Annotated in this window: 55 protein-coding genes and 1 pseudogene (1 of these 56 running past the window's edge); 37 read left to right on the top strand and 19 right to left on the bottom strand. The window is 31.7% G+C overall.

What is annotated here, in order from left to right; genetic code table 11:
- The 6 genes from guaB to L3J35_04250 all read left to right on the top strand — a co-directional run.
- Window positions 1-772: the 3' portion of an IMP dehydrogenase gene (gene guaB, locus L3J35_04275; GenBank protein ID MCF6365399.1), read on the top strand. Its footprint begins 701 nt before the window's first position; the window shows 772 of its 1,473 coding nt (coding positions 702-1,473); the start codon falls outside the window, past its left edge; it ends in the stop codon at window positions 770-772.
- Between the two features lie 44 nt (window positions 773-816).
- Window positions 817-2,778 carry a peptidylprolyl isomerase gene (locus L3J35_04270; protein MCF6365398.1) on the top strand — a complete coding sequence of 654 codons (1,962 nt, stop codon included), beginning with the start codon at window positions 817-819 and terminating at the stop codon, window positions 2,776-2,778.
- Between the two features lie 109 nt (window positions 2,779-2,887).
- A complete protein-coding gene (locus L3J35_04265; GenBank protein ID MCF6365397.1) occupies window positions 2,888-3,727 on the top strand; it encodes a hypothetical protein in 840 nt (279 codons plus the stop codon).
- A 54-nt stretch (window positions 3,728-3,781) separates the two neighbouring features.
- A complete protein-coding gene (locus tag L3J35_04260; protein MCF6365396.1) occupies window positions 3,782-5,128 on the top strand; it encodes a peptidylprolyl isomerase in 1,347 nt (448 codons plus the stop codon).
- A gap of 155 nt (window positions 5,129-5,283) precedes the next feature.
- Entirely contained in the window at window positions 5,284-6,249 is a 966-nt protein-coding gene (locus L3J35_04255; GenBank protein MCF6365395.1) for an AAA family ATPase, read from the top strand.
- Between the two features lie 24 nt (window positions 6,250-6,273).
- Window positions 6,274-7,890: a hypothetical protein gene (locus L3J35_04250; GenBank protein ID MCF6365394.1), complete on the top strand. Its 1,617-nt coding sequence runs from the start codon at window positions 6,274-6,276 to the stop codon at window positions 7,888-7,890.
- A gap of 66 nt (window positions 7,891-7,956) precedes the next feature.
- On the opposite strand, the gene L3J35_04245 is transcribed toward L3J35_04250, so the two are convergent.
- The 4 genes from L3J35_04245 to L3J35_04230 all read right to left on the bottom strand — a co-directional run bounded on the left by L3J35_04245 (window position 7,957) and on the right by L3J35_04230 (window position 10,647).
- Window positions 7,957-8,547 carry a hypothetical protein gene (locus L3J35_04245; GenBank protein MCF6365393.1) on the bottom strand — a complete coding sequence of 197 codons (591 nt, stop codon included), beginning with the start codon at window positions 8,545-8,547 and terminating at the stop codon, window positions 7,957-7,959.
- Between the two features lie 54 nt (window positions 8,548-8,601).
- On the bottom strand, window positions 8,602-9,141 hold the full coding sequence (locus L3J35_04240) for an ATP-binding protein (GenBank protein MCF6365392.1): 540 nt from the start codon (window positions 9,139-9,141) through the stop codon (window positions 8,602-8,604).
- Between the two features lie 30 nt (window positions 9,142-9,171).
- Window positions 9,172-9,681, bottom strand: a complete 510-nt coding sequence (locus L3J35_04235; protein ID MCF6365391.1) for an FKBP-type peptidyl-prolyl cis-trans isomerase — start codon at window positions 9,679-9,681, stop codon at window positions 9,172-9,174.
- Window positions 9,682-9,768: 87 nt separating this feature from the next.
- Window positions 9,769-10,647 (bottom strand): formylglycine-generating enzyme family protein, encoded by an 879-nt coding sequence (locus tag L3J35_04230; GenBank protein ID MCF6365390.1) that lies wholly within the window; start codon window positions 10,645-10,647, stop codon window positions 9,769-9,771.
- A 354-nt stretch (window positions 10,648-11,001) separates the two neighbouring features.
- On the opposite strand from L3J35_04230, the gene L3J35_04225 reads away from it, so the two are divergent.
- The gene (locus L3J35_04225) at window positions 11,002-11,433 is read left to right on the top strand and encodes a response regulator (protein MCF6365389.1); all 432 of its coding nucleotides are present in this window, start codon (window positions 11,002-11,004) and stop codon (window positions 11,431-11,433) included.
- 23 nt (window positions 11,434-11,456) lie between these two features.
- On the opposite strand, the gene L3J35_04220 is transcribed toward L3J35_04225, so the two are convergent.
- Window positions 11,457-11,966 (bottom strand): thioredoxin family protein, encoded by a 510-nt coding sequence (locus tag L3J35_04220; GenBank protein ID MCF6365388.1) that lies wholly within the window; start codon window positions 11,964-11,966, stop codon window positions 11,457-11,459.
- Window positions 11,967-12,037: 71 nt separating this feature from the next.
- Between L3J35_04220 and elbB the strand changes: the two genes are divergently transcribed.
- The 4 genes from elbB (at window position 12,038) to L3J35_04200 (ending at window position 16,477) form a co-directional block, all read left to right on the top strand.
- Window positions 12,038-12,697 (top strand): isoprenoid biosynthesis glyoxalase ElbB, encoded by a 660-nt coding sequence (elbB, locus tag L3J35_04215; protein ID MCF6365387.1) that lies wholly within the window; start codon window positions 12,038-12,040, stop codon window positions 12,695-12,697.
- Between the two features lie 79 nt (window positions 12,698-12,776).
- Window positions 12,777-14,252 carry a Na+/H+ antiporter NhaC gene (nhaC, locus tag L3J35_04210; GenBank protein ID MCF6365386.1) on the top strand — a complete coding sequence of 492 codons (1,476 nt, stop codon included), beginning with the start codon at window positions 12,777-12,779 and terminating at the stop codon, window positions 14,250-14,252.
- Between the two features lie 75 nt (window positions 14,253-14,327).
- On the top strand, window positions 14,328-15,479 hold the full coding sequence (locus L3J35_04205) for an AhpC/TSA family protein (protein ID MCF6365385.1): 1,152 nt from the start codon (window positions 14,328-14,330) through the stop codon (window positions 15,477-15,479).
- Between the two features lie 59 nt (window positions 15,480-15,538).
- Window positions 15,539-16,477, top strand: a complete 939-nt coding sequence (locus L3J35_04200) for a hypothetical protein (GenBank protein ID MCF6365384.1) — start codon at window positions 15,539-15,541, stop codon at window positions 16,475-16,477.
- A gap of 76 nt (window positions 16,478-16,553) precedes the next feature.
- Here the strand turns inward: L3J35_04200 and cadA are convergent, their stop codons facing one another.
- The 14 genes from cadA to L3J35_04130 form a co-directional block, all read right to left on the bottom strand.
- Window positions 16,554-18,638, bottom strand: a complete 2,085-nt coding sequence (gene cadA / locus L3J35_04195; GenBank protein ID MCF6365383.1) for a cadmium-translocating P-type ATPase — start codon at window positions 18,636-18,638, stop codon at window positions 16,554-16,556.
- Between the two features lie 77 nt (window positions 18,639-18,715).
- Entirely contained in the window at window positions 18,716-19,048 is a 333-nt protein-coding gene (locus L3J35_04190) for a P-II family nitrogen regulator (protein MCF6365382.1), read from the bottom strand.
- 11 nt (window positions 19,049-19,059) lie between these two features.
- Window positions 19,060-20,292 carry an efflux RND transporter periplasmic adaptor subunit gene (locus tag L3J35_04185; GenBank protein ID MCF6365381.1) on the bottom strand — a complete coding sequence of 411 codons (1,233 nt, stop codon included), beginning with the start codon at window positions 20,290-20,292 and terminating at the stop codon, window positions 19,060-19,062.
- A 41-nt stretch (window positions 20,293-20,333) separates the two neighbouring features.
- Window positions 20,334-24,665, bottom strand: a complete 4,332-nt coding sequence (locus L3J35_04180; protein MCF6365380.1) for a CusA/CzcA family heavy metal efflux RND transporter — start codon at window positions 24,663-24,665, stop codon at window positions 20,334-20,336.
- Window positions 24,666-24,811: 146 nt separating this feature from the next.
- Entirely contained in the window at window positions 24,812-25,198 is a 387-nt protein-coding gene (locus tag L3J35_04175) for a hypothetical protein (GenBank protein ID MCF6365379.1), read from the bottom strand.
- Between the two features lie 44 nt (window positions 25,199-25,242).
- A complete protein-coding gene (locus L3J35_04170) occupies window positions 25,243-25,668 on the bottom strand; it encodes a transcriptional repressor (GenBank protein ID MCF6365378.1) in 426 nt (141 codons plus the stop codon).
- A gap of 89 nt (window positions 25,669-25,757) precedes the next feature.
- Window positions 25,758-25,979, bottom strand: coding sequence for a hypothetical protein (locus L3J35_04165; protein ID MCF6365377.1), 222 nt, complete (start codon window positions 25,977-25,979; stop codon window positions 25,758-25,760).
- Between the two features lie 30 nt (window positions 25,980-26,009).
- On the bottom strand, window positions 26,010-26,222 hold the full coding sequence (locus tag L3J35_04160) for a hypothetical protein (GenBank protein MCF6365376.1): 213 nt from the start codon (window positions 26,220-26,222) through the stop codon (window positions 26,010-26,012).
- A 1-nt stretch (window position 26,223) separates the two neighbouring features.
- A complete protein-coding gene (merTP, locus tag L3J35_04155; GenBank protein MCF6365375.1) occupies window positions 26,224-26,832 on the bottom strand; it encodes a mercuric transport protein MerTP in 609 nt (202 codons plus the stop codon).
- Window positions 26,833-26,935: 103 nt separating this feature from the next.
- Window positions 26,936-28,024, bottom strand: a complete 1,089-nt coding sequence (locus L3J35_04150) for a mannose-1-phosphate guanylyltransferase (GenBank protein ID MCF6365374.1) — start codon at window positions 28,022-28,024, stop codon at window positions 26,936-26,938.
- A gap of 12 nt (window positions 28,025-28,036) precedes the next feature.
- Window positions 28,037-30,670, bottom strand: a complete 2,634-nt coding sequence (locus L3J35_04145; GenBank protein ID MCF6365373.1) for a valine--tRNA ligase — start codon at window positions 30,668-30,670, stop codon at window positions 28,037-28,039.
- Between the two features lie 81 nt (window positions 30,671-30,751).
- Window positions 30,752-31,504: a DUF481 domain-containing protein gene (locus L3J35_04140; GenBank protein ID MCF6365372.1), complete on the bottom strand. Its 753-nt coding sequence runs from the start codon at window positions 31,502-31,504 to the stop codon at window positions 30,752-30,754.
- Between the two features lie 46 nt (window positions 31,505-31,550).
- A complete protein-coding gene (locus L3J35_04135; protein MCF6365371.1) occupies window positions 31,551-32,003 on the bottom strand; it encodes an SPOR domain-containing protein in 453 nt (150 codons plus the stop codon).
- A gap of 50 nt (window positions 32,004-32,053) precedes the next feature.
- Window positions 32,054-32,515, bottom strand: a complete 462-nt coding sequence (locus tag L3J35_04130; GenBank protein MCF6365370.1) for an LEA type 2 family protein — start codon at window positions 32,513-32,515, stop codon at window positions 32,054-32,056.
- Between the two features lie 25 nt (window positions 32,516-32,540).
- Between L3J35_04130 and thiL the strand changes: the two genes are divergently transcribed.
- The 26 genes and pseudogenes from thiL to L3J35_04000 all read left to right on the top strand — a co-directional run bounded on the left by thiL (window position 32,541) and on the right by L3J35_04000 (window position 57,397).
- The gene (gene thiL, locus L3J35_04125) at window positions 32,541-33,560 is read left to right on the top strand and encodes a thiamine-phosphate kinase (GenBank protein MCF6365369.1); all 1,020 of its coding nucleotides are present in this window, start codon (window positions 32,541-32,543) and stop codon (window positions 33,558-33,560) included.
- A gap of 94 nt (window positions 33,561-33,654) precedes the next feature.
- Complete coding sequence (cysC, locus tag L3J35_04120; GenBank protein ID MCF6365368.1) at window positions 33,655-34,257, top strand: adenylyl-sulfate kinase; 603 nt, start codon at window positions 33,655-33,657, stop codon at window positions 34,255-34,257.
- A gap of 71 nt (window positions 34,258-34,328) precedes the next feature.
- Window positions 34,329-35,253 (top strand): annotated as a pseudogene (locus L3J35_04115) (NAD-dependent 4,6-dehydratase LegB).
- Window positions 35,246-36,388, top strand: coding sequence for a LegC family aminotransferase (locus tag L3J35_04110; GenBank protein MCF6365367.1), 1,143 nt, complete (start codon window positions 35,246-35,248; stop codon window positions 36,386-36,388). Before L3J35_04115 ends, L3J35_04110 begins: the two are co-directional and overlap by 8 nt.
- Entirely contained in the window at window positions 36,385-37,734 is a 1,350-nt protein-coding gene (locus L3J35_04105) for a putative DNA binding domain-containing protein (GenBank protein MCF6365366.1), read from the top strand. The genes L3J35_04110 and L3J35_04105 overlap by 4 nt, the downstream gene beginning before the upstream one ends.
- Window positions 37,735-37,791: 57 nt before the next feature.
- On the top strand, window positions 37,792-38,430 hold the full coding sequence (locus tag L3J35_04100; protein MCF6365365.1) for a NeuD/PglB/VioB family sugar acetyltransferase: 639 nt from the start codon (window positions 37,792-37,794) through the stop codon (window positions 38,428-38,430).
- Between the two features lie 282 nt (window positions 38,431-38,712).
- Window positions 38,713-39,924 (top strand): ATP-binding protein, encoded by a 1,212-nt coding sequence (locus tag L3J35_04095; GenBank protein ID MCF6365364.1) that lies wholly within the window; start codon window positions 38,713-38,715, stop codon window positions 39,922-39,924.
- A gap of 279 nt (window positions 39,925-40,203) precedes the next feature.
- Complete coding sequence (gene neuC / locus L3J35_04090) at window positions 40,204-41,361, top strand: UDP-N-acetylglucosamine 2-epimerase (protein MCF6365363.1); 1,158 nt, start codon at window positions 40,204-40,206, stop codon at window positions 41,359-41,361.
- On the top strand, window positions 41,362-42,372 hold the full coding sequence (gene neuB / locus L3J35_04085; protein MCF6365362.1) for an N-acetylneuraminate synthase: 1,011 nt from the start codon (window positions 41,362-41,364) through the stop codon (window positions 42,370-42,372).
- Complete coding sequence (locus tag L3J35_04080) at window positions 42,372-42,677, top strand: hypothetical protein (protein ID MCF6365361.1); 306 nt, start codon at window positions 42,372-42,374, stop codon at window positions 42,675-42,677. Before neuB ends, L3J35_04080 begins: the two co-directional genes overlap by 1 nt.
- Window positions 42,632-43,261: a nucleotidyl transferase AbiEii/AbiGii toxin family protein gene (locus tag L3J35_04075; protein MCF6365360.1), complete on the top strand. Its 630-nt coding sequence runs from the start codon at window positions 42,632-42,634 to the stop codon at window positions 43,259-43,261. Before L3J35_04080 ends, L3J35_04075 begins: the two co-directional genes overlap by 46 nt.
- Window positions 43,262-43,644: 383 nt before the next feature.
- Window positions 43,645-44,937, top strand: coding sequence for an oligosaccharide flippase family protein (locus L3J35_04070; protein ID MCF6365359.1), 1,293 nt, complete (start codon window positions 43,645-43,647; stop codon window positions 44,935-44,937).
- On the top strand, window positions 44,915-45,589 hold the full coding sequence (locus L3J35_04065) for an acyltransferase (protein MCF6365358.1): 675 nt from the start codon (window positions 44,915-44,917) through the stop codon (window positions 45,587-45,589). The genes L3J35_04070 and L3J35_04065 overlap by 23 nt, the downstream gene beginning before the upstream one ends.
- Window positions 45,570-46,397: a sulfotransferase domain-containing protein gene (locus L3J35_04060; protein MCF6365357.1), complete on the top strand. Its 828-nt coding sequence runs from the start codon at window positions 45,570-45,572 to the stop codon at window positions 46,395-46,397. Before L3J35_04065 ends, L3J35_04060 begins: the two co-directional genes overlap by 20 nt.
- Window positions 46,398-46,571: 174 nt before the next feature.
- Window positions 46,572-47,741 carry an ATP-binding protein gene (locus L3J35_04055; GenBank protein ID MCF6365356.1) on the top strand — a complete coding sequence of 390 codons (1,170 nt, stop codon included), beginning with the start codon at window positions 46,572-46,574 and terminating at the stop codon, window positions 47,739-47,741.
- Between the two features lie 215 nt (window positions 47,742-47,956).
- Window positions 47,957-48,580, top strand: a complete 624-nt coding sequence (gene hisH / locus L3J35_04050; GenBank protein MCF6365355.1) for an imidazole glycerol phosphate synthase subunit HisH — start codon at window positions 47,957-47,959, stop codon at window positions 48,578-48,580.
- Window positions 48,581-48,737: 157 nt separating this feature from the next.
- Window positions 48,738-49,886 carry an ATP-binding protein gene (locus L3J35_04045; protein ID MCF6365354.1) on the top strand — a complete coding sequence of 383 codons (1,149 nt, stop codon included), beginning with the start codon at window positions 48,738-48,740 and terminating at the stop codon, window positions 49,884-49,886.
- A gap of 80 nt (window positions 49,887-49,966) precedes the next feature.
- Entirely contained in the window at window positions 49,967-50,239 is a 273-nt protein-coding gene (locus tag L3J35_04040; protein ID MCF6365353.1) for a hypothetical protein, read from the top strand.
- Window positions 50,229-50,846, top strand: coding sequence for a nucleotidyl transferase AbiEii/AbiGii toxin family protein (locus L3J35_04035; protein ID MCF6365352.1), 618 nt, complete (start codon window positions 50,229-50,231; stop codon window positions 50,844-50,846). The genes L3J35_04040 and L3J35_04035 overlap by 11 nt, the downstream gene beginning before the upstream one ends.
- Before the next feature lie 2 nt (window positions 50,847-50,848).
- Window positions 50,849-51,622 (top strand): AglZ/HisF2 family acetamidino modification protein, encoded by a 774-nt coding sequence (locus tag L3J35_04030; protein MCF6365351.1) that lies wholly within the window; start codon window positions 50,849-50,851, stop codon window positions 51,620-51,622.
- A gap of 19 nt (window positions 51,623-51,641) precedes the next feature.
- Window positions 51,642-52,808 carry an N-acetyl sugar amidotransferase gene (locus L3J35_04025; GenBank protein MCF6365350.1) on the top strand — a complete coding sequence of 389 codons (1,167 nt, stop codon included), beginning with the start codon at window positions 51,642-51,644 and terminating at the stop codon, window positions 52,806-52,808.
- Window positions 52,809-53,948 carry a hypothetical protein gene (locus tag L3J35_04020; GenBank protein ID MCF6365349.1) on the top strand — a complete coding sequence of 380 codons (1,140 nt, stop codon included), beginning with the start codon at window positions 52,809-52,811 and terminating at the stop codon, window positions 53,946-53,948.
- 48 nt (window positions 53,949-53,996) lie between these two features.
- Window positions 53,997-55,127: a glycosyltransferase gene (locus tag L3J35_04015; protein ID MCF6365348.1), complete on the top strand. Its 1,131-nt coding sequence runs from the start codon at window positions 53,997-53,999 to the stop codon at window positions 55,125-55,127.
- A complete protein-coding gene (locus L3J35_04010; protein ID MCF6365347.1) occupies window positions 55,124-56,056 on the top strand; it encodes a glycosyltransferase family 2 protein in 933 nt (310 codons plus the stop codon). The genes L3J35_04015 and L3J35_04010 overlap by 4 nt, the downstream gene beginning before the upstream one ends.
- Before the next feature lie 21 nt (window positions 56,057-56,077).
- Window positions 56,078-56,815: a hypothetical protein gene (locus L3J35_04005; protein MCF6365346.1), complete on the top strand. Its 738-nt coding sequence runs from the start codon at window positions 56,078-56,080 to the stop codon at window positions 56,813-56,815.
- A gap of 186 nt (window positions 56,816-57,001) precedes the next feature.
- Window positions 57,002-57,397, top strand: coding sequence for an AAA family ATPase (locus L3J35_04000; protein ID MCF6365345.1), 396 nt, complete (start codon window positions 57,002-57,004; stop codon window positions 57,395-57,397).
- Window positions 57,398-57,671 lie beyond the last annotated feature (274 nt).

Here is a 57,671-nt window from a genome sequence, read left to right as displayed (position 1 = left end):
TGAAAGAATAAAAGCTCTTTACAATGAAGGTGTTGATGCAATTGTTATAGATACAGCTCACGGGCATTCAAAAGGAGTTATTGAAACATTAAAAAAAGCAAAAAAGCAATTTAAGAATGTTGATTTTATTGTAGGGAACATTGCAACCGCAGATGCTGCTGTTGATTTAGTTGCTGCGGGTGCCGACGGTGTAAAAGTCGGAATCGGTCCCGGGTCTATTTGCACAACAAGAATAATTGCAGGGGTAGGAGTTCCGCAACTTTCTGCAATTTACGAAGTTGCAGATGCAATAAAAGCTACTGATGTTCCGGTTATTGCCGACGGAGGTATAAGATATTCCGGTGATATAGTAAAAGCATTAGCAGCCGGAGGCTCATCTGTTATGATAGGATCTTTAATTGCAGGAGTAGATGAGTCCCCTGGGGATACAATAATTTACCAAGGTCGAAAGTTTAAGTCTTATCGCGGAATGGGTTCGGTTGAAGCTATGCAGGATGGCTCAAAAGACAGATATTTTCAAGATGTTGAGGATGATGTAAAAAAATTAGTCCCCGAAGGAATATCCGGTCGAGTGCCGTATAAAGGAACAATAAATGAAGTATTATACCAATTAGTAGGAGGAATAAGAGCAGGAATGGGATATTGCGGAGCAGCAAACATTAAGGATTTGCACAAAGCACAGTTTGTAAAAATTACAAATTCAGGTGTTTCGGAAAATCATCCGCATGATGTTTCAATAACAAGAGAAGCTCCTAATTACAGCAGAAGATAAATTAATAATAAAACATATAATTTTAATCATAAGTAAAATTTATAATGATGAAAAAAATTACATTTATTTTTGTTTTTGCCTTTTTTTCAGTGGCGTTATTTGCACAAAACAGTAATATTTTAATGACTGTAGGTGATAAAAAAATAACGGAAGAGGAATTTTCATACATCTACAAAAAAAATAACTCAGACAATTTAACAAAACAATCTCTTGATGAATACCTTGAGTTATTTAAAAAGTTCAAACTTAAAGTTATTGAAGCCGAAAATTTAAAAATGGATACTTCGGCTGCATTTATAAATGAATTAAACGGATACAGAAATCAACTTGCAAAACCGTACTTAACTGAAAATATTAAAATAGAACAGTTAGTTAAAGAGGCGTACGAAAGAAATAAAGAAGAAATAAAACTTGATATCATTTTTATTAAACTTTCAAAAAATGCCTCACCGGAAGATACGACTTTAGCCTATCAAAAAGCTGTAAAAATAAGAGACAGAATATTGGGCGGAGAAAAATTTGAAAAAGTTGCAACCGAAACTTCGGACGACAGAGCTGTCGCAAAAAACAAAGGGCATTTATCATACTTGCCGGCTTTAAGAATACCTTACAGCATTCAAAACTATGTGTTCAAAGCAAAAAAAGACAAGGTTTCTTTACCTTTGAGAACTGCTTACGGATATTATCTTGTTAAAGTTGTTGATAAAAGACCGGCTCAAGGTTTTTATAAGGTTGCACACATTATGATTAGTTCTACTGACCAAATGAAAGATGATGAAAAAGCAGCAAAAAAAGAAAAAATTGACAGTATTTACAATCGAATTCTTTCAGGAGATAAGTTTGAAGATTTAGTTAAGTTTTCTGATGACAGAGGAACTGCGAAAAAAGGCGGAGAACTCCCCGAATTTAATACAGGAAAAATGGTTCCCGAATTTGAGAAAGCAGCATTTGCACTAAAAAACCCTGGAGATATTGGTAAGCCGATTAAGACAGCTTTCGGTTGGCATATTATTAAGTTAATCGACAAAAGACCCCCTGATTCTTTTGAAAAACAAAAAGAAGACATTAAAAAATCTATTGAGAAAGATGCAGAAAGAAAAGAAATAGTTAAAGCATTTGTTATTTCTGAACTAAAAAGTGAATATAACTTCAAAAAACTGAATAATCCCGACGAAATTTATAAACTCGTTGACAGCACAGTATTTGAAGGAAAATGGAAAATGCCTGACAATATATTATCAAACAAAACACTGTTTACAATCGGAAACTCTTACTTTAAAGAAAGTGATTTCGGTAAATTTATTGAAACAAAACAAAAAAGAACCGTAAAAGCTGAAACTAAATCCTATGTTGACCAAATGTATCAAGATTTTATTTATGAGAGTTTAACCGAAGTTGAAAAAAGTAAATTAGAAGATAAATATTCAGATTTTAAATTTTTAATGCAAGAATATCATGACGGAATGTTATTATTTGATCTCATGAAAAATGAAATTTGGGATAAAGCATCAAATGATTCAACAGGACTGAAAAAATTTTATGATAATAATAAAGGTAAATATGATAATCAAATTGATGTTGATATAAGTGTGTTTAAATATGAAGATACTAAAACATATAAAGAAGCAGAAATGTTGCTGAACAAGTCTCGAAAAAAATATAATGACGAAAAATTAATTGAAACAATAGGAGACAAATTGGAGATAACGGAAAGCGGTGTGTTTTCAAAAGGAGAAAATATATATGCCGATAAAATTATAAAAATGAAAAAGAACGGAAAACTGATTGAGAATCAAAGAATTGTTAATTTGGCAAAAGAAAATACGTTTATTTACATCAATAATACAAAAAAATCAAAATCAAAATCGTTTCAACAAATAAAAGGTGTTGTAATTTCAGATTACCAAACATATTTAGAGGAAAAATGGATTAAAGATTTGCAAAAAAAATATAAAATAACCGTAAATGAAAAAGTATTAAACAATATAAAAAAGACATTAAAATAACCGTTTTACCATATTGGCTCTCTAAAAATCATAGTAAAAAATCAAAAACACGCATTTAACTGCGGAAATTGATTCAGATGATTTTATTTTTTGAATTGTAACTATTATTATGGCTGTTCGTTCTATTGTTTTATTATTCGGTTTGCTCCTTCTCTTTTTTTCATGTAAAAATGAAACAGAAAAAACAGAATTAGCAAGAGTATATGATAAATATTTATACTTGGAGGATACTGAAGGCTTAATTCCGAATTACGTAAGCAAGGAAGACAGCATTTTAATAATCAGAAACAAAATAGATCTTTGGGTAAGAAAACAAACAATATTAAGAAGAGCTGAATTAAACTTAACCGAAGAGCAAAAAAACATTGATGATATTGTGGAAGATTACCGAGCATCACTTTTAATTGAGAAATATAAACAAGACTATATAAAACAAGAACTGGACACAACAATAACTTATGCCGAAATTGAGAAATATTACAACGATTATCCTGAAAGTTTCAGCTTAAACGAAGAGGTAGTCAAAGCATTATTTTTTAAATTTAAAATTACAAATGAAAACCTAACAATATTTAAACGAGCATACTACGAAAACAATGAAGATGAGATGACAGCAATTGCAAAAGAAAATGCAACTAAGTTTGATAATTTTGACAATAAATGGGTTGAGGTGTCATCTGTATTAAATTTATTGCCGAACGATATTAACAATATAGCTGATTTTCTCAGTATAAGTAAAAAACTGCAAACAAGAGATAATGCTTTTTTGTATTATGTAATTTTTAAAGAATATAAATTAAAAGGTGACTTAATGCCGATTGAACTTACAACCGAAAGAATTAAAACAATATTGCTGAACAAAAGAAAAACAAACATTATTAACCAATTAGAAAAACAGATTTATCAAACCGATACCAAAAACGGAAATATTAAAATTTTTATTGAATAGAACAGACTTTAAATTTAAAGAAAAGCTTCTGTAATAATAACACCCAAACTGAAGATGGTTAAAAAACTAAAATACATTATCGCTTTTATGCTCATAAGTACTTCGCTTTTTTCACAAGAAAAATCAATAGATGAAATTGTTGCAATTATCGGAGAAAAAACAATACTAAGGTCTGATGTTGAGACACTTATGCTTCAATACAAATCAAGAGGCGAAACTCACGGCGGGAATTTAAAATGTTTCGTATTTGAAGAGTTGCTCTACCAATCTTTGTTGATTAATCAAGCAAAAGTTGACAGTATCGAGGTTTCCGACCAACAAGTTGAAGGCGAATTAGACAGAAGAGTAGCAATGTTTGAAGAACAAATGGGCGGAAGGGATGCAATGGAAAAATATTTTAATAAACCTTTCAGCCGAATTAAAGAGCATTTCAGAAGTGTAATTGAGGACCAGCTGATTTCACAGCAAATGGAATCCGATATAACACGCGATATTCGGGTCAGCCCGAAAGAAGTAAAAGCATATTTCAGCAATATCCCGAAAGACAGCTTACAACTTGTTGAATCTGAAATTGAAATTGCTCAAATTGTTATACACCCTAAAATTCAAGACAGGCAAATTGAGAAAATTAAACAATCACTTCAAGAATATATTGACAGAGTGAGCAAAGGTGAAGAATTTGAGTTTTTGGCAAGTTTATATTCTGATGATGCAGCATCTGCGGAAAATGACGGGGACCTCGGTTGGGTAAGAAGAGGAGACTTAGTCCCTGAATTCGCAGCAGCAGCATTCGAGCTGGACGAACCCGGCGAAATGTCGGATATTGTAAAATCAGAATTCGGGTATCATGTAATTCAATTTATTGAAAGAAAAGGAGAAAAAATTCATATCAGGCACATACTTAAAATACCTAAGCCTTTGAGCTCCGAAAAGATGAAAGCAAAACACACACTTGACAGTATTGCAAAAATTGTAAGAGAAGGAAGTATGACATTTGAAGAGGCAGCATTAAGGTATTCAACAGATGATGAAACCAATAAAAGCGGAGGAATTGTCATTAATCCTTATACCGGAACCTCAGGTTTTAAAAGCAGCCAATTAGACCCTGCAACAAACTATGTATTAAAACAAATGAAGATCAGTGAAGTTTCTGAGCCTTTTGAAAGCAGGAGCATGAAAGGAAAACCCGAAATGAAAATTATTAAACTGCTCAGCAAAACAGAACCTCATATTGCAGATATAAATACAGACTATCAGTTAATAAGTGATATGGCAAAAGAAAAAAAGAAAGAAGAAATAATAAGTGATTGGATACAAAAAGTTCAAAAAACAACTTACTTTAAAATTGACGAAGAATACCGTGATTGCAACTATAAATATAAAGGTTGGTTTTCGGAATAATAAATAACAAGTGTAAAAACTATGATACCCGAAACATTTTTTTTGTTTCGGGTATTTTTGGCAAAACTGTCAGGTTGTTTATAATTTATTCCCCTTAACTTCGTTATCTAAGGTAATATTTAATATTTTTACGACAAATTTTGTAAAAAACAAAAATGATAAATTATAAAGATGATGTTGAAGCAGTAAATGCTTTAAAAAAAACATACGATAATTTCTTTTCAGAAATTAATAAAGTTATTTACGGACAAGATGATATTATTAAAGAAGTTTTAATATCAATTTTCAGTAACGGGCATTGTCTGTTAGTCGGTGTTCCCGGTTTGGCAAAAACTTTGTTGGTTAATACTTTAGCAGAAGTTTTGGGACTACAATACAAAAGAATACAATTTACACCCGATTTAATGCCTTCTGATATTATAGGAACTGAAATTTTAGACGAACACAGAAAATTTAAGTTTTTAAAAGGACCTTTGTTTTCAAATATTATTTTAGCAGATGAAATTAACAGAACACCTCCTAAAACACAAGCAGCCCTTCTTGAGGCAATGCAAGAAAAAAATGTTACGGTTGCCGGAATAGAATATGAACTCGGAAAACCATTTTTCGTTTTAGCAACACAAAACCCCATTGAACAAGAAGGAACATATCCTTTACCCGAAGCACAATTAGACCGTTTTATGTTTAATATTTGGTTAGACTATCCTAAATTTGAAGATGAAATAACAATTGTACAAAAAACCACAACCGACAACTCAATAAAATTAGAAAATATAATTACCGGAGAAGAAATTTTGTATTTCCAACATTTAATAAGACGAATCCCTATTAATGATAATGTTTTGCATTATGCTGTTAATTTGGCAACGGCAACACGCCCGGGAACGGAAAAAGCAAATGAAATTTCAAACAAATATTTAGAATGGGGAGCAGGTCCCAGAGCATCACAATATCTCGTTGTGGGAGCAAAAGCTCATGCAGCATTGCAGGGAAAATACTCTCCTGACATTGAAGATGTTAAGGCAGTAGCACATCCGGTTTTACGTCATCGAATAATCAGAAACTATAAAGCAGAAGCAGAAGGTATAACAGCTGATGCCATTATAGACCAATTGTTGTAATAAACCTTTATTTATATCGAATAAGTGAAAAAATACATTTTTTTCATATTATTATTTTTAGGTCCAATTTCGGTTTTTTCTCAAAAAAAAATTGATTTTGACTCTAAATACTTATTTACTACCGAAGAACTCGGAACAGACATTAAAGTATTAACAGACAGTGTTGTTTTTAAACACGAAAACTCAATAATGTTTTGCGACAGTGCTTTGTTCGATTATACAAACAATTATTTTGATGCTTTCGGAAATGTCAGATTAATAAAACTGACAAAAGAAAACGATACTGTTTTTTTATACGGAGATACTCTTCATTATTCAGGAAAAGAAAAATATGCAAGAGTCAGGAATAACGTAATTTTGGAAAAAGACAGTATGGTTTTAACAACCGACAGTTTAGATTATGATTTAGATTTAAATATAGGATATTATTTTAATTCGGGAACAACAATAAACGGAGAAGATACCTTAAAAAGTGTTTTCGGATATTATTTTGCCGATGATAATGAATTTTTCTTTAAAAAAAATGTTGAAGTTATTAATCCGAGGTTCAAAATGTATTCTGACACTTTAAAGCACAATACATCTACAAAAGTATCATATTTTATGGGACCTACCGAAATAATAAGTGATTCGAACTATATTTATTGCGAAAACGGTTGGTATGATCACGAAAAAGATATATCTCAATTCAGCAAAAACGCATATTTAAAAAATGATGAGCAGATTTTAAAAGGTGACAGCTTATATTATAACAGAAATTCAGGAATAGGGAAAGCATTTAAAAATGTAAGCTTCAAAGATTCCTTGCAAAATGTTTTATTATTAGGGAACATCGGTTTCTATAATGAAAAAACAGGCTTTTCTTCAATGACCGACAGTGCCGTATTTATTCAAGTTAACAATGAAACGGATTCATTATTTATGCACGCAGATACCTTGCAATCATATAAAGATACAATTATTTTTAATGAAATTCCGAAAATATACAGAATTATTCAGGCATTTCATCATGTTAAGGCTTATAAAGAAGATTTTCAGTTTAAATGTGATTCCCTTATTTATAACTTGAAAGATTCCGTTATTGAGATGCATATAAACCCTGTAATGTGGTCAGATTCAAATCAACTTTCGGCAGATTATATTGAAATACAAACATACAGAGGCGAAGTTGATGAAATAGATATGCAGAATAATGCTTTTATTATTTCACAATCAGATTCGATAAGATTTAACCAAATTTTCGGAAAAAATATGTCGGCATATATTGAAGACAGAGAGCTTTACCAAATAGATGTTGTTGAAGAAGGCAAAGCAGTATATTTTATAAGAGATGACGATAAAAAACTGATAGGAGTTAACCTTATGCAATGTGTTGATATGGAGATTTATATGAAAGACAACAAAGTTGACAAAATTTGGTTTTTTGAAAAACCTGCCGGAAAAATACACCCGCCTTTAACTCTTTCAAAAGAAGAAACATTATTGCCCGGATTTAAATGGGACATTGATTACAGACCGTTAAATAAAACAGAAATTTTTATTTGGAAAAAGGAAGCAGAAAACGTAATAACTTCTGAAGAAGACCCTGAAAGTGAAGACAGTCCTGCAATAAATGAAGTTGACTCTTCAGGTGAACAATAAAAATAAACCTGAAACAATAGAAGTGTCAGGTTTATTTAAATCTCATTTTGTAAGTTTTTATTTAATTTAGTGCAATCTGTATGTTCTTTTTGCTTCTTCCGCTTCAGGCATATACAAGAAGGGCCCGACAGTCATAACTCGCATCTTTAAGTTATCTTTTAAAAACACATCAAAATCACTATAACTTCCGGAAGCAATAGCACCGGGCTTTCTTATTAATTGATATGCTCCGGATCGAGCTCTTTTCTTTACGTGCAAAATAAACCAAAATACAGTTTGATTATCATCAAATGTTGAATCTAATTTATGAGGCTCATCCTGTATTTCATAAAAAATATAAGCTTTCCTTGCTTCCTCAAAATCATTAAAAGGACCTATTGCCATTTTACTTCCCTGTCCGAGATATTTCCATAATTCGCGGTCATATTCTTTCATTGTTCCGTGCAGTATTCTTGAACCTTTCCTTTGTAACCCGTAGCTTACATAACCGGTATTGGCATTTTCAACTTCTCTTACACCTACATAAAACCAATAAACTAATCGGTTTTTATCTAACTCGTCACTATAGCCTACCTGAGCAGAACTTTTTGTGTTTACAAGAATTCCCGAAAACACAAGGAGTCCTGTAAGAAGAATTAGTTTAATATTTGTTTTCATAATCATTAAATTTAATTTACGTTTGATTTTTTCGTTTAAGTTTCAGTATCTAATCTACAAACAATATGCCGAAGATAAATATTTTTTTGCAGATAAAAACCTTGAATTTACGTCTCCGGTTATAATAAAATACTTAAACTTGTATAAATCAAGTTCCTTTTTGTATTTGTTAAATAAATAAATTCTTTTTTCGCCCCCGTTTTCTCTTACACAATCTTGTATCCATTTTATATCGGGAAAACACAACAGATACAAATCAACATTAATAGTTCTTATTGCTTCCTCAACAAATTCAGGAACTTTTTTAAAAACTTCGAGAAACCAAATTTTTGTAATAATTAATCCGGTATCAAAAAAAACAAAATCTTTTGCTCCGGGATAATTTTGTTCGATAAGTTGTTTAATTTGTTTTTCTGCAATATATACAACATCTTCAAAAGTATATTTATATTTTATATCTTCAATATATTCTCTGGCAAACTCAGGAACATTAATTGTATTATATTCTTTTGAAAGTTGTTCGGATAACGTTGTTTTTCCGGTTGATTCCGGACCTGTAAGTACAATCTTTTTTGGGTAAGTTCTATTTCTCAAAACAATAGTATTAAGCTTTTTAGAGTATATTTATTTTGAAGAACTTATAATATTTTTAACACGTACTTCAAAAACTAAGGGTGAATAAGGAGGAATAATTCCTACCTGGTCTTTTCCGTAAGCAAGTTTTGAAGGAATGACAACAGTTGCAGAAATATCTTTTTTCATAAGTCCTATTGCTTCTTCCCAACCTTCAATAACAGGGTCTTCTTTATAAACATAATATCCCGGTTCAGAGGTTGTTGTTTCATCGAATAATGTTGTAATGTTCCCCGTTGTTAATACAAATGCCTTATAAACAGTAACAACAGTATCTCCTTGTTTAGGATAATCAGACTCTAATGTTTCCGGAGTAGAGAAACCTGTTTCGGAAAATAAAAGACCGCTCGGCAAAGTGTCAACAATTATATTATTCTCATCAATATAGGAAAACATTAGTGCAAGCTCTGCTTCTTTTTTGTCTTTATTACATGAATATATACTAAAAGAAACTGTCAGTATAATAAGGAGTATTGTTTTTTTACACTTTATAAATAACATTTTACGATACAATATATTAATCTAAAATATTTTTGAGAAGATTAAAAAGGCGACTCTTAATTTGAACCGCCCCTATAAATAAATATTTTATTTGTTTTTTGCTACCCTGAAACCGTAATTATAGTTTGTTTTTGCAGCTTTAGGTCCGTCTCTGCTTGTTACTTTTGCAAGTTCAGCTCTGTAATGCCACGAGCCTCCTCTTAACACACGATATGGGGTTGATGTACTGCAAAAGGGATCTGTTGCCGGAGATGAAGCATAGAAAGATGATTTATAATAATCACTACACCATTCCCAAACATTTCCGCTCATATCATAAATGCCGAGTTCGTTCGCTTTCTTTGTTTTAACATTTTTTGGTCCTGCTAATTTTGAAGTTTCATCATACCAACAAACAGCATTAATGTCATTGCTTCCGCTATATTTGAATTTTTGACTTTTATTGCCTCCTCTTGCTGCAAATTCCCACTCAGCTTCAGTTGGCAACCTATAGCCGTTTTTCGCACGATTAAAATCCCAACCTCCGTCTCCGTTTTGGGTATAACACTTTTCCAATCCGTTTTGTGCACTCAACCAATTACAATATTTTATGGCATCAAACCAAGTTACATGATGCATCGGTAAACTTGTCCCCCAACCCCACCATGTTTTTCCGGTAGAAGCATAAAGCATTTTTGTGGGTGTGTGTGAATCTAACCATTCTTTATCCGGAGGTTCCGGCATTGTATGCCCGGCAGCTCCTGTAAATTTTTTATATTCTCCCACGGTTACCTCATGGTCACATATATAAAAAGACGATACCGTAACTTTATGAGCAGGTTTTTCTTCCGGAACACCGGAATTGGATCCCATCGTAAATGTTCCGCCTTCAACTAAAATCATTTTTGGACTTTGTCCGAAAACAAATGTACTCAAAAATAATATTGAAAAAAATAAAATGGATGTTTTGATTATACTAAGTTTCATCTGATTATGAATTTCAATTTAAATTGTATGCCGTAAATATACCCTTTTTATTGTGATAAAACAAAAAATAATGTTTTAAACAAATAATATGTAAATTTAGTAATCAATTATTAATTTGGCAAAATTAATTTTATTTTATTTTGAGTATGATTTTTTTTATAGTTTTTTGTTTTTTTTTAAACAATAAAATAGTCGGCTTATTATCAAAATATTATATGATATTTAATGAAATGTAATTGTAAATTATCTTTTAACCGATGTCATTTTAACATAACACAATGTATAGTAACACAAAATAGACAAGTTCATTGCCGGCATAAAATATGCGATATGAATAAACAAATAAATTGATAAGTGAACACGAAAAACATTACACCCAAAAGTATCATTTTGCTTGCAGAAGGGTTTCCGGCGGGCAGGAAAATTATGGAAGAAATTTTGAGCATACTCGGGTACAATTATAAAACTGTTGATACCGGATACGAAGTAATAATGGCTTTAAAAAGCGAAAAATTTGATTTAATTTTATTGGACTTAGAACTTCCGCAATTTGACGGTTTTGAAACTATTGAACATATACGAAGAAATTTTAATTATCCTGAAAATACAATACCCGTGATAGCAATGAGCAATAAAGACTTTTCTTCTGACTTTAATCAAACGTACAAGGAAGAAGGCTTTGACGGCCTTATTGTAAAACCGTTCTCACTTGATGAATTAGACACTATTATTAAGGAAGTATTATTCCGATTTAATAAAAGTGAGAAAACAGTATTTTCAGATTAAAGAGTCGCATTGCGACTCTTTTTTTATTCAATAATCTTCAGTATATCTTTTTCTAAACTATCTTCGGTGCTTTCAACAATTCTTCCTACTTCTTTGTCTTCTTTATAAAAAATAAAAGTCGGAATTCTGCCGAATTCAATATTTTGCAATTTTTTATCTCCCGAACTTCTGTTTGTATCAACAGCAATAATTGATATGTCGGAATAAGGGAAGTTAATCATATCAATTATTTTGTAAAAACGAGGAAGCTCTCTTCGGCTGTCTCCGCACCAAGTTCCCATCACAATTAGTATTTTTATCTTATTTAAATCATCAATCGTTTTTAATTTATTAATTACTGAAGTTTCAGGTTCATATTCACTATACCCCATAGTAAACCACTCACTGAAAGGGTTTTGGTTAAGCCCTTCTTTATTGCATTCTCCTATAAGAATATCTTTTTTAGTCCTTTCATTATATATTATTTTATTTTTTTTTATGCTGCAAGATGATAATATAATAAAAAGCAATACGGTTAAAATTGGATACCTCATATTTTTTTAATTAAGAATTTTTTTTGTAATATTGTTTAATACATTTTATTAGTTATTAAAATTACAAAACAATGAGCAAATTACCAAAAATAGCAATAATTTTATCCGGAAACGGAGTTTATGACGGGGCTGAAATTCATGAATCAACAATGACAATGTATGCAGTTGTTAAACTTGGAGGAGAATATCAAATATTTGCACCGGATATAAATCAGCACCATGTTATTAATCACATAACAGGTGAAGAAATGAATGAGAAAAGAAATGTTCTTGTTGAAGCAGCAAGAATTGCCAGAGGAAATATAAAGCCGCTTTCGGAATTAAAAATGAAAGATTATGACGGTATTATGTTTCCGGGAGGATTCGGAGCAGCTAAAAATCTGTCAAGTTTTGCATTTCACGGTTCTGATTGTACGGTTTTAACAGATGTTGAACGTGTTATTACAGAAGCCGTAAAAGAAAGTAAGCCTATAGGTGCGTTATGTATTTCTCCGACTGTTGTGGCAAGAGTGCTGGAAGGTGTTCGTGTAACCATCGGACAAGATAAAGGAACTGCCGAAGCAATTGATACTATGGGCGGGAAACACGTAAATACAAATCACGGAGAAGTAACCGTTGATGAAGATTTTAAAGTTGCAACAACACCTTGTTATATGCTTGATGCAACAATAGTTGATATTGCAGACGGGGCATTGAACGTTACAAAAGCCGTGTTTGATATGATTAATTGATATTGCTTGTCAGATATTATTATAAAAGGAAGCATTTTTGCTTCCTTTTTTTAACTTTGTGCAACTTAACAAAAAAGATATGTATAAAGCTGAAAGTTCTCAAAAAACACCGTCCCTTTTTCAATCTTTTATTCCTATAATATTTTTAATTATCCTTCTTTCTTTAAATGTAATTATTTGGAAAGATGCAACACTTGACGGTTCAAACCAAATTGCATTACTGCTTGCGGCAGCAGTAGGAACAATTATTTCATTTCGACTCGGTGCAGATTGGGAAAAAATAAGAAAAAACATCGTTAAAACAATAGGAAAAGCAATGCCGGCAATTCTTATTCTGCTTTTAATAGGGGCATTATCAGGCACTTGGCTGCTCAGCGGCGTAATACCGGCGTTTATTTATTACGGGTTAGATATTTTACACCCGTCCATTTTTTTATTTGCAACAGTTGTAATCAGCAGTTTGGTTTCGCTGGCAACAGGAAGTTCTTGGTCAACAATTGCTACAATCGGGGTCGCATTGCTCGGTATAGGACATGCAATGGGAATAAATGATGCCGTTACGGCAGGGGCAATAATTTCAGGAGCTTATTTCGGAGATAAAATGTCTCCGCTTTCCGATACTACAAATTTAGCACCCGCAATGGCAGGAACAGACTTATATACTCACATCAGGTATATGATGATAACTACAGTTCCGTCAATGGGTATAACTTTAATTATATTTTTTATTATAGGATTTTCAAATGACTATAGTGCAAACGCACAAGAAATTGAAGAAGTTCAAAAAGCGATTGCTTCAACTTTTAATGTAACACCTTGGCTGTTTATTGTTCCTGCATTTTTAATTTTTATTATTATTAAAAAAGTTAAACCGATACCTTCTATGTTGCTCGGAACACTTGCAGGAGGTCTGTTCGGTGTTATTTTTCAAAGCGACATAGTAATGCAAATTTCGGGGGTTACGGATAATTATGCCGAAGCATCTTATATAAGTGTAATGCAGGCTATGTACGGCGATATTGAAATTAATACAGTAAATGAAAATATCAACGATTTATTCGGCACAAGCGGAATGGCAGGAATGCTTAATACCATTTGGTTAATTCTTTCGGCAATGGTATTCGGAGGGGTTATGGAATCAAGCGGAATGTTAAAGAAAATTACAATGTCCGTAATGAAAAGGGTTAAATCTTCCGGTTCGTTAATTGCCTCAACAGCAGCCACGTGTATCTTTTTTAATGCAACAGCATCTGACCAATATATTTCAATTGTTGTTCCCGGAAGAATGTATAATAAAGCTTTTAAAGAAAAGGGCTTAAAGCCGGAAGTTCTGAGCAGAACATTGGAAGATGCAGGAACAGTAACATCGGTTTTAATACCCTGGAATACCGGCGGAGCAACACAAGCAAAAGTTCTCGGAGTAGCAACGGTTGATTACATCCCGTATGCGTTTTTTAATTTAATAAGTCCGCTGATGACGGTTTTAATTGCATATTTAAACTTTAAAATAAGGCGTATTGAACCGGAAAAGCAAATTGAAAAATCAAAAATATGAATAAATTTAGATATGTTTTTTTCATTCGTATTTATTTCTAATTTTGCAAAAAATATAAATATAAATAAAAGAAACATGAAAAAGATTATCTTATTACTTTTACCTGCAGTAGTTTTATTCTCCTGTAAAGGAACCGTTTCCGAAGGCTTTAAAGTTTCCGGTATAATAAAAAATGCAACCGGAAAAAAGTTAATATTAAATAAATTTACATCTGAGGCTACTATTAAGTTGGATACCGTACTTTTAAACGAAAAAGGTGAATTTAGCTTTCAAAATTCTACTTCGTCTCCTGAGTTATTCAGTTTGCAATTACAAGATGAGCCTTCATACATATTATTTATCGCAGATTCTTTAGATATTATTGAAATTAATTCAGATGCAAATACCTATCGATCAAAGTATTCTGTTTCAGGATCTGAACACTCTGTTTTGTTGAAGGAAATGTACGACCATTTGGATGTTACATTCGAAAAAATAGATTCATTAAATAAATTATATATCGAAAATAAAGGGAATGCAAATATTGATTCTTTGCAAAAGTCTATTGGTGAACAATATACTAAATTGCTGGAAGAACACAAAACTTATGCAAAAGATTTTATTGATAAAAATATAGAATCGCCTGCGGTAATAATGGCATTATATCAATCAATAGGTCCGAGACAACAAATTTTCACTTTAGAAAATGACCGTGATTATTTTGTAAAAGTAAGCGAAAGCCTTTCGGCATTATACCCTGAATCTGACTTTGTAAACGGTTTGGTAATGTTGTTAGAAAACAACCCCCCGGTTAAAGGAAAACCGAAAGTAGGGACTACTGCACCCGAAATATCTCAACCTACACCGGAAGGAAAAACAATAACACTAACCTCTTTAAGAGGAAATTATGTTTTACTTGATTTTTGGGCAGCTTGGTGCAGACCCTGCAGAGCAGAAAATCCTACTGTTTTGAAAAACTATAACAAATATAAAAGCAAAGGCTTTACAATTTACCAAGTTTCTCTTGATCAAAAAAAAGAAGATTGGGTAAAAGCAATTGAGAAAGACGGCTTGGGAGATTGGACACATGTAAGCGATTTACAATATTGGCAATCTGTACCCGCTGCAAAATACGGAGTAAGAAGCATCCCTTCCAACTTTTTATTAGACCCCGAAGGTGTTATCATTGCTGTTGATTTAAGAGGCCCGAGTTTGGGACAAAAGTTGACCGAAATATACGGCTTCTAAAAAAAATAGTTTAAATATTAAAAAAGGTTTATATTCGTTATGTTTATAAACCTTTTTTTATGAAAACATTTAGTTTATTTTTCCTGTTTATAATATTATTGTCTTGCTCAACTGATTCTCAAAATAATTCAGTTAAAAAAGCAGATTCAATTTATGTTAAAAAAGATGCTCCCGAGATTGTAAAGTTTACATCTTTTGAAATTGACTCAGTTCCTGACATAAAAACCGGCACAAATGAGCGATCGGCAGCTTTTATTGAAAAACGACTGAAAGAGTTAATAGGGCGTTCGTATAAAAAAAGGTGTGAAGATATCGGTGTAAGATATCCTCCTAAATATGTTTTATTCAGAACATTTAAACTTGAAGAAGAGTTTGAAATTTGGGTTTCCGATAAAAGGTCGGACACTTTGAGTTTGTTGGCAACTTTACCTATTTGTGCTGTTGATAATGAGCCCGGAACAAAATTAAAACAAGGAGACGGAAAAACACCCGAAGGTTTTTATACTTGCAAAATACTTTACGGAAGCTCTAATGGTTTTATGTGGATAAAATTAAATAATTCTGAACTTGATGATTACGGAACCGTGCAATACGGCTCAAGCTTTAAACTATGTTTGGAATATCCTTTACCGATTGACAGAAACAGAACACGGAAGTTTTCAGGGAATTATAATCCCGGAAGTGCAATATGTGTTCACGGAAATTGTGTAACTGCCGGTTGTATTTCTTTTGAAAGTAAGAATTTCTTACCTATATTTCTGTCTTCGAAATTTCATGATACAAATAAATACGGTTATCCGAAAATACATATTTTTCCGTTCAGATTTACCGATAAACTAAAAGAAGAAAAGTCAAAAGAAGTTTATTCTGACATGAAACCTGAAGATATTGTTAATTTTTGGGAAGAAATAGAAACAGCTTATACGCTTTTTAAAAAAAATCACAAAGCAATAAAAGTAAGTTTTTCAAACAACAAATATCATTTTATTGAATATTGACGCTTAAAAAACACCGGATGAATATTTTTGTTACCGGACTCATCTGATGGCTAAAAGAAGAAACTTTGTACAATATCTACTTTCCTTTCATAATTCTCATTGCATTAAAAATTGCAATTAAGGCAACGCCCATATCTCCGAAAACGGCTTCCCACATTGAAGCAATACCAAAAATACCCAAAACGATAAATACACCTTTCACTCCGAGAGCAAAAATGATGTTTTGCCAAACAATTCGTCTTGTTTTCTTTGCGACTTCTGTTGCTTCGGCTACTTTTGAAGGCGAGTCGGTCATTAAAACAACATCGGCAGTTTCAATTGCGGCATCTGAACCGAGTGCTCCCATTGCAATTCCTATATCGGCACGTGCCAATACCGGAGCATCGTTTATTCCGTCACCGACAAAAGCAACTTTCCCGTTTTTATTAAGTAATTTCTCTATATGTTCAACTTTTCCTTCCGGAAGCAGTTCGTAATAATATTCTTTTATGCCTAATTTTTCGGCATATACTTTTGCGGCATATTTATTATCGCCGGTAAGCATTACCGTTTTTATTCCTTTTTTATGAAGTTTGTTAATTGCTTCTTCGGCATCTTCTTTTAAAGTGTCTGAAATAATAATATAACCGGCATATTTTTTATCGATTACAATATGCACAACCGTTCCGGCCACATTGCATTTGTCATGCTTAATGTTCTCTTTATGAAGAAGTTTGTCATTGCCTGCAAATATTTCCTTCCCGTCAACAATTGCTTTTATGCCGTGCCCGGAAATTTCATCAACTTCACTTATTTTTGTGTTGTCAATTTCGGGTTCATAAGCTTCAAGAACTGATTTTGCTATGGGATGATTAGAATTGTATTCGGCATAAGCCGCATATTTCAAAACAGTTTCTTTATCAAAATTGTTTGCCGTAATGATTTCTGAAATTTTAAATTCTCCTTTGGTCAGTGTACCTGTTTTATCAAAAACAACAGTGTTAACCTGTGTAAGAGCATCCAAAAAATTAGAACCCTTAACCAAAATACCTCTGCGAGATGCTCTGCCTATTCCGCCGAAGTAGCCCAGCGGTATGCTGATAACTAACGCACAAGGGCATGAAATAACCAAAACTACCAATGCTCTGTAAATCCAATCTTCAAAAGTTGCACCGCTGATTAATAACGGCGGAATAACAGCAATCAATAATGCTCCGAAAACAACAAAAGGTGTGTAATATTTTGCAAAAGTTGTTATAAATTTTTCGGTTTTTGCTTTTTTGGAAGTTGCGTTTTCAACCATTTCCAAAATTTTGGAAACCGAAGATTCTTCGAAGGGTTTTGTAACTTTTACGGTTAACAAACCCGATTGATTTATCATTCCGGATAAGATTGTATCATTTTTATTGATTTTTCGCGGAACACTTTCGCCTGTAAGTGCAGAAGTATCAACAAATGATTCGCCTTCTGTAACAATACCGTCTAAAGGAACTTTTTCGCCCGGCTTTACAATAATTATATCGCCCGGTTTTACGTCTTCCGGAGGAACTTCTGTTACATTATCTTCGATTTTCAGATTTGCATATTCAGGTTTTATTTCCAAAAGTGCTTTTACGGATCTTCGAGAACGGTTTAAAGCAATATCTTGAAACAGTTCGCCGATTATATAGAACAGCATTACGGCAACGGCTTCGGGCATTTCGTCAATGGCAAAAGCTCCGATTGTTGCTATTGTCATTAAAAAATGTTCGTTAAAAACTTGCCCTTTTATAATATTCTTTACTGCGAGAGAAATTACTTTCCAACCCACAATTAAGTATGCCGTTACAAAAAGCAGATATTCGGCAAAACTATATGGGGTATTATGCAAAAAGTCTTGATAAATACTTCCGACAATAACAAGCAGAATACCTATTGATGCTGTTATTATAGTGCTTTTATTCTCAGCAAAGAGGCTTCTGCTTTCTTCCTCTTTTTCAGAGTTTTCTTCAACAATATCAACACCCGGTTCTAAATCTTTTATTTTTTGCTTTACTTTCTCAAAATCTTCTGTGTCCAAAGTAATTGAACTTGCCATAAAATTAACATTTACAAACTTAACTTCTTCAAGTTTTGCCAGCCCGTCTTCAATTTTTGCAGCACAAGAAGCACAATCCATGTTTTTTAATTTGTATTTTTTCATTTTTTCGGATTTAGTATCAGTAGTTTCCGGAAATGCGTTGCGGTATTTTAAACCGCAAGCATTTTTCAGATAATATTTTATTTATAACCGTTTTCTTTACCGGTTTTTACGCGGTATGCTTTTTCAACACATGCAACATATATCAATCCGTCACCCGGATTTATTGTTTTGCCGTTTTCGGAAATTATTTCTATAATTTTATCAACGTTTTCATCTTTTGCAACTAATTCAAGTTTAGCAATTTTGCTGTCGGTAATTAAGAATTTTTGAGATACAAAGGCGTTTTCTGACCGGAACCTTCCTGTTCCTTCTGCTTCCGAGATTGTAATGTTTTCAAAACCGCTTGCTTTTAATTGTTCAACTATTTTATTTACTTTGTCGGGTCTTATAAAAGCTTTAATTTCTTTCATGATTTTTGATTTTAATGTTTGTGTTCATTTTCTTCTTTTTTCATATCTGCCAATAAATAGTAGGCTGCGTTCAGGACAATTTTAACATTTTCCGGTAATTCTTCAATCAATTTCACTTCGCTGTATCCGTCATCTGTTTGTCCGATAATAACTTCAACTTGTTTAAATGCTTTTACATTTTCTGGTTCTTCGTGTTCTTCACCCTCTTCTCCGTGTTCGTGATGTTCGGGTTTTACGGTTTCATCTAAAATAAAAATATATGATTTTGTTCCTTCGGAAACTATTGCATCATTCGGAAGTGTTTTTGTCATACGTTTGTCGGTATGTAAATGACCGGATATATACATTCCGGGTATCAACCCATTAACATCTTCGTTAATTTTTGTATGAATATTTACGGCTCGGATATCCGGATTAAATTCTTTTCCTATTGCAAAAACCGTTGCCGTGTATTCCTTTTCCGGTTTGTTTGAAACGGTAAAATGCACCGTTTGTCCTTTTTTAACAAGATGAACATCTTTTTCATAAATAATAAAATCGGCGTGAATTGCATTGTTGTTTGTTACTTCAAAAAGTTTTGTTGCTGCATCTGCATAAGTTCCTCTTTTTATATAAATTTCATTTACATAGCCGTTTATCGGCGAAACAATATTTATGGTGCTCGTTATTTTACCCTCCAAAACCCTTTCCGGAGAAATATTAAGTAAACGTAATCGCGCTTTCAGTCCTGCATATTTTGCTTTTGCCGTATTGTATTCGGATTTTGCTTTTTGAAAATCTTTCCCTGCTCCCACATTGTTTTCAAATAACTCCTTTTGTCGTAAATACTCTTGTTCGGCAAATTTTAAGTTATTTGCTTTTTCGGCAAAGTCCTCCTGCAATGTAATATAGTCAGGATGTTCCAGAACTGCCAAAACCTGTCCTCGTCTTATTTTATCGCCTTCAAAAACTCTGATGTATTTTACATTACCTCCTATAACTGCCGTAACTTCGGCAATATCGGAAGGTGAAACGGCTAATTGTCCGTTGGTTTTAACGACTGTCGTGAGATTTCTCATTTCAAAACCTCCGAGTTTTAAATTTAATGCTTCCTGTTGTTTTTCATTCAGAAATACAACACCTTCCTGTCCGTGTTCTTCGTGTTCTTCCGATTTTTCAACACCTACATTATTGCCTGAATTACAAGATATTAAAGTGAATACTGAAAGAAACACAGCTATACTTATTATTATTTTTGTTTTCATTTTTATATATTTTTACAATTATTTTATTTGTTTTAATTGTTTTATTCTGTCGGGTATTTTAACATAGCCGATAATTTGAAATATTCTGTTTGTCGCAATAGAAACTCTTGCTTTGTGTTTACCGCAGTTTCAATGCTTTGAATAAATTGCAGATAGTCAATACTTCCGGATTTATAGGCAATACCGGATGCCTTAATTTGTTCTTCCGCCAAGGGAATTGCTTCAATTTGATAATATTCGATAAGTTTTTTTAATACTTTATATCTGTTTATCAAAACGGTATATTTTGTATTCAATTCCAAACTTTTTTGTTTAAAATTTTGTTCGGCAATTTTATAGTTAAGTTCAGAAGCTTTTACGGTTCCCGATTTTGAAAGAAATATTAAAGGCATTGAAATCCCGGCTTCCCAGCCTGAAAATCCGGAAACACCGTCAACGGATTGTTTTAAATATCCGAGATTTATTTTCGGCAAATAACCTGTTTTTTCTTTTTTCCATTCGTTTTTTGCAACATTAACGGAAGATGAGAAATAATCAAAAACAGGTTTCAGATAAATACTGTCTTCCGCTTGTGCGGAATTAAATAAATCGGTATCAAAACTTTCTTCGGCAATTTCAAATTCATCTTCAAACATTAAATATTTATTCAGTTTTTGCAATGATGTTTTATAATTGCTCTCCGCCGTTTGAATTTTAATTTGCAGTTCTTTAAATTTTGCCGAAGCCGATAAAAATTCAATTTTAGAGCTTTGCCCTGTTTTATATCTTAATTCGGCAGCTTTCATAAAATCGGCATATAAACTGTCTAATTGCCGGAACAATTTCAATTCATTCTTAAAATAAACTGCTTCATACCAAGCAAAATTAACCTGTTTCTCCAATGAGAATTTTGTAAGTTTTTCTGCTTTTTCTGCATTATTAATTTTTGCTTTTATCAATTTATTTTTTGCCGAAATTCCGAAAATATCTATGTCCGATTGTGTTATGCCGATTTGATTTTGAATACCGACGGCACCGTTTCCGAACTCTTCTTTTCCCGTATAAATTGAAGTATTTCCAAAATCGTATGCTGTTTTTTTAAGTGCGTTTTGTTTGTCGATTTCTAATTCAGCGGTTTTAAGAGAAGGATAATTTTCTTTTGCTCTTTCAACTGCATCTTTCAGAGTAACAACCTTTTGAGCTTTTAAGTTTCCTGAAAAACTTATTCCCGTAAAGAATAAAATAAGCATAATCGCCGCAGGTTTTATTTTAGGGAGTCTTATTTTTTTACCTTCTTCAACCCATTTATATAAAATAGGCAAAACAATTAAAGTCAGCAATGTTGATGTTAACATACCGCCGATAACAACCGTTGCCAAAGGACGCTGAACTTCCGCACCTGCCGATGCCGAAACAGCCATAGGTAAAAATCCGAGAATATCAGTTGATGCCGTAAGTAAAATCGGTCGGATACGTCTTACGGAACCTTTTTTAATAATTTCCGATAAGCTGAACCTTCCTTCCGATTTCATTTCATTAAAACCGCTGATTAAGACCAAACCGTTGAGCACCGCTACACCGAACAAAACAATAAATCCTACGCCGGCAGAAATACTTAAAGGCATTCCGCGAAGGTATAATGAAAAAACACCTCCCACAGCTGCAAACGGAATTGCAACATAAATCATCATAGTTTGTTTGAACGATTTAACGGCAAAAAATACCAACATAAAAATTAAGGCAAGTGCAAGCGGAACAACCAAAGATAAGCGTTTTGTTGCTCTTTCAAGGTTTTCAAAAGCTCCTCCGTAACGAATATAATAGCCGTCGGGAAGTTCCAATTTTTTATCTAATGTTTGTTGAATTTCTTCTACAAGCGATTTTATGTCTCTGCCTTCAACATTAATTCCGACATAAGTTCTTCGGTTGGTATTATCTCGACTGATTTGCATCGGTCCGGGCTGATAACTGACATCTGCAACCGTTTTAACGGGTATTTGATTGCCGTCGGGCAAACTAACGTATAAATCTCTGATATCGTCAATGTTTTTCCTGTGGCTTTCATCTAATCTTACAACCAAATCGAACATTCTTTCGCCTTCGTAAATGCTTCCGGCAATGCTTCCGCTGAAAGCGGTTTCAATTATTGTATTTAGTTCATTGATATTTAAACCGTATTTTGCCAATTCATTTCGATTATATTTAACGGTTATTTGCGGCAGACCTCTTGTTGCTTCGGCTTTTACGCCTGCAATACCGTCAATTCCGGAAATTAAGCCTACAATTTCTTCAGCTTTATCAGCCAAAACATTCAAATCATCGCCGTAAAGTTTAACAGCCACATCTTCACGTATACCTGTAAGAAGTTCATTAAAACGCATTTCAATGGGTTGGGTAAATTCAAAATTAATACCCGGCAAAACACTTACTTTTTCTTTTACTTTTTCGACTAATTCTTTTTTTGATTTTACTTTTTTCCACTCACTTTTGGGTTTAAGAATAACGAAAATATCGGCAATATCTATCGGCATCGGATCCGTGGGTAAATCGGCAACTCCAATTCTGCTTTGGATTGATGCCACTTCATTGGGGAAGTTTTCCATTACAATTTGTTCTAGACGCGTTGATGTTTTAATAACCTCCGTAAGAGATGTTCCGGGTTTTAAAATTGCCTGAAAAGCAAAATCTCCTTCGTCTAATTTCGGCATAAATTCAGCACCCATTCGAGAGAATAGAAACCCGCCCGAAACCAATAAAATTATTGCACCGATTATTATCAACTTCCCTTTTCTTAAAATTCGGTCAATAACCGATTTATAAATATTCTCAATTTTACCGATTACCCTGTCGCCCCAAGTTTTTTTATCGGTTTTCGGCGGATTAAGGAATGTTGCAGCCATCATCGGAATATAAGTAAGAGAAAGTACGGCTACACCGACAACCGCAAATCCGAAGGTCATTGCCATTGGGATAAACATTTTACCTTCAATGCCTTGAAGTGCCAGAACCGGAATAAAAACAATTAAAATAATCAGCTGTCCGAAAAATGCTGAATTCATCATTTTACTTCCGGATTTATATGCTAATTCATCACGCTTTTGTTGTGTTATTTTAGTTCCGATATATTTTTTTCGATGCAGATAATAAATCATACTTTCTATAATAATTACCGCACCGTCAATTAAAATTCCAAAATCAAGAGCACCCAAACTCATAAGATTTGCCCAAACGCCGAAAATTTTCATCATAATAAATGCAAAAAGCAAAGCCAAAGGAATGGTTGAAGCAACAATTAATCCGCCCCTTAAATTTCCGAGAAAAATGACCAGAATAAAAATAACTATTAAAGCTCCTATTCCAAGATTTTCAGCAACCGTAGATGTTGTGCTTTTTATTAATTTGCTTCTGTCAAGAAAGGGTTTTATGGTTACGCCTTCCGGTAATGATTTTTGAATCAGGGCAATACGTTCTTTAACGTTTTTTATAACATCGTTAGAATTTTCGCCTTTAAGCATCATAACAATACCGCCTACGGCTTCGCCTTTTCCGTTTTTCGTAAAAGCACCGTAGCGAAGAAAACTTCCGAATTTAACTTCCGCAACATCGCGGATAAAAACCGGTTGCCCGTTAATACTTGCAACTGCCGTGTTTTTAATATCATCAATAGACCTCATTAAACCCTCTCCGCGAATAAAATTTGCCTGGTGATTTTTTTCTATATATGCACCGCCTACATTTTGATTGTTTTTTTCGAGAGCTTCAAAAACATCCGAAATCGTCAGGTTCATACTGCGAAGTTTATCCGGATTAATCGAAACTTCATACTGTTTTCCGTGCCCGCCGAAAGAATTTACTTCAACAACACCCGGCAACATTGCCATTTGTCGTTTTACAATCCATTCTTGAATTGTGCGAAGTTCCATGTCATCATATTTACTTTCGTATCCGTCTGCAACTTCCAAAGTGTATTGATAAATTTCCCCTAATCCTGTACTTATGGGAGCCATAAACGGTTCACCGAAACCCTCCGGAATTTTTTCTTTTACTTCTGAAAGAGCCTCGGCAACTAATTGGCGTGGTAAATATGTGCCGGCTTTATCTTTAAAAACTATGGTTACAACTGAAAGTCCGAAACGTGAAACACTGCGAATTTCCGTTACATCGGGTAGGTTTGCCATAGCAAGTTCCACTTGGTAAGTTACGAATTGCTCAATATCTTGCGTTCCGAGATTAGGTGCTGTCGTAATTACCAATACTTGATTGTTTGTAATGTCAGGAACGGCATCAAGCGGTACTTTTGTTGCCGAGTATATTCCGCCTATAATAAGGCCGATTGTCATCAGCCAAATAAGTGCTTTGTTCTTTATTGAAAAAGATATTATTTTGTTAATCATATTATTTTATTACGAGATTTTCAAATAAATAAATAGGTTTCTTTTGAACAGGATTTAAACTATTCGAAAAAACTATTTAAAAATTAAACTTGGTTGATAAGTTTCACATAAAGCCTTTTTGACTTTAGGGAAATAAAAAAAGAGAATTAAACAACAGGAGAGCCCCTTGTCGGATTAATTTCCGAAAAGATAAATTCAGTTAATCTGAAATTTTTATCAGGAAAAAATGTTGCTTGTATTAACGGACCTTTATAGAAAAAGTTTTTCGGGCTGAAAATATTCTTATATACAAGAAATGTTTTTGCCACAACACTTTTATCGGTTGAAGTTTCAGTTTTTTGTAAAATAAAAAAGTTAACTGCAAAACAATGTACAGACTGTTTATTGTGTGAGTCGTTTTCATGTTTTGCATGTTCAGATATTTCCGTGTTTTCAGCATAATGATGATCGTGCGGAATTACGGCATGTGCTAAAACAAAAATTCCGAGAATCCAAGTTAAAAATAATTTTATATTATTCTTTTTTTCAACCATCGGTGCAAATATAAATAAAATTTGATGCAACTCGGTTGCAAAGTTTATTCATTTTTTTCTTTTTTGCACTCCGGGCATATGCCTTTTACAACAAAGTTAACACTTTCAAGAGAAAAGTCGGAGGGCAAATTTATAATAGGAACCGGAATTTCGGTAAAGCAAAAAGTCTGTTTGCATGAAGTACAGTAAAAATGAAGGTGTAAATCTTCCGGGTTACACTCGCAAGTATCATCACAAACTGCATAGCGTATTGCTCCCGAGCCATCATCTATGCTGTGTATCAGTTTGTTGTCTTGGAAGGTTTTTAAGGTTCTGTATAATGTTGATTTGTCTGCATAAGTAAACTTTTCTTCAAGTTCAGGTAAACTTATTGCTGTTTTTTGCTCGGTAAGTATTTCTAAGATCAACTGCCGCATTGCAGTCAGTTTTATATTTCGAGAGTTAAGCTTATTGTCTATGTTTTTATTCATAGATGCAAATTTAATAACATTTATAAATTTAATGACATACGAATAACAGAATAAAAAAAGAAGCTTGCCCATAGACAAACTTTCTTTTTTTAGTGATTGTGTTCGTGCTCTTCCTTCAAATTCATTCCGCACACAGGACATTGCCCCGCTTTATCATAAGTTTTTTTACCTTCACATTTCATCGGACAAGCCCAAGCTTCTTTTTCTTTTATTTGTTCTGTTTCTTCATTGTTTCCGCAACTTGTTAAAACAGTTACCGTTCCTGCAAAGATAAATAATACAGTTGCAAAAATTAAAATTGATTTTTTCATTTTCATTAAATTTAATTGTTAAATAGTTGATTAACATTTACACGAGCTGTTGCTTTTTTGCATCGGAGGACATTTTTCGGTGCCGTAGGAGCAATATACACAGCAATCGCCTTCTTTTGGTTTAAGGACTGCTTTACAGTTTTCACATTCATAAAAAAACTGACATGCATCTGTCGGCATTTCTTCTTCTTTTTTATGTCCGCATTCGGGGCAAGTTACAATTGATTTTGTAATAATTTTCATGTTAATTTTTTTTATCTGTTACTAAATATCCGGTTGAATTAATTGCGTCTTCAATTTCTGTAATATTTGTTTCTGAATTATCAAACTCAATAATTGCATTTCCTTTTTCATAAGAAGCATTTGAATTTATTATTCCGTTAAGTTTGCTTACTTCATAATTTATATGATTATTACAACTGTTGCAGGTCATTCCTGAAATACTGAATTCAATTGTTTGGATGTTTGATTTTTCAATAAAAATAACTTCCTTTTTATCAGAAGGATAAAACACATTAGAATAATACGGAAAAGCAAGCATTATAACAGCAAAAAATGTAACAAGACCTAAAAATGTTTTTGATTGAGCAAATTTAGGTTTTTCATCTGTTTCGCAATCGCATTCAATTTCTTTTTTAGGTTTTAGTTTTTGATACCAAGCAAAACCCAGAACAAAAATTGTAAATATTATTAAATATGGTCTTAACGGTTCAAGCCAAGAGAAACTTGCTGCAATTCCTGATGTTCCGGAAATTATTGCTAAAACAGGTGTAATGCAACACAGTGAAGCTGTAATTGCTGTAATTAGTCCTGCTCCGGCATATTTGTTTGAATTTTGTTTATTTGTTTTCACGATTAATGCTTTTGATTGTTTAGTCGTTGTTTTGTTAATTCCTGACATAAGCGACATAAAAAGTTCAGCAGTTTTAATTTTGAAAAAGCAATAACATAATATTCTACACAAATTCTTCTCCCTTCTTTTCTTCAACATCCTTTACAAATTCTCTGATTTTTGATTCATTATCTCGCTTTGTAATCAGTAGAATATTGTCAGATTCTGCAATTAAATAACCGTCTAATCCGTCAACAACCACAAGTTTATTTTTCGGGATATTTATAAGAGTATTTTTTGTATTGTATGTGAGAACATTATTGAAATTGCTTGCATTATTATTTTTATCTTTATCGGAATTTTCATAAAGAGAATCCCATGTTCCTAAATCTGACCATCCGAAATTTGTCGGATATACAAAAACATTTTCTGCATATTCCATAATGCCGTTATCGATTGAAATATTTTCGCATTCTGCATAAGCATTTTTCACAAACTCTGATTCTTTTTTAATATTTGAAACACTGTCAATATTTGAAAATAATTTTGCAAGATCGGGCAAGAATTTATCGAATGCTTTATTAATACTTTTTAATGACCAAATAAAAATACCCGAATTCCAGACAAATTCGCCGCTTTCAAGAAATTTTTCCGCTGTTTCTCTGTTGGGTTTTTCAGTGAAACTTTTCACTTTATTTATAAAGTTGAAATTATCCGGTTTTGTGTCGTCAATTTGAATATAACCGTAGCCGGTTTCAGGTCGGGTAGGGTTGATGCCCAATGTTAATAAACTTTCATTTTGCGAAACAAACTCAAAGCTTTTTTCAATCACTTCAACAAACTTTGTTTCGTCCAAAATTAAATGATCTGAGGGTGCAACAGCTATGTTGGCATCCGGATTTTTAGATTTAATTTTTAAGTTTGAATAAGCAATGCAAGGTGCGGTATTCCGTCTTGCCGGTTCAGCAAGTATTTGGTCTGTACTTATTTCCGGAAGTTGTTCTGCAACTTGTTTTGCGTAAATTTCATTCGTGACAATATAAATATTTTCAGAAGGACAAACACGTACAAATCTTGAATAGGTTTGTTGTAACAATGATTTTCCGGTTCCGAGAATATCTAAAAACTGTTTCGGTTTTTGAGTTCTGCTTATAGGCCAAAAACGACTTCCGACACCACCTGCCATGATTACGCAATAGTTATTTTTATTCATGTTAGGGTTTTGTTAGCTTAAATTTTTAATCTGCTCTTCCAAAGCTTTAATCTTTGCTTCCGCATCTGCTTTTTTTACATTTTCTTTTTCAATAACAGCCGGCGGAGCATTATTTACAAAACGTTCATTCCCTAATTTTTTCATAACAGAGTTAAGGAAACCTTTTGCATATTTTAATTCTTCCGAAAGCTTTTTAATTTCGGCATCTTTATCAATTAAATTTCCGAGAGGAACAAAAAATTCCGTTTTTTTAACAACAAAATGAGATGCGCCTTCAACCTTTTCTTTTGTTTCCGAAATTTCCTCAATTCCGCTTAATCTTATGATAATACTTTCAAATGTTTTATTAAAACTTTCGGTTTCATCTTTATACAATAAGTTTAATTTATTTTTATATGAAAGGTTTTTTTCTTTTCGGATTGTTCTTATTTGTGTAATGACATCTTTTGCAAAGTCGAAACCTGCAATTATTTCTTTACTAACACTTTGTGCCTTCGGCATTTCTGCAAGCATGATACTTTCTCCGTCTTTACGATTTTCAAGTTGATGCCAGATTTCTTCCGTAATAAAAGGCATTAAAGGGTGAAGAATTCTTAAAAGTTTGTCAAAATAAGTTTTAATTTCAATGTAAGTTTTAGAGTCAATCGGTTTTTGATAATCCGGTTTTACAATTTCAAGAAGCCATGACGAAAATTCATCTCGAAATAATTTATAAACCAACATTAATGCTTCCGAAAGTTTAAATGTATCATATAATTCATCAAGATTTGCAATTTGCTCATTAAATTTTTCATTGAACCATTGCAAAGCAACTTTTGAATGTTTCGGTTGTTTAATTGTTTCATCAACTTCCCATGATTGCGTTAAGCGGAAGGCATTCCAAATTTTATTGGAGAAATTTCTGCCTTGTTCCGGTAAACTATCGTTATACAATAAATCACCGCCGGCAGGTGAGCAAAGCATCATTCCGAAACGCACACCGTCGGCTCCGTATTTTTCAATTAATTTAATCGGGTCGGGCGAATTTCCAAGTTGTTTTGACATTTTTCGTCTTTGTTCGTCACGTACCATGCCTGTGAAATATACATCTTTGAAAGGCTTTTCATTTCTGAACTCATATCCTGCAAAAATCATTCGTGCTACCCAGAAAAAGATAATATCATGTCCGGTCGCTAAAACATTTGTCGGATAATAATAGTTTATTTCTTCGTTATTCGGATTTCTAATACCGTCAAAAACAGAAATAGGCCAAAGCCATGATGAGAACCAAGTATCAAGAACATCTTCGTCTTGCTTTAAGTCGCTGACTGTTAGCTTGTTATTGTTTGTTTTTTCTTTTGCAAGTTCAAGTGCTTTTTCAATACTGTCAGCAATTACAAAATCGTTAGTTCCGGAAATATAATAAGCCGGAATTTGATGTCCCCACCAAAGCTGACGAGAAATATTCCAATCTCTTACATTTTCTAACCAATGGTTATAAGTGTTTACAAAACGTTTCGGGGAGAAGTTTATATTACCGTTATTTACATTTTCAATGGCAGGTTTTACAAGTTCTTCCATTTTCAAAAACCATTGCATTGAAAGTTTGGGTTCAATAGCGACCTGTGTTCTTTGCGAATATCCTACACGGTTGGTGTAATTTTCGGATTTAACAAAATTGCCTGATTTTTCAAGGTCTTTTACAATGAGTTTTCTGACTTCAAAACGATCGATATTTTCATACAATTGAGCTTCTTTGCTCATTGTTCCGTCAGGATTAAAAATGTCAATAACTTGCAAATTATGTTTTTGCCCGAGCATATAATCGTTTTCGTCATGTGCAGGAGTCACTTTTAATGCTCCCGTTCCGAATTCAATATCGATATAATCATCAAAAATAATCGGAGCTTCACGGTTTACCAGAGGAACGATTATTTTTTTGCCTTTCAAATGTTTGTATCTGTTGTCATCAGGATGAACACATATTGCAGAGTCGCCGAGAATTGTTTCGGGACGTGTGGTTGCAATGGTCAAATATTCATCACTGTCAATAATTTTGTATTTTACATAGTAAAGTTTTGATTGCTCATCTTTATACTCAACTTCTTCATCAGAAACAGCAGTTTGTGCTTGCGGATCCCAGTTTACCATTCTTATTCCGCGATATATCAGCCCTTTTTCATATAAATCAATAAAGGTTTTGATAACGCTTTCGGAAAGGTCTTCATCTAAAGTGAATTTTGTTCTGTCCCAATCGCAAGAGGCACCGATTTTTTTGAGCTGTTCTAAAATGATTCCGCCGTGTTTGTGTGTCCATTCCCAAGCGTGTTTCATAAATTCATCTCGGGTAATGTCATTTTTGCTGATACCTTCTTCTGCAAGTTTATTTACAACTTTTGCTTCGGTTGCAATGGAAGCATGATCGGTTCCGGGAACCCAGCAAGCATTTTTGCCTTGCATACGTGCACGCCTTATGAGAATGTCCTGAATTGTGTTGTTCATGATGTGTCCCATGTGCAAAACACCTGTTACATTCGGGGGCGGAATTACAATCGTGAAAGGTTCACTCTCATCGGGAGTTGATTTAAACAGCTTATTATCAAGCCAATATTGATACCATTTATTTTCTGTTTCTATTGAATTGTATTTTGTGGAAGTGTCGCTCATTTCTCTTTTTCTGTCAGATTTTAAAATATCTACAAATATAAAACACTATGGGATAAAAACAAGAAAGAAGAATGATGAAGTTTATAACTTTAAAATCAATGTATTTTTGAAATACCAAAATGTATTTTGAATGTCGGTTGGCGGTTGACTATCATAATCGAAAGCATAATTAACACCATAGGATAGGTATTTATTAATATGAAAACGAATTCCTGTTTCTCCGGAAACTCTAAAGTCATTAAAATTACCGAAATCAGGTTGATAATATGTAATAAGATTAAATGAAACTGATTTGCTTATTGAATATCGAAAATTTGTATAAGAATCTAATCTGAATAATTTTATTTCAGTATTATCATCATCAGAAAGCTGTTCAAATTCATACATAGCCAAAGGTGCAAAATACCAACTTATTTTTTCGCTTTGAACGATTCGGAACCTGGGTCCACCCCCTGCTATTATTCTCTTTTTTAATAATTTTTGTTCATTGTATTGATATTGACCAAAAACCTCCAAGGTTAAAAAACTACTGTCTTTAATCGTATAATTATAACGTAGGTGTTGGAATCCGTTATTGATTAATGAACCTTTATCAACACTTAAAAGTTTAATATTATTAAGGAGGATAATATTGTGAGCTTTGTTTGAATATTGCAGATCAATATTATTCTTTAGTTCAAGTATGCGACTTCCGGTTTCTTTAACAGTAAAATTTAAACCGATTGTTGCCTGAAATCCCTTCTTTTGTTTTCTCTTTTTTTCGACATTTACTATTTGAGAGAAGCTTGATGTTGAAATAATTAATAAAATAAAGATGAAAATTGTTTTTTTCATGGCTGTTTTAAAATTCGTTAACCGGTATTTACAATATAACCAATTATTATTCAAAAGGATAATTAATTCTGTCGGTAACAATCCATGATTCATGGAATGTTGATTTTATTTTATCTTTAAAATTTAATGCTTCGGCTTTTGTTCTGAAATCACCGACTCTTACTTTGTAAAAGGGAGAATCATAAACAATATATGCTCCTAAATTATTTCCGTATCTTATTAAGAAATGTTTTTTTGCACTTTGGGCTTCCGCCATTGCTTTTTGCCCGGAGCCGAAATATATTTGAACTCTCCAGCCCGGAAACTTGTTATTGTTAAGCTCTTTGTGTCTTTTAACTATTTGTAATATTTTAGCATCTTGTGTGATGTTAATATTTCCGTTACCTGCAACTTTATATGAGGGTGTAATTCCAGAATCTTCAATTTTAAATGTTTGTTTCTGGGAAAAAACAATGAACGATAATTGAAAAATGATGATAAATATTGTAATAGTTTTCATTTTAAACTTTGGTTTAAGAATTTCCAAAAATAGTAAAAAACGGAAAATTATCAGAAGTTAACAGTTCTTTTTTCTTTAATTTGTATTTTTTTAGGAATACACATAACTTTAATTTTTATTGTACCGATTATTTCAATTTCAGCTTTCTTTGATGAAAAAAGTTGGTATAGAGTCTTGACAGTTTTTAAATTAAATAGTTTTTCGCTTTTTAATTTAATCGGAAAAGAGATTGTTCCGTTAAATTTTCTTGAAATAACTATGTTTTTATTATTTTCAATAAGTTTAAAAGTTTGATTATTTATTTTTAAGGTTAAATTATACTTTTTAATCTTAATTTTAAAGTTATTCGGATTACTTATCGGAACGGTTATGTTTAAAGAAATATTGTCTGAATTTATTCCTCCTAGTTTAACGTCTTTGATATCACCGATGTTTACATCTTTTGTATTACAACTTAATAAACCGAAAAGAATAATAACTAATAAATATGTTGATTTTATTTTTTTTCTCATCTTTGCAACTTATTTAAATTAAACAATAATGACAAGCATTTCGGAACTTGGTGAATTTGGTTTGATAAAACGACTCAGCAAAGATATAAAAATAAATAATTCTTCTACAATAATAGGAATAGGAGATGATGCCGCCGTAACGGAATATAAAAATAAGCAAACAATAATAACTACCGATTTATTAATTGAAGGAGTTCATTTTGATTTATCTTATGTCCCACTTAAACATCTTGGATATAAGGCAGTTGTCGTAAATTTGTCGGATGTTTATGCAATGAATGCCGTGCCGAAACAAATTACTGTTTCAGTTGCATTTTCAAGTCGTTTTACGCTGGAAGCTATTGATGAATTGTATTCGGGAATACATTTGGCTTGTAAAAATTACGGTATTGATTTAATCGGAGGAGATACAAGTTCTTCGGTTACAGGGCTTGTTATCAGCATTACTGCAATAGGCGAGGCTGAAAAAGAAAAAATTGTTTACAGAACCGGAGCAAAACCGAATGATTTAATCTGTGTTTCAGGTGATTTGGGAGGAGCTTATGCCGGTTTAAAATTATTGCAAAGAGAAAAAGAAGTTTTTAAAAGTAATCCTGAAATTCAACCGGAACTGAAAGGTCATGATTATATTCTTGAAAGACAATTAAAGCCTGAAGCACGAAAGGATATTATTGAACTTTTAGGCAATTTGAATGTAAAACCTACGTCAATGATTGATATTTCCGACGGTTTATCTTCTGAAATCTTACATATTTCTGAACAATCAAAATGCGGAAGCAGAATATATGACCAAAAATTACCGGTTGCCGATCAGACAAAAACTTTTGCAGACGAACTTTTAATTGCCGCTACTGTTTTTGCAATGAACGGAGGCGAAGATTATGAACTTTTATTTACGATTTCCCAAAACGACTTTGATAAAATTGATAAAAATTCGGATATTACAATTATCGGGCATATAACTGAGCAATCAAAAGGGAATTATTTAATTGCCGGCGATGGTACGGAAATTAAAATTGAAGCACAGGGTTGGAGTCATTCATAAATTCCGCATATAAAAAACTCTCGCATTTTCCGGTTTCAAACTTTTTTTTATTTTTGCAGGTCTAAGTTTAAATATCCTCTCAGGTTTACAAAGTATGAAGAAAGAAAATAATATTTTTACGGTATTTAACCAAATAGTAAATAAGGAACAAAAAGAGCACCTTTTAAAGCAAAAAGCAAAAGTTCTTTGGTTTACCGGGCTCTCGGGTTCAGGAAAAACAACCTTGGGTGCTGCGATAGAAAAAGAACTGTTTAATCGAGGTTATTTAACCCAAATTCTTGACGGAGATAATATCCGTTCAGGAATAAATAAAAATTTAACATTTACCGAAACCGACCGTGTTGAAAACATCCGAAGAATTGCAGAAGTAACAAAGTTATTCTTAAATTGCGGTGTAATCGCCATAAACTGCTTTATCAGCCCCACAAAAGAATCCAGGAATATGGCAAAAAGTATTATCGGAAAAGAAAACCTGATAGAAGTTTACGTAAGCACGCCTATTGAAGTTTGCGAACAAAGAGATACAAAAGGTCTCTATGCCAAAGCTCGCAGAGGAGAATTAAAAAACTTTACGGGTATAAGTTCTCCGTTTGAAATTCCGCAACATCCGGACATTATAGTAAATACAGACGAGTTGACACTTGAAGAATCAACAAAAAAGATATTAACCTTTTTGCTAAAGAAAATAAAATATTAGAATTGGGTATTTTCTCAAAAAACATATTAGTAACGGGTGCTGACGGTTTTATCGGTTCGCACCTTACCGAAATGCTTTTAAAAAATGGTTATAAGGTAAAAGCCTTATCTCAATATAATTCATTTAATACCTGGGGCTGGTTAGAAGATATTTCGAAAAATGAAAATCTTGAAGTAATTTCGGGTGATGTTCGAGACCCTCACTTCTGCAAAGAAATAACAAAAGATGTAGATGTTATTTATCATCTTGCTGCACTTATTGCCATTCCATATTCTTATGTTGCTCCGGATTCCTATGTTGATACAAATGTAAAAGGAACATTAAACATTTGCCAAGCATCAAAAGAAAACGGGAATGTTAGAGTAATACACACATCAACATCAGAGGTTTACGGAACGGCACAATACGTTCCTATTGATGAAAAAACACCCAAAACAAGCACAATCGCCTTATGCTGCAAGCAAAATTGGAGCAGATGCAATGGCTATGAGTTTTTATAATGCCTTTGGATTGCCTGTTACTATTGCACGCCCTTTCAATACTTATGGTCCTCGACAATCGGCACGTGCAATTATACCGACAATAATTTCACAAATTGCTACCGGTAAAAAACAAATTAAACTCGGAGATTTAAGTCCTACAAGAGATTTTAATTATGTAAAAGATACCTGTAGGGGATTTATTGCTTTGGCAGAAAACGATAAAACAATCGGAAAAGAAGTTAATATCGCTTCAAATTTTGAAATCTCAATGAAAGACACTCTGAATTTAATAAAAAAAATTATGAAATCAGATGTTGAATTTATTACTGACGAACAAAGATTAAGACCGGAAAAATCAGAAGTTTTCAGACTTTGGGGAGATAACACTTTGATAAAATCATTAACCGATTTTGCACCTCAATATTCAATAGAAAAAGGTTTGGTAGAAACAATGAACTGGTTTACAAAACCTGAAAATCTTAAAAAGTATAAAACCGACATTTACAATGTATAAAAAATTCATCAAATTTGTAAAGGAAACCTACAAAACAAATGAATTTATACCTTTACATGAGCCACGTTTCATTGGTAATGAAAAACAATACTTAAACGAGTGTATCGACAGCACATTTGTTTCGAGCGTAGGTAAATTTGTTGATTTATTTGAAGAAAATATCGCAAAATACACAGGAGCAAAACATACTGTTGCTTGTGTAAACGGAACGGCAGCTTTGCACATTGCATTAATCTTATCAAATGTAAAGCAAGATGATGAAGTCATTACTCAGCCCTTAACTTTTATTGCCACTGCAAATGCAATTTCATATACAGGGGCAAAGCCTGTTTTTATTGATGTTGATAAAGACACACTTGGATTATCGCCTCAAAAATTAGAAGATTTTTTATCAAAAAACACTTATCGTGATGATTTTGGATTTTGCCGGAATAAGAAAACGGATAAAACTATAAAAGCCTGTATTCCGATGCATACATTCGGGCATCCGGCACGAATTGACGAAATTAAATTTATTTGTGACCGCTATCACATTACTTTAATTGAAGATGCTGCCGAAAGTCTCGGAAGTTTCTATAAAGGGCAACATACAGGAACTTTCGGAAAATTCGGAACACTTAGTTTTAACGGAAATAAAACAATAACAACAGGGGGAGGGGGTATGCTTTTAACTAATGATACGGAATTAGCCCAAAAAGCAAAACACCTAACAACACAAGCAAAAGTTCCGCATAAATGGGAATATGTGCATGATTTTATTGGATATAACTATCGTTTGCCAAATATAAATGCCGCACTCGGAGTTGCACAATTGGAACAACTTCCAAAATTTATTGAAAAGAAAAGACAACTTGCAGAAAATTATAAAAATTTCTTTAAAAATACTGAAATTCAGTTTGTTTCAGAGCCTAAAAATTCAAAATCAAATTATTGGCTTAATTTTATATTATTAAAAGATAGAGAGGAAAGGGATAAATTTCTTAAATTTACAAACGAAAACGGTGTAATGACTCGCCCTGTTTGGGAATTAATAAATAGATTAGAAATGTTTAAAAATTGTCAAACTGAAAATGTCGAAAATGCAGAATGGTTGGCAGACAGAGTTGTAAATATACCAAGTAGTGTTATTGTATGACGAAAAAAGAACTTTTACATATCATTTCACAAGGCGAAAACGAACAGCTTGAATTTAAACTAAATTTTAACAGGCAGGTAATCGAGACGCTTGTAGCTTTTGCTAATTCCAAAGGCGGAAAGGTGATTCTTGGAGTTTCCGACAAAAGTAATATTGCGGGAGTTGAACTCGCAAAAGAAAGCATACAAAATTGGCTTAATGAAATAAAAAGTAAAACAAGCCCTTCACTTATTCCTGATGCTGATAAGATAAAAATAGATGATAAAAATATAGTTATTTTTTTCATACAGGAATATCCTGTAAAACCTGTTGCAATTCAGGGCAAATATTATAAACGAGTATCAAATTCAAACCATTTAATTGAAATTTCCGAATTGGTAAATATGCACTTACGCTCATTTAATACCAGTTGGGATTATTATACAAATAATGAGTTTAAAATTGAAGACATATCATTCGATAAAGTTCAAAATAGTATAAATTTATATAATCAAACAGAAAACCAAACAAACGATAATCCCCTGACGTTTTTGTTAAAAAATGATTTAGTAAGAAATGAAAAATTAACAAATGCAGCTTATCTGCTGTTTACTGAACGAGACACAGTACTAACAACTATTGAATTAGGTCGTTTTCAGACAAATACGATAATAAAAGACAGCTTACGCTCAAAATCAGATATTTTATTTCAAATTAATTTTGTAATTGATTTTGTAAAAAAACACATCAATAAAGAAATAATTATTACAGAACAAGCCAGAAATACTCAAAGGTGGCAATATCCTCTCGAAGCAATAAGAGAAATTGTAATAAATATGATAATTCACAGAGATTACAGAGCTTCATCTGACAGTATTGTAAAAATATTTGATAATCGCATAGAATTTTATAATCCGGGCAAACTGCCTGATGATATTACTGTTGAAGATTTATTGTCGAACAATTATAAATCAACGCCTCGAAATAAGTCAATTGCAGATTTTTGTAAAAATATAGGTTTGATTGAAAAATACGGTTCCGGAATTCAAAGAATTATAGAACAGTTTAAAAATGCCGATTTACCTGAACCCGAATTTAGAAATATTTCAGCAGGTTTTATGGTAACTGTTTTTGCTGAAAATAAAAATGTGCCTGTAAATGTGCCTGTAAATGTGCCTGTAAATAGTAGGCAAAAACGCATAATAAAAGATATTGGGGCAAAAAAACATATAACACAAAAAGAATTAGCAGAAAAACATCAAGTAAACAGAGAAACAATAAAAAGAGATTTAAAGAAACTGAGAGAATTAAAAATAATTAAACGAGTAGGATCGGATAAATCTGGTTATTGGGAAATAATAAAATGAAACAAAAACCCGAAATAATATTAATATAACTTAAATAACTAAGATTGTAGTGAATATATGAAGAAAAAAGTAATAATTGTAGGTGATGGTGGGCATGCTAAAATTTTAATTGATATTTTGTTAGAAACAAAACAGTATAAAATATTAGGTGTAACATCAAAGCAAAATAATAAAAAAGAGTTTTGCGGGTTACCGGTATTAGGTGATGATAGTGTTCTTTATTCTTATTATGAGAAAGGAATGAAAAATATTGCTCTTGGAATAGGAGGATTTAAAGATAATAAACTAAGGACAGCAATATTTAATAAATTTCATTCAAAAGGATTTAATATAATAAATGCAATTCACCCGAAAGCTGTTATTGCAAAATCTGTATTGTTAAATAAAGGTATTACTGTTTTTGCAGGAGCAATATTAAACTCAGAAGTGAAAATTGGGAATAATGTGATTATTGCAACAGGAGCTACAATAGACCATGAATCTTCTATTGGAGATAATTGCCTTATCTCAGCAGGAGTAACGATTGGGGCAAATGTTAAAGTAGGGAAAGGCACTTTATGTGCTTTAGGTTCAAAATTAATATCAGGGATAAATATAGGACATATGGTTTTAGTTGCTGCAGGTGCGGTTGTTGTAAATGATATAAATGCAAATACATCAGTTTTTGGAATACCTGCAAAAGAAAAAATAAAGTAAATTTGATTTGTTAACATTATTTTCAGAATTAACACAGTTGTAACAAAAAACATAACCCAAAGCGGAGTTTATGCGGGTAGGCCCGGCAAGGAAAATAAAATAATTATGAAATAAACCCTACCTGACAAGCAAAGATGCACATTATATTTTTCAAGCCGCATGCATTACTGTATATTGGGTAACAAATATAAAAAAACATTAATTAGTTGTATTTATTTAACTATACTCAAAACATTTTGTATTTTTGTTGTCGCAAGAATTAAATGAAAAACCAATTGATATATGCCAAAATATATAAAACGAAAAAAATATCTTGAAAAAATAAAACCTTATCGTAATAAAGATATAATTAAAGTTATAGTCGGACAGCGTCGAGTAGGCAAAAGTTATTTTCTGTATCAAATAAAAAACGAAATACAAGAAACAAATAAAAATGTAAATATAATTTATATAAACAAAGAACTATATGAATTTAGGAATATTATAGATTACGTTGATTTAATGGAATATATACAATCAAAAATTATTCCTGCAAAAGAAACAGCAATATTTATTGACGAAATACAAGATATAAAGAATTTTGAAAAAGCACTCAGGAGCCTGCAAGCAGAAGGAAAATACGATATATATTGTTCGGGCAGTAATGCAAACCTACTTTCGGGCGAACTTGCTACATTTTTAAGCGGAAGATACATTGAATTTAAAATCTTTCCGTTAAGTTACATTGAGTTTTTAGAATTTCAAAACCTTAAAAATTCAGACAACAGCTTTAATAAATACCTTACGTTCGGTGGTTTACCATATCTTAAAAATTTAGAGTTAAAAGATGAAATTGTCTTCGACTATTTGAGCAATATATACAAAACAATACTTTTAAAAGATGTAGTAGCAAGAAATAAAATAAGAAATGTAGAATTTCTGCAAAATTTAAGCGAGTATATTGCCGAAAATACCGGAAATATAATATCAGCAAAAAAAATTAGCGACTTTTTAAAATCACAAAGAATAAATATTTCTAACAATATAGTCTTAAATTATTTGAACTTTCTTACAAACGCTTTTTTGATAAACAAAGTAAAACGTTCAGAAATAGGCGGGAAAAAAATATTTGAAACAGGCGAGAAATATTACTTTACAGATATAGGCTTACGAAACTCTATTATCGGTTTTCGTTTGCAAGATATAGCTAAAATTTATGAAAATCTTGTATATAATCATATTTCGCGACTTGGATATGACATTACAATCGGAAAACATAAAGACAGAGAAATAGACTTTATTTGTAAAAAAAATAATGAAAAAATATACATTCAGGTAACATATATTTTGTCGGACAAAAAAGTAATTGACCGTGAATTTGGAAATTTATTAAAAATTAAAGATAATTTTCCGAAACTTGTAATATCATCAGATAAACATAAAGTGCAAACATATCAAGGTGTTAAACACATAAATATCATAGACTTTTTAATATCCGAAAAAATATCACTATAATCACATTCAATAAACCATACTTAACAGGCAAAGAAGCACATTATATTTTTCAAAAAAAACATAATATTACCTTGCTTTATTTCCAATAATATATAATTTTACATATAAACAGAAATAAAAATGCAATTTTAGATTTCAAACAACAATTTAGCAAGTATTTAGTATTTTCCGTAAAGGAAATAGAAAAATTGTATATTTTTAAGAATTTTATCTTGCAAAAATGTTAAGCCTTTTTTATTTAAGCCAAATGATATAAAACAAGTTTTTTGAAACAAACAAATGAAAAAAACAGCAATATTTACAACTACACGTGCAGAATTTGGAATATTAAAACCGTTAATTTCCGAATTAAAAAACGAATCATCTACCGAAGTTTTTTTATTTGTCGGAGGTACACATCTTGCCAAAGAATACGGGAGCACAATAAACGAAATCAAAAATAATAATTTTAAAATAACAAAAACCTTTGATTATTTGTTAAATGAAGATACCCCATACTCTTTAACAAAATCACTCGGAATAGAAACTTTTGAACTTGCAAATATTTTCAATAATTTTTCTTTTGATGCTGTATGTATTCTCGGCGACCGATACGAGCTTTTGCCAATAGTGCAAACTTCAATATTATTTCGTAAGCCAATAATTCATCTTCACGGTGGTGAAAAGTCAGAAGGTGCAATTGATGAACAAATAAGACACATGATTACAAAAGCATCGCATTTACATTTTGTTGCCTGTGAAGAATATGCCCAAAATATTATTAAAATGGGAGAAGAAAAACACAGAGTTTATAATACGGGAGCATTGACAGTCGATAATATGCAAAATATTCAATTGAAAAATAAAAATGATTTGTTTGCCGAATTGGGACTAAATTCAGAACTCCCAACTGTTCTTATGACCTATCATCCCGTAACACTCGAATCTGATGTTTCTACACAACAACAAATGAAAAATGTTTTTTTAGCTCTAAATAGTTTTAATTTACAAATTATGATTACTGCACCAAATATTGATGCGGAAAGGGAAGAAATAAATAATATCATAAATGAAGAAGTTAAAAAAAATGACAATTATTATTATATAGAATCTTTGGGAGCAAACAATTTTCATAACTTAATGAAATATTCCGAATTTATTATCGGAAACTCTTCAAGCGGAATTGTTGAAGCTCCGTTTTACAGAAAGCCTACCGTAAATATCGGAATAAGACAGCAAGGTCGTATAAAACACGAAAGTATTATTGATACAAACTATTCTGTTGACTCTATAAAAAAAGGAATAGAAATAGCTTTAAGCAGTAATTTTTCTTCAAAAATAAATAATATGAAATATAAATTCGGAAAGGGTAATACTGCAAAAAAAATGGTGTCAATTATAAAAAACACGAACTTTAACGACACTAATTTTTTAATAAAAAAACTAACATTTAAATAAATGATAACTATTATAGCCGAAGCCGGTGTAAATCATAACGGAGATATTGAAACTGCAAAAAAACTTATAGATGCAGCTGCAAATGCCGGTGTTGATTATGTGAAGTTTCAAACATTTAAAGCTGAACAGACAGTAAGCAAACTTGCTCCTAAAGCCGAGTATCAAACAGAAAATACAAATAACAAAGAGTCTCAGTTTGATATGATTAAAAAATTAGAACTTGATAAAGCAACACATATTGAACTTATTAAACATTGTAAAAAACGAGAAATAAAATTTTTATCAACTGCTTTCGATTTAGACAGTATTTATACATTAAAAGAATTGGGAATCGGCATTTGGAAAATTCCGTCAGGTGAAATTACAAACTTGCCGTATTTGCGAAAAATAGGACAACAACAGCAAAAAATAATCATGTCCACAGGAATGGCAAATTTAGGTGAAATAGAAGATGCTTTAAGCGTTCTTGAAAAAGCCGGAACTTTACGAGACGATATAACCGTTTTGCATTGCAATACAGAATACCCAACACCAATGCAAGACGTTAATCTTAATGCAATGATTACCATAAAAAATGCGTTCAAAGTAAATGTCGGTTATTCCGACCATACACTCGGTATCGAAATACCGATTGCAGCTTCTGCCATGGGAGCAACAGTAATTGAAAAACACTTTACGCTTGATAAAACAATGGAAGGTCCCGACCATAAAGCGAGTCTTGAACCTGACGAGTTAACAGCGATGGTTTCTGCGATACGAAATGTTGAAAAAGCAATGGGCAACGGTATAAAAAAAACATCCCCTTCGGAAGAAAAAAATAAAGCAATTGCAAGAAAAAGCATTGTAGCATCAAAAAATATCAAAAAAGGAGAGATATTAAACGACAATAATATAACGGTTAAAAGACCGGGAACAGGAATTTCTCCAATGTTATGGAATAATATTATCGGCAGAAAAATAAACAGAGATTTTAACGAAGACGAACTAATTAATTGGGAGGATTTAGTATAATGCAAAAAACAATAAAAATAGAAAGTTTTTCAGAGCACCTATTTTGGGATGTGGATAGAAATAAACTTGATTTTGAAAAAAACAAACAATTTATTGTCGAAAGAACATTAGATTATGGTTTAATAAACGATTGGAATATTATTTATAATTATTACGGAATAAAAAACATTGCTAAAATATCAACAAAATTGCGAAACCTTGACAAAAAATCAATTTCCTTTATTTCAATTCTGTCAAAAATACCAAAAGAGGATTTCTTATGCTACACTATGAAACAATTGACACCAAAACACTGGGACTTTTAAAGAGATTATTGCAAGTTCCTGAATTTTCTGATTTACGTCTTGCCGGCGGCACTTCGCTTGCTCTGCAAATAGGACACAGAAAATCTGTTGATATTGATTTATTTGGTAAAATCAAAGTTGATAGTTTAACAATAGCAAAAATATTAGACAAAGTCGGAGATGTTACAATATTAAAAAAATCTGACAATATAAATATTTATATAATCGATAAAATCAAAGTTGACATCGTAAATTATCATTATAACTGGATTGATAATAAGATTATAAGTAATGAATTAATCTTGGCAAGTAAAAAAGAAATATCTGCAATGAAACTTGCCGCAATAACCGGGCGAGGAACAAAAAAAGACTTTATTGATTTGTTTTTTTTACTAAAAGAATATAAACTGGCAGAAATTTTAAATTTTTATAAAGAAAAATATCCTGACGGCTCAGAATTCCTTGTTCTTAAAAGTTTATTGTATTTTGAAGATGCCGAAACGAATGAAACACCGGAAATGTTTAAACCGGAGAGTTGGGGTAATATAAAAAAAACGATTATATCCTCTGTTGAGAATTACATACAAAAAAATAGTATCTTATAATGACAGCAATAATACCGGCAAGAGGCGGTTCAAAAGGACTGCCGGGAAAACAGAAAAATAAATCACTGGTTTTTCAGAAAGTCTTTAAGAGAAATTTTCACAATAATTAACCAATAAAAAAAATTCAACAACAGAAATGGCTGTAGTTTTGAATGTCTCTAAAAGAACAAAATAAAACGAACAGGAACAGAAAAAACAGGACATCAGGAGCAGATAAAATAAAACCGAGAACAACACAAGCATCTTTTTTTAATAGTTATAAAGATAATTTTAACTTTACGGCTTTAATAATCTATTTGCTGAGCTTGTCCATGCATAAACGGTTGCTGAGCTTGTCGAAGCAATCGGTTTGCCGGCTAAATCAAATCAAAGCTAAAAGCTAAATGTTAAAAAACAAATTAAATACAATCTTTTTACGCCTCAAAAAATCGGTCTATTTAAAAAACATTGCGACACTTGCATCAGGAACCATCATTGCCCTATTTATTCCATTGTTAATGGCTCCTATTCTGTCTCGTATATACCTGCCTGAAGACTACGGTTTACTTGGAGTTTTTATGAGTATTACCTCCTTAACAGGGATTCTTGCTGTTCTGCAATTAAGCCAAGCGGTAATTATTTCGGAATCTGATGAAGAAAGAATGCAAATCATTTCTTCGGCAATGAGAATTAACCTTTTTGTTGCTTTTCTAGTATTAATTTTAGTTTTTTTCTTAAACGATTTTATTATTACATTTTTTAAAAGTCCCGGATTAAAATACCTTTTATACTTGGCTCCTGTTCAAATCATTTTGGCCGGATTTTCAACACTATTTATGTCTTCTTTAAATAAAACAAAGCAATATAAAAAAATGTCGATGGTTCGGATTATTATTGCAGTTTCCGTTGTCTCTATGTCGCTTACATTTGGTCTGCTGGGTTATCATAAGGGTTTAATTTATTCTTTAGTTCTGGGAAACATTATCGGAACCGGGGTTTTAGCGAAATTATATTTTTCATACAAAACACAAACACACAATTTTAATTACAGCATTTTTAAAAAAACTTTAAAAAAGCATAAGAAATTTCCTCTTTTTTCTGCTCCTACTGGATTTCTAGGCACTTTAACAAATCAATTGCCTGTATTTATTCTTTCTCGATTAGCAAATTTATCGGTTGTCGGCAGTTTTAATTACAGTCGAAGAATGTTAGGCTTACCTTCTTCATTTCTTTCACAATCAATAACCGAAGTTTTTCGTCAACAAGCAAGTGATGATTATCAAAAACTCGGAAATGCAAAAGCCATTTTTTCTAAAACGCTTAAACTGCTATTATTAATGTCTATTTTGCCTTTTTCTGTTATTTTTATTTGGGGACCTGAAATATTTACTTTTGTTTTTGGAAACAATTGGACTGAAGCAGGAGAATTTTCAAGAATTTTAAGCTTAATGTTCTTCTTTCGCTTTACAGTAAGCCCTTTATCTTATATGTATATTATTGCGGGACATCAAAAAGAAGACCTTATTATGCACATTTTTATTCTTATATTTACGGGAGGAAGTATGATTCTGGGGTATATTGTATTTAGTTCTTTTCCTGCAATGTTTATTGGCTTTTCTGTTTCATATTCTTTAATTTACATTATTTACTTAATACGTTCTTATCAGTTTGCAAATGGGAGTACTAGAAAAAATTAAATACTTTTTAAAAAAGCCTTTTCGGTTGCCTGTTGTTGTTATAACAAAGCTTCCTTATTTTGGATTTATTAGAAAAACAAAGGATTATCAAAACCGTGTAAATTTTAATCTGTGGTTTATCCAAAAAGTATTAAATATTGGAAACAATAAGGATGTATATTGGCCTGTCCATTATACAAGCAAGGTAAACGGAGCCAAAAGAATAATTATTGGTGTTGATACTTGTCCCGGACTAATGAGGGGGTGTTACATTCAAGGGGGGGGAGGTATTATTATAGGAGATTACACACAAATAGCTCCTAACACCCACATTGTCAGTGCAAACCACGATTTGCATGACACAAGAAAACATATTAGGAAAAAGGTTGTTATAGGTAAATACTGTTGGATTGGTGGCGGAGCTAAAATTTTACCCGGTACTGTTTTAGGAGATCATACAGTTGTCGGTGCCGGTTCTGTCGTAACAAAATCTTTTCCTGAAGGCTATTGTGTAATAGTCGGAAACCCTGCTGTAAAAATTAAATCTCTTGAAAAATCAATGTTTGTTGAGTATAAAGTTAAAAATCGTTATTATGGATATTTAAAAGAAAAACAATTTTTAAAATTAAAAAAAACAATTTTAAACAATATAAATGAAGCCGAAATTTCCTAACCTTATGATAATTGGTGCAATGAAGTGTGGCACAACCAGTTTGCACAACTATTTAGCTAAACACCCAGATATTCGTATGTCCGAACCTAAGGAAATTCATTATTTTTCCGATGCTGTTTATAACAAAAAATCATTAGACTGGTATAAGAACCATTTTAAGACAGACAAGCAAGTAATAGGAACTTCGCCGCAAGGTTATACAAAATGTCATCATTTAGATTCGGCAAATGTTTTGGAACGTTTGTCTAAAACTATTCCGGATGTAAAAATGATTTACATTGTAAGGAATCCTATAGAAAGATACAAGTCTCACATATTAGAAGCATATCATTGTGACCCTTGGAAAGATATAAAATACAGCAGAAGTGTTGATCATTTTATTAAAACAAGTATGTATTATTTCCAAATATCTGAAGTTTTGAAATATTTCGATTTAAAACAAATTCATTTTCTTTCGTTAGAAGACCTACAAGAAAACAGATTATCAGAATTGAATAAAATATTTGACTTTTTAAACATAAAAAAACTTACAGACGACACTGTTTTTAATTTTAAAAGCAATACTGCAGAAGATAAAAGCATTCCACATATTGTAAAATTCAGTATCCCTTATAGGGTTTTGAATAAAATCTCATCAAAATTAGCAAAAAATACAGGAAGAACTTTTTCTAAAATATTTTTGAAATATCAGATAAAGAAACCTGTATTGTCTGAAAAAAAAATATCTGAATTAAAAGAAATTCTAAAACCGGATATTGATAAATTCAAAAAATTAACCAAAAAAGGTTTTTCGCAATGGAATCTTTAATCATGCTAACAATAACCAACTACAAAAGCCGGCAATATCCGTTCAATACAAAACATCTGAAGATTTAACAAAAACTTTTTCACAGCATCTTTTTTGGTTTTAAATTAAAATTGCGTTTTCAAAACTTATCACTACCTTTATGCGGAAATGTTGAATTGAAATTCTAAAATATCTATGAAGATTAAAAGGAGTATAGAGGATGAAGTTAAAAATTATTGCAAAATTTTTCCGGTTATCGCAATACTCGGACCTCGGCAATGCGGAAAAACAACTTTCGTAAAATATTATGCCGCAAAAAATATTGATTCTTATGTTTATCTTGATCTGGAAAAAATAACAGATTATAACAAATTAGAAAACGCACAATTTTATTTCGAGCAAAATAAAAATAAATGTATAATAATTGACGAAATACAACGCAAACCGGAATTATTCCCTTTAATACGTTCAATTGTTGATGAAAATAAAAAAAACTGCAAATTTATAATTCTCGGTTCTGCAAGTCCCGAACTGATAAAGCAAAGCTCCGAAACACTTGCAGGAAGAATCGGATATATTAAACTCGACCCGTTTTCTTTCGGCGAAATTTCTGATAAATACGATTTAAAGAAACATCATTTTTACGGCGGTTTTCCGCTTGCATATTTATCTGAAAATAATGACACGGCAAAAATTTGGTTAGATAATTTTATAAAAACATATATAGAACGAGATTTACCTATGCTCGGATTGAAAGCAAACCCCGTTACCGTAAGACGATTATGGCAAATGCTCGCTTGGCAAACCGGGAATCTGATAAATTACAATACACTTGCAAGTTCTCTTAAAGTAACAAATAAAACAGTTGCAAATTATATTGATTTCCTCGAAAATTCTTATATCGTTTATCGTTTACAACCATATTTTTATAACATAAAAAAACGACTTGTTAAAACCCCTAAAATTTTTATTTCAGATACGGGACTATTACACAGATTGCTGCAAATATCTGATTACGAGCAGCTACTAGGCAATCAACTTGTGGGAAATTCTTGGGAAAATTATATTATTAACCAAATAAAAATTCAAAAAAATAAAGATACAGAATTGTTTTTTTACAGAACACACGCCGGTGCAGAACTTGATTTACTGCTTGTTAAAGGACTTAAGCCGATTGCTTCCGTTGAAATAAAATTTACGGAAAATCCAAAAATTTCAAAAGGTTTTATCTGTAGTACAGAAACATTAAAAACGACTCAAAATTATATTATTATACCGACTCAAAACGAAGATTACAAAATAAAAGAAAATATTACCGTTTGTGGCTTTGATATTTTTTTAGATAAATATCTGATAAATATTTAAATAATAAATGCAATTTTTTAAAAGACAGAACAGCAATTGTAAATCTGCAAAAAATTAATGATAATTACAACATATACCTTGTTAATTTAGACCGGCTTCAATTTAAAACGAAATTGAGCACCGTTATTCTTTAAAGGTTTTTATTAAAATACGTTTTTTAACAAACAGAAAAATATGTCAAATTTATGATAAAATCTTACTAACCTTTATATTTAATGCTAACAATAATAGATTATAAAGCCGGCAATGTCCGCTCAATACAAAATATGCTGAAAAAAATCGGCGTAAAATCAATAATATCAGATAAAGTTGAGGATATTCAAAATGCAGAAAAATTAATACTTCCCGGAGTAGGCTCGTTCGATTACGGTATGCAGCAACTCGAAAACAGCAAACTAATTGATGTCCTGAATAAAAAAGTTCTCGAAGAAAAAACACCGATTCTCGGAATTTGTCTCGGCGTGCAACTCTTTACAAAAGGCAGCACCGAAGGGCAAAAACAAGGTCTCGGTTGGTTTGATGCAGAAACTGTTGCTTTTGATAAATCTAAACTTCCCGAACATTATAAAATTCCGCACATGGGCTGGGCCGAAATTAATTATAATGAAAATTGCAAACTTTTTCAGAACCTGCACGAACTTCCGCCGCGATTTTATTTTGTGCATTCATATCACCTTAAAGCAAACAACGAAAAAGACATTATTGCAACAACAAATTACGGCTATGAATTTACCGTAGGTCTTAAAAAAGAAAATATTATCGGCGTTCAATTTCACCCGGAAAAAAGTCACAAATTCGGCATGCAAGTTTTGCGAAACTTTGTCGAATTTTTTTTCTAAAAATGATCTTCTTATAAACTCAGTTGACAAAATTAATGCAAATTATGTCAACCAACTGACAAAATTAACATAAATTATGTCAATACCCTGACAAAATTAATGTGAATTAATTTTTATATTAATAAAATTTGCATTAAATTTGTCAATAAATCATTCGATGATGAGAAGTGATTACAACCGTAAAATACTCAACGAATTAATAAAACCCGTTAATCCGCACACAAACAAAGTAATTGTTTTGCTTGGAGCAAGACGAACAGGAAAAACCTATATCCTGACAAAATTAAGAAATAAAGTAAAAAACACACTTTTCCTTAACGGCGATGATTACAAAACAACAAGCCTCTTGCAAAACAAAACCATAGACGAATACAAAAAAATAATAGGCAACAACAAAATTTTCATAATAGATGAGGCTCAAAACATTGAAAATATCGGGCATATTCTAAAAATAATGCACGATAATATTCCGGAGCTGAAAATAATTGCAACAGGTTCATCGGCATTTGATTTGACTAATAAACTTGGCGAACCGCTTACAGGCAGAAAAAAAACAATTCGTATTTTCCCGATGGCACAAGCCGAACTTTCAGAATATGAAAATTATTTTGAAACACACGAACGATTGCCTGAAAGGTTGCTGTACGGAAGTTATCCCGAAATATTTCATTACAATAGTTACGATGAAAAAAGAGAATATCTCTACGAATTAATAAATTCATATCTTTTAAAAGACATTTTAATACTCGATAATATTAAAAACTCAGATAAATTGTTAAATATCCTGAAATTATTATCTTTTCAAGTGGGGGGCGAAGTTTCGTTGAACGAAATTGCCGGAAAAATAGGCATCAGCAAAAACACCGTAGAGCGATACATTGATTTATTAAAAAAAGTATTTGTAATTTTTGAAATAAAAGCATACAGCAACAATAAGCGTAAAGAAATAAGCAAAATGTCGCGTTATTATTTTGCCGATAACGGAGTTCGCAATGCCGTAATAAATAATTTTAACGATATTGATTTGCGAAACGATATCGGGCAACTGTGGGAAAATTATATAATTTCGGAACGTGTTAAATATTTGTCATACAATAAAATATATGCAGATACATATTTCTGGCGAAGCTATTCGCAACAAGAAATAGATTGGATTGAAGAAATTGACGGCAAACTTGATGCTTACGAAATAAAATACACAAAAAAGAAAGTGAAAATTCCGCCGCAATGGCAAAGGTATTATCAAAATTACACTTTTAAATTAATCAATCGAGACAATTATCTTGATTTTATTTCTGAATTTTAGTTAAGTTTATTAAATTTGTTTTAATATTTTACATCGTAAAAGTCTGCCCACTACTAATTTTATTTTCAAAAATCAAAAAAATGAACAGCCCCGAAATAAAAGAATTTATAAAAGAAAATTCATCAATTTTTTGGTATATTCCCGAAGATAAAAAACAGGATATAAGCCACGATGTTTTGGTTGAATTTATTCTTAATTACGGAGATGAAAAATCCGTTAAAAAACTTTTTAACTTGCTGGGTATTAAACATGTATCAAAAATATTTCATAAACAAATAAAAAGAACCCGGGTTAACTATTTTCCGCAAGTAACTAATTTTTTCAACTTATATTTTGACAAATATGCACACTGAGATATTAAGCAACAAACAGTCTGAATTATTATCCGTTGTAAGTAATTTTTCTAAAGATTTTTATCTTGTGGGAGGCACGGCAATTGCTTTATACTTGGGACACAGAATGTCAATTGATTTTGATTTGTTTACCGATAAAAATGTTAAAAGGCAAAGTATAAAAAAAAGACTTGAAGACCTTGAATTAAAATATACTGTTTTACACGAAGCTTATGACCAACTTCATATTATTATAAGCGGAGTAAAATTTACTTTTTTCAATTTTCCGTTCAAAATTAAACACAAACAAAAATTAAAGGATATTGTTACAATGCCGTCATTACTAGATTTAGGAGCAATGAAAGCTTTTGCTTTTGGTGGCAGAGCAAAATGGAAAGATTATGTAGACATGTATTTTTTATTGAAAAATAATATTCAACTGAAAGAAATAACAAATCAAGCAAAAAACATTTTCGAAGATGCTTTTAATATTAAATTATTTCATCAACAACTTTCATATTTTGCCGACATAGATTATTCCGAACCTGTTACTTTTTTATCTAAAAACTTACCTTCGGACGAAGAAATAAAAGAATTTTTAACAGAGAAAGCTTTAACAGAATTTTAACAATGAAAAGAATAAGAGTAATACCGGTTTTACTGCTTCAAAACGGAGGTTTGGTAAAAACCGTAAAATTTAAAAAACCGAATTATATCGGCGACCCGATAAATGCCGTTAAAATTTTTAACGAAAAAGAAGTTGACGAACTGATTTTTTTAGATATTGAAGCCACAAAACTCGGAAAAGAACCCGATTATAATAAAATTGACGAAATAGCATCGGAATGTTTTATGCCTCTGGGCTACGGCGGCGGAATACGAAATCTTGAACAAGTTAAACGAATAATAGGAATCGGCGTTGAAAAAGTAATTTTAAATTCATCAGCCGTTTCAAATCCTAAATTGATTGGCGAAATTGCAAAAATATACGGCAATCAATGTTCCGTAGTTTCAATTGACGTAAAAAAAGACATGTTCGGAAAACATATTTGTTACACAACTTCCGGAAAAAATAAAGTTAAGCAAAAAATTATTGATTTTGTTAAATTTGCAGAAAATGAAGGAGCAGGCGAAATTATCATAACATCAATCGACCGTGAAGGAACTTTTAAAGGCTATGATATTGATTTAATAAAAAAAGTAAGCGAAAATGTGAACATTCCTGTTGTTGCAAACGGCGGAGCAAGCAAAGTCGAGGATTTTACAGACGCAATATTAAACGGCGGAGCATCAGCAGTTTCGGCAGGCTCATTGTTTGTTTATAAAAGTGCAAACAGAGGTGTTTTAATAAATTATCCTTCCCCGCAAGAATTAAAAGAACTTGTTTTTAAGAAAATTTCTTAATTTTGAGAAAATTTTTTGAATGAAACACTACGTAAATCCTAAATTTATACCTGAAAATTACCGGCAATGCACCAAAACGGTAATGGACAACATTGCCGACCCAAATATAACGTTTGACCAAAACGGTGTTTGCAATTATTATTATGAATACTTAGCATCTGAAAAAGAACATATTTTTACAGGAGAAGCAGGCAAGGAAAAATTTGACGAGAATATTGCAAAAATTAAAGAAAACGGAAAAGGTAAAAAATACGATTGTATTTTGGGCGTAAGCGGTGGGGTGGACAGCACATATTTGGCATACATTGCAAAACAAGAAAATTTAAGAGTTTTATGCGTGCATTTTGATAATGGTTGGAACTCAGAACTTGCCGTAAAAAACATTGAAAATATTGTAACTAAACTTGATTTTGAACTCGAAACTTATGTTATTAATTGGAATGAATTTAAAGATTTACAACTTGCATATTTTAAGGCTAATGTTATAGATATTGAAGCACTTACCGACCACGCAATAAGTGGAACTATATATAAGATTGCAGCAAATAACGGAATAAAATATATACTTTCCGGAAGTAATTATGTAACAGAGTCTCTCTTGCCAAAGCATTGGATTTTTAATAAAGGGGACCATGTTAATATTAAAGATATACACAAAAAACATGGAACAATACCATTGAAAACTTTTCCTTTTTTTAGCCTTAAAGAAAAGCATTACTATAAAAAAGTAAAAAAAATACAAACCGTAGATTTGCTGAATTATATACCATACAATAAATCAGAAGTAAAAAAACAAATTATTGAAAACTTAGATTGGAAAGATTACGGAGGAAAACATTACGAATCTATATTTACACGCTTTTATCAAGGTTATATTTTGCCGAATAAGTTTGGTGTAGATAAACGAAAAGCACACCTGTCAAACTTAATCTGCTCAGGGCAGATTACAAAAGAAAAAGCACTCGAAGAATTATCACAGCCCATGTATGACAAAGAACAGTGCGAAGAAGACAAAGAATTTGTCTTAAAAAAACTCGACTTTTCCGAAAAAGAATTTGAAGACTATATTAATGCACCTCGCAGAGAACATACCGATTTTAAAACAGAACAATCTTTATATAATACTTATCCTATTTTAAAACCGTTGAAACCCATAGGAAATTTTGTAAAAAGGATATTAAAATAAATGTTTCAATTAAAAAATAAAACAATTATAATTATATCTCCACAAAAGTGGGGAAAGATGCACATTTCTAAACATCATTATGCAATTGAGTTAGCAAAAAAAAATACAGTTTATTTTTTTAACCCGCCCGAACGACAATTTTTACCTGAAATAAAAATATCAAAAGTTGAAAATTACAAAAATCTGTTTCTTATTAATTACTCTTTCTTTTTTCCGTATAATTTGCGGTTTCATTTCAGAAGTTTGTTCGATAGGCTTTTAAAACTAAACTTCCGATTAATTAAAAAGAAAATAGAGTCAAAATTTGATATACTTTGGTGTTTCGATACAAATTTATTATCAGATTTGAACATTTTTGAAGAAGCAATAAAAATATATCACCCGGTTGATAATGTAGCCGGTAAACATCAAAAGAAATTACTGCAAACTGCTGATTATGTTTTTTCTCTTTCAGATGTTATCACAAAAGATTTGCAAGCACACTATAATAAGAAAATTCATTTTATAAATCATGGTTTGTCAAATTATTTTTTTAAACCGAATATTAAAAAAATAAAAAAAACAGAAAAAAACAAAGCATATTTTGTTGGAAACGTATTGTTAGCATCTTTGGACAGAAAAATTACAAAGAAAATAATAATAGAAAATCAAGATGTTGACTTTATATTTATAGGAGCATATAAACCAAGTAATATTTCAGGAATTGCAACAGAAAATATACTTAATTTTGTGTCTTTTTTAAAAGAACAAAAAAATGTTATACTTAAAGGAGCAATGCACCCCAATCAAATATCGGAAGAATTGCAAAAAGCAGATGTCTTATTGGTTTTAATTAATCCTCAAAAAGATATAAACAAAGGTTCAAATTCACACAAAATATTAGAGTATCTATCAACAGGTAAAGTAGTTATTGCAAACCATATTTCAAGCTATTCCGACAAACGAGATTTAATAGAAATGGTTGATGAAATGCACAACGAAAAACTACCCGCCCTTTTCAAAAAAGCAATAAATAATTTAGAACACTATAACAGCCCCGAACTACAAAAAAAACGCATTGAATTTGCCCTTGACAACACCTACGAAAAACAAATCAAAAGAATTGAAAAAATAATTTCGGAAAATATAAAAAATGCGTAGAAAACTACTATTCATATCGCCTGCAAACTCAATAATTAAAAAAAAATTATGATAAAAAATAAAAACGCAATATTTGTAACTCACCCAAAGTCATTACATAGTCATGTTACAGGTGGTGTGCAGTTATGCTCACAAGAATTTTTATTAATTCTTCAAAAATGTGGTTTTAATATAGAACAGTATAATTTGACATATACTAAAAGTATAAAAGACAGGGTTTTAATAAAATTAAAAATAGATAATTATCGTAATTTTAATATTAAAGAACTCTCAGGAAATATTAATAAACATATTAAAGAAAATGATATTGCTTGGGTTTTTATAAATATGGCAACTCTTGTTCGTATTGCAAGACCCATAAAAGAAAAATTTGGTAATAAAGTAAAAATTGTAATGCTTTCGCACGGAAATCACAGTGGCGATTTTTTACATCTTACAACAAAACCTATTTTTAAACGAAATTTTATTACAAAATTCAGAGATATTGCTCGGCTCGGATATTTAATACACACAGAATCTTTGTATAGAGTGAAATATCTTGATGCAGTATTGACTGTTTCCGATGCCGAAACACAAATTGAAAACTGGTTTGGAGCAAAAAAAACAATACTTGTTCCTCGCTTATTAGAGGATAAAAGTTTAAAATTGCTTACAAATTATGCAAGAGTTGGATTTGTCGGCAGGTTAGACCACCCTCCGAATTTTCAAGGTATTACTTTTTTGCTTGATGAGTTGAAAAAGATAAAAAACAAAAACTATAAAGTAAGATTAGTTGGAGCTCCCGACAACTGGGGCAAGAAAATTGAAGCAATGTATGATTTTGTAGAATATACCGGCGAATTATCAGACGAAGATTTAGATAAAGAGGTTGCTACTTGGTCGTTGTTTTTAAATACAGTTTTTTGGTATTCAACGGGGGTTACTACAAAGTTAGCATGGGCAATTAACAGAGGTGTGCCGATTGTAACAACAACTCCGGGAATGAGAGGCTATAAGTGGAAAAAAGGAAAATTACCGATTACAGAAACTCCTATAGAAATGGCAAATTTTATTGAAAATCATGTTTTAGAAGAAGCAAAAATTGAAACCCTTAAAAATGAAATAGTTAAAATTCGTAATAGTTCATACACCGCTGATGAAATTGCTGAAAATATTAGAAAAGAATTAGAAAAGTTATGAAATTCTCAGTAGTAATACCAACATATAAATGCAGTCTTTCGCTAAAAGAACTTAGCAAGCGTTTGATTAAAACATTAGAGCGATTATCTGATGATTTTGAGATGATATTTGTAAACGATGCAAGCCCCGAAAATGACTGGGAGGTAATAACAGATTTAGCAAAAAATGATAATAGAATAAAAGGACTGAACTTTTCCCGTAATTTTGGGCAGCACTACGCAATAACAGCAGGTTTGGATTATGCAAAAGGCGACTGGATAATTGTTATGGACGGCGACCTGCAAGACCAACCCGAAGAAATTATCAAACTTTACAATAAAGCACAAGAAGGGTATGATATTGTTTTGGCACAGAGAATTAACAGGCAAGACAGTAAACTAAAAAAGTTTTTTTCAACGCAGTTTTATAAAGTTTTTGGTTATCTAACTGACACCAAGTATGATAACACTATTGCCAATTTTGGAATTTATAGCAAAAAAACAATAGACGCTGTTTTGCAAATGAAAGATAAAATAAGGGTTTTCCCTATTTTATTACAATGGGTAGGTTTTAAAAAAATAAGTATTGAAATTATTCATAATGAACGGTCGAAGGGAAAATCTTCATATAGTTATAGAAAATTGGTTAAACTTGCTTTTGAAATTATAATGTCTTTTTCAAATAAGCCTCTACTTCTTTCTATTAGGGTAGGTATATTTATTTCAATACTTTCACTAATTATCGGAATAATTTATTTATACAAATACTTTACAGGACAAATTCTTATTTCCGGTTTTGCAAGTCTTATTATTTCTATTTGGTTTCTTTCCGGAATAATAATTTTCTCAATAGGTGTTGTTGGTATTTATATCGGAAAAGTTTTTGATGCGTCTAAAGATCGACCTCTCTTTATTATTAAAAATACAATAGGAGATATTTGTGCTAAATAATGTTGTTTATATTAAATAATAATGAATACATATATAAGTGAAATAGATACTGCCCGATTTGGTTTTAGTATTGCTAAAATTAATTGTTTTGAGAAAAAACCGATTGAATTAATTGAGTCTCTAAAAAAAGACGGTGTCAAATTAATTATAAGCAGAATTAATACATCAAATCTAAAACTGATTAATTTTCTTGAAAAAATTGGTTTTGAAATGAAGGATGTTCAATTAACCTATAACTATAATTTGAAAAAAGAACTGAATTATAAAACAAATAAAACTAATAGGTTTAAGCTTAGACCTGTTGAAGAAAAAGACATTAAACAGATTTCAAAAATAGCAAAGGTTTGTTTTAACGGATATGGGCATTATTTTGCTGACAATCGTCTTGATAAAGAAAAAAGTCAAGAGATATATGCTGATTGGGCACAAAACAGTTGTTTGAATAAGAACATAGCAGACCATGTAATTGTCGCAGAAGACAAAGGAACTATATTAGGTTTTCTTTCTTTTAAAATCAAATTTAACTCTACAGAAAAATATGCAATGGGGGGTATGGGGGCTGTATCTCTGGAATACCAAAATTTAGGGGTTTTCAAGGCAATAAATATTGAGGGACTAAGATGGGGAATAAAGTTAGGGTTAAGCAGAATTGAGCACAATGTATTAGCAACAAATTTCCCTGTTAATGCTTCTTACATAAACCTCGGATTTAAAATTATTAATTCGGAAATTACTTTGCACTATTGGTTAAACCATTAGAATTAAGCATATAATCCTTATTTTTTGTAAGTGAAAATAATATTCAATAAACTTAGACCTGACAAGCAAAGAAGCACATTAAAATTTCCAACAACAAAGTTCAAATTATATTTTGAGAAAACGTTTTGTTTTTCAAAGTATAGTTTGTATTTTTGTTGTTATTTACTTGTTATGATTTGAGGAGCTATGCAAAATGCAATATTACTACATAATAAACATTGGCAAAACAAAAGTTTTAATATATCAATTAAGCGAGATTTACTGAATAAATTATTGAAATTCCATGATACCAAAGAAATACAAATAATTACAGGTTTAAGGCGTAGCGGAAAATCATCTTTATTAAAACTGTATATCAACGAACTAATAAAATCAGAAAATCCTAAATCTATTTTATTTATTAATTTTGATGACCCTAATTTTTCAGAGATATACAAAAACCCCGAAAGAATATATAACATAGTTGAAACAGCAGAAAAATTAACACAAACGAAAGTTAAATTTCTATTTCTTGATGAAATTCAAGTGGTTACAGGATGGAAAAAATATGTAAAAAGTGTTTATGATGCCGAAAGATTTTAAAAAATATGTGTTACCGGTTCAAATTCAAAATTGTTACTCGGAGTGGCTATGGTTTAGGTATTCTGTGAATTATTGTTTATTTTTACAAAAAAAACCTGATATGGATATAGCTATATTAAAATCACAATTTACAGATTTGGATATTTACGCACAAGAACAGCTGATAGACGAGCTCACACTGATAAAAGACGATTCAAATTATAATTTATTAACAGTAAGAGAAGATCAATTGAATAACAAACAAGGAAACTGTCCTCATTGTAATTCTTTAAAG

The organism is Bacteroidales bacterium (genome assembly GCA_021648725.1).
Classification (GTDB): domain Bacteria; phylum Bacteroidota; class Bacteroidia; order Bacteroidales; family JAADGE01; genus JAADGE01.
This window is presented reverse-complemented; position numbering and strand designations above follow the sequence as displayed.

What these genes read in the sequence shown, in the direction of transcription:
- L3J35_04270 (MCF6365398.1), top strand. Translation starts at nt 817, where the DNA reads ATGATGAAAAAAATTACATTTATTTTTGTTTTTGCCTTTTTTTCAGTG.
- L3J35_04265 (MCF6365397.1), top strand. Translation starts at nt 2,888, where the DNA reads ATGGCTGTTCGTTCTATTGTTTTATTATTCGGTTTGCTCCTTCTCTTT.
- L3J35_04260 (MCF6365396.1), top strand. Translation starts at nt 3,782, where the DNA reads ATGGTTAAAAAACTAAAATACATTATCGCTTTTATGCTCATAAGTACT.
- L3J35_04255 (MCF6365395.1), top strand. Translation starts at nt 5,284, where the DNA reads ATGATAAATTATAAAGATGATGTTGAAGCAGTAAATGCTTTAAAAAAA.
- L3J35_04245 (MCF6365393.1), bottom strand. Translation starts at nt 8,547, where the DNA reads ATGAAAACAAATATTAAACTAATTCTTCTTACAGGACTCCTTGTGTTT.
- L3J35_04235 (MCF6365391.1), bottom strand. Translation starts at nt 9,681, where the DNA reads ATGTTATTTATAAAGTGTAAAAAAACAATACTCCTTATTATACTGACA.
- L3J35_04230 (MCF6365390.1), bottom strand. Translation starts at nt 10,647, where the DNA reads ATGAAACTTAGTATAATCAAAACATCCATTTTATTTTTTTCAATATTA.
- L3J35_04220 (MCF6365388.1), bottom strand. Translation starts at nt 11,966, where the DNA reads ATGAGGTATCCAATTTTAACCGTATTGCTTTTTATTATATTATCATCT.
- elbB (MCF6365387.1), top strand. Translation starts at nt 12,038, where the DNA reads ATGAGCAAATTACCAAAAATAGCAATAATTTTATCCGGAAACGGAGTT.
- nhaC (MCF6365386.1), top strand. Translation starts at nt 12,777, where the DNA reads ATGTATAAAGCTGAAAGTTCTCAAAAAACACCGTCCCTTTTTCAATCT.
- L3J35_04205 (MCF6365385.1), top strand. Translation starts at nt 14,328, where the DNA reads ATGAAAAAGATTATCTTATTACTTTTACCTGCAGTAGTTTTATTCTCC.
- L3J35_04200 (MCF6365384.1), top strand. Translation starts at nt 15,539, where the DNA reads ATGAAAACATTTAGTTTATTTTTCCTGTTTATAATATTATTGTCTTGC.
- cadA (MCF6365383.1), bottom strand. Translation starts at nt 18,638, where the DNA reads ATGAAAAAATACAAATTAAAAAACATGGATTGTGCTTCTTGTGCTGCA.
- L3J35_04190 (MCF6365382.1), bottom strand. Translation starts at nt 19,048, where the DNA reads ATGAAAGAAATTAAAGCTTTTATAAGACCCGACAAAGTAAATAAAATA.
- L3J35_04185 (MCF6365381.1), bottom strand. Translation starts at nt 20,292, where the DNA reads ATGAAAACAAAAATAATAATAAGTATAGCTGTGTTTCTTTCAGTATTC.
- L3J35_04180 (MCF6365380.1), bottom strand. Translation starts at nt 24,665, where the DNA reads ATGATTAACAAAATAATATCTTTTTCAATAAAGAACAAAGCACTTATT.
- L3J35_04175 (MCF6365379.1), bottom strand. Translation starts at nt 25,198, where the DNA reads ATGGTTGAAAAAAAGAATAATATAAAATTATTTTTAACTTGGATTCTC.
- L3J35_04170 (MCF6365378.1), bottom strand. Translation starts at nt 25,668, where the DNA reads ATGAATAAAAACATAGACAATAAGCTTAACTCTCGAAATATAAAACTG.
- L3J35_04165 (MCF6365377.1), bottom strand. Translation starts at nt 25,979, where the DNA reads ATGAAAAAATCAATTTTAATTTTTGCAACTGTATTATTTATCTTTGCA.
- L3J35_04160 (MCF6365376.1), bottom strand. Translation starts at nt 26,222, where the DNA reads ATGAAAATTATTACAAAATCAATTGTAACTTGCCCCGAATGCGGACAT.
- L3J35_04150 (MCF6365374.1), bottom strand. Translation starts at nt 28,024, where the DNA reads ATGAATAAAAATAACTATTGCGTAATCATGGCAGGTGGTGTCGGAAGT.
- L3J35_04145 (MCF6365373.1), bottom strand. Translation starts at nt 30,670, where the DNA reads ATGAGCGACACTTCCACAAAATACAATTCAATAGAAACAGAAAATAAA.
- L3J35_04140 (MCF6365372.1), bottom strand. Translation starts at nt 31,504, where the DNA reads ATGAAAAAAACAATTTTCATCTTTATTTTATTAATTATTTCAACATCA.
- L3J35_04135 (MCF6365371.1), bottom strand. Translation starts at nt 32,003, where the DNA reads ATGAAAACTATTACAATATTTATCATCATTTTTCAATTATCGTTCATT.
- L3J35_04130 (MCF6365370.1), bottom strand. Translation starts at nt 32,515, where the DNA reads ATGAGAAAAAAAATAAAATCAACATATTTATTAGTTATTATTCTTTTC.
- cysC (MCF6365368.1), top strand. Translation starts at nt 33,655, where the DNA reads ATGAAGAAAGAAAATAATATTTTTACGGTATTTAACCAAATAGTAAAT.
- L3J35_04110 (MCF6365367.1), top strand. Translation starts at nt 35,246, where the DNA reads ATGTATAAAAAATTCATCAAATTTGTAAAGGAAACCTACAAAACAAAT.
- L3J35_04105 (MCF6365366.1), top strand. Translation starts at nt 36,385, where the DNA reads ATGACGAAAAAAGAACTTTTACATATCATTTCACAAGGCGAAAACGAA.
- L3J35_04100 (MCF6365365.1), top strand. Translation starts at nt 37,792, where the DNA reads ATGAAGAAAAAAGTAATAATTGTAGGTGATGGTGGGCATGCTAAAATT.
- L3J35_04095 (MCF6365364.1), top strand. Translation starts at nt 38,713, where the DNA reads ATGCCAAAATATATAAAACGAAAAAAATATCTTGAAAAAATAAAACCT.
- neuC (MCF6365363.1), top strand. Translation starts at nt 40,204, where the DNA reads ATGAAAAAAACAGCAATATTTACAACTACACGTGCAGAATTTGGAATA.
- neuB (MCF6365362.1), top strand. Translation starts at nt 41,362, where the DNA reads ATGATAACTATTATAGCCGAAGCCGGTGTAAATCATAACGGAGATATT.
- L3J35_04080 (MCF6365361.1), top strand. Translation starts at nt 42,372, where the DNA reads ATGCAAAAAACAATAAAAATAGAAAGTTTTTCAGAGCACCTATTTTGG.
- L3J35_04075 (MCF6365360.1), top strand. Translation starts at nt 42,632, where the DNA reads ATGCTACACTATGAAACAATTGACACCAAAACACTGGGACTTTTAAAG.
- L3J35_04070 (MCF6365359.1), top strand. Translation starts at nt 43,645, where the DNA reads ATGTTAAAAAACAAATTAAATACAATCTTTTTACGCCTCAAAAAATCG.
- L3J35_04065 (MCF6365358.1), top strand. Translation starts at nt 44,915, where the DNA reads ATGGGAGTACTAGAAAAAATTAAATACTTTTTAAAAAAGCCTTTTCGG.
- L3J35_04060 (MCF6365357.1), top strand. Translation starts at nt 45,570, where the DNA reads ATGAAGCCGAAATTTCCTAACCTTATGATAATTGGTGCAATGAAGTGT.
- L3J35_04055 (MCF6365356.1), top strand. Translation starts at nt 46,572, where the DNA reads ATGAAGATTAAAAGGAGTATAGAGGATGAAGTTAAAAATTATTGCAAA.
- hisH (MCF6365355.1), top strand. Translation starts at nt 47,957, where the DNA reads ATGCTAACAATAATAGATTATAAAGCCGGCAATGTCCGCTCAATACAA.
- L3J35_04045 (MCF6365354.1), top strand. Translation starts at nt 48,738, where the DNA reads ATGATGAGAAGTGATTACAACCGTAAAATACTCAACGAATTAATAAAA.
- L3J35_04040 (MCF6365353.1), top strand. Translation starts at nt 49,967, where the DNA reads ATGAACAGCCCCGAAATAAAAGAATTTATAAAAGAAAATTCATCAATT.
- L3J35_04035 (MCF6365352.1), top strand. Translation starts at nt 50,229, where the DNA reads ATGCACACTGAGATATTAAGCAACAAACAGTCTGAATTATTATCCGTT.
- L3J35_04030 (MCF6365351.1), top strand. Translation starts at nt 50,849, where the DNA reads ATGAAAAGAATAAGAGTAATACCGGTTTTACTGCTTCAAAACGGAGGT.
- L3J35_04025 (MCF6365350.1), top strand. Translation starts at nt 51,642, where the DNA reads ATGAAACACTACGTAAATCCTAAATTTATACCTGAAAATTACCGGCAA.
- L3J35_04020 (MCF6365349.1), top strand. Translation starts at nt 52,809, where the DNA reads ATGTTTCAATTAAAAAATAAAACAATTATAATTATATCTCCACAAAAG.
- L3J35_04015 (MCF6365348.1), top strand. Translation starts at nt 53,997, where the DNA reads ATGATAAAAAATAAAAACGCAATATTTGTAACTCACCCAAAGTCATTA.
- L3J35_04010 (MCF6365347.1), top strand. Translation starts at nt 55,124, where the DNA reads ATGAAATTCTCAGTAGTAATACCAACATATAAATGCAGTCTTTCGCTA.
- L3J35_04005 (MCF6365346.1), top strand. Translation starts at nt 56,078, where the DNA reads ATGAATACATATATAAGTGAAATAGATACTGCCCGATTTGGTTTTAGT.
- L3J35_04000 (MCF6365345.1), top strand. Translation starts at nt 57,002, where the DNA reads ATGCAAAATGCAATATTACTACATAATAAACATTGGCAAAACAAAAGT.